This is a genomic window from Streptomyces colonosanans (assembly GCF_001866645.1).
In the GTDB taxonomy this organism is placed as follows: domain Bacteria; phylum Actinomycetota; class Actinomycetes; order Streptomycetales; family Streptomycetaceae; genus Streptomyces; species Streptomyces colonosanans.
In genome coordinates, this window is record NZ_MLYP01000002.1 from 1 (window position 1) to 57671 (window position 57671).

The 57671-nt window shown below is 69.8% G+C and carries 47 protein-coding genes, 1 tRNA gene and 3 pseudogenes (1 of these 51 running past the window's edge); 27 read left to right on the top strand and 24 right to left on the bottom strand.

Annotation, left to right across the window (positions count from 1 at the left end):
* Together BIV24_RS00105 and BIV24_RS00110 are read right to left on the bottom strand one after the other, a co-directional pair.
* Window positions 1–566 (bottom strand): hypothetical protein (locus tag BIV24_RS00105; protein WP_107459127.1); only part of this gene is annotated, 566 nt, incomplete at its 3' end.
* A gap of 135 nt (window positions 567–701) precedes the next feature.
* Window positions 702–2753 (bottom strand): N-6 DNA methylase, encoded by a 2052-nt coding sequence (locus tag BIV24_RS00110; protein ID WP_071364009.1) that lies wholly within the window; start codon window positions 2751–2753, stop codon window positions 702–704.
* A gap of 248 nt (window positions 2754–3001) precedes the next feature.
* Here BIV24_RS00110 and BIV24_RS00115 point away from each other — a divergent pair, with 248 nt between their 5' ends.
* The 3 genes from BIV24_RS00115 (at window position 3002) to BIV24_RS00125 (ending at window position 4954) form a co-directional block, all read left to right on the top strand.
* Complete coding sequence (locus BIV24_RS00115) at window positions 3002–3706, top strand: Rv1352/Rv1906c domain-containing protein (RefSeq protein WP_071364010.1); 705 nt, start codon at window positions 3002–3004, stop codon at window positions 3704–3706.
* 94 nt (window positions 3707–3800) lie between these two features.
* Window positions 3801–4556, top strand: a complete 756-nt coding sequence (locus BIV24_RS00120; protein ID WP_071364011.1) for a hypothetical protein — start codon at window positions 3801–3803, stop codon at window positions 4554–4556.
* A gap of 83 nt (window positions 4557–4639) precedes the next feature.
* Window positions 4640–4954: an RHS repeat domain-containing protein gene (locus tag BIV24_RS00125; protein WP_071364012.1), complete on the top strand. Its 315-nt coding sequence runs from the start codon at window positions 4640–4642 to the stop codon at window positions 4952–4954.
* A 939-nt stretch (window positions 4955–5893) separates the two neighbouring features.
* Here the strand turns inward: BIV24_RS00125 and BIV24_RS00130 are convergent.
* Window positions 5894–7234, bottom strand: a complete 1341-nt coding sequence (locus BIV24_RS00130) for an NsdA family TPR-like regulatory protein (protein WP_245766622.1) — start codon at window positions 7232–7234, stop codon at window positions 5894–5896.
* A 149-nt stretch (window positions 7235–7383) separates the two neighbouring features.
* On the opposite strand from BIV24_RS00130, the gene BIV24_RS00135 reads away from it, so the two are divergent.
* The 4 genes from BIV24_RS00135 to BIV24_RS00150 all read left to right on the top strand — a co-directional run bounded on the left by BIV24_RS00135 (window position 7384) and on the right by BIV24_RS00150 (window position 10840).
* A complete protein-coding gene (locus BIV24_RS00135; RefSeq protein WP_245766623.1) occupies window positions 7384–7611 on the top strand; it encodes a hypothetical protein in 228 nt (75 codons plus the stop codon).
* A gap of 473 nt (window positions 7612–8084) precedes the next feature.
* Window positions 8085–9557, top strand: coding sequence for an asparagine synthase-related protein (locus tag BIV24_RS00140; protein ID WP_177198590.1), 1473 nt, complete (start codon window positions 8085–8087; stop codon window positions 9555–9557).
* Window positions 9554–10300, top strand: a complete 747-nt coding sequence (locus BIV24_RS00145; RefSeq protein WP_177198591.1) for a class I SAM-dependent methyltransferase — start codon at window positions 9554–9556, stop codon at window positions 10298–10300. The genes BIV24_RS00140 and BIV24_RS00145 overlap by 4 nt, the downstream gene beginning before the upstream one ends.
* A 117-nt stretch (window positions 10301–10417) precedes the next feature.
* On the top strand, window positions 10418–10840 hold the full coding sequence (locus tag BIV24_RS00150) for a hypothetical protein (protein ID WP_071364014.1): 423 nt from the start codon (window positions 10418–10420) through the stop codon (window positions 10838–10840).
* Window positions 10841–11003: 163 nt separating this feature from the next.
* Here BIV24_RS00150 and BIV24_RS00155 read toward each other — a convergent pair whose 3' ends face one another.
* From BIV24_RS00155 to BIV24_RS00170, 4 genes are all read right to left on the bottom strand, one after another.
* Window positions 11004–11741 (bottom strand): HNH endonuclease family protein, encoded by a 738-nt coding sequence (locus tag BIV24_RS00155; RefSeq protein WP_071364015.1) that lies wholly within the window; start codon window positions 11739–11741, stop codon window positions 11004–11006.
* A gap of 211 nt (window positions 11742–11952) precedes the next feature.
* Window positions 11953–15510, bottom strand: coding sequence for a transcription-repair coupling factor (gene mfd, locus BIV24_RS00160; RefSeq protein WP_071364016.1), 3558 nt, complete (start codon window positions 15508–15510; stop codon window positions 11953–11955).
* Window positions 15511–15762: 252 nt separating this feature from the next.
* Window positions 15763–18342 (bottom strand): ABC transporter permease, encoded by a 2580-nt coding sequence (locus BIV24_RS00165; protein ID WP_071364017.1) that lies wholly within the window; start codon window positions 18340–18342, stop codon window positions 15763–15765.
* Window positions 18339–19127, bottom strand: a complete 789-nt coding sequence (locus BIV24_RS00170; protein WP_071364018.1) for an ABC transporter ATP-binding protein — start codon at window positions 19125–19127, stop codon at window positions 18339–18341. The genes BIV24_RS00165 and BIV24_RS00170 overlap by 4 nt, the downstream gene beginning before the upstream one ends.
* A gap of 475 nt (window positions 19128–19602) precedes the next feature.
* Here BIV24_RS00170 and BIV24_RS00175 point away from each other — a divergent pair, with 475 nt between their 5' ends.
* Entirely contained in the window at window positions 19603–21096 is a 1494-nt protein-coding gene (locus BIV24_RS00175; protein WP_071364019.1) for an MFS transporter, read from the top strand.
* A gap of 30 nt (window positions 21097–21126) precedes the next feature.
* On the opposite strand, the gene BIV24_RS00180 is transcribed toward BIV24_RS00175, so the two are convergent.
* The 3 genes from BIV24_RS00180 to BIV24_RS00190 all read right to left on the bottom strand — a co-directional run bounded on the left by BIV24_RS00180 (window position 21127) and on the right by BIV24_RS00190 (window position 25909).
* Window positions 21127–22011, bottom strand: coding sequence for a DivIVA domain-containing protein (locus BIV24_RS00180; protein ID WP_071364136.1), 885 nt, complete (start codon window positions 22009–22011; stop codon window positions 21127–21129).
* Between the two features lie 224 nt (window positions 22012–22235).
* A complete protein-coding gene (locus BIV24_RS31065) occupies window positions 22236–24881 on the bottom strand; it encodes an SUKH-4 family immunity protein (protein WP_079167914.1) in 2646 nt (881 codons plus the stop codon).
* Window positions 24882–24889: 8 nt separating this feature from the next.
* Window positions 24890–25909, bottom strand: a complete 1020-nt coding sequence (locus tag BIV24_RS00190) for an SMI1/KNR4 family protein (RefSeq protein ID WP_079167915.1) — start codon at window positions 25907–25909, stop codon at window positions 24890–24892.
* 263 nt (window positions 25910–26172) lie between these two features.
* On the opposite strand from BIV24_RS00190, the gene BIV24_RS00195 reads away from it, so the two are divergent.
* Window positions 26173–26673 carry a YwqJ-related putative deaminase gene (locus BIV24_RS00195; RefSeq protein ID WP_071364022.1) on the top strand — a complete coding sequence of 167 codons (501 nt, stop codon included), beginning with the start codon at window positions 26173–26175 and terminating at the stop codon, window positions 26671–26673.
* 70 nt (window positions 26674–26743) lie between these two features.
* Window positions 26744–27268 carry an SUKH-3 domain-containing protein gene (locus BIV24_RS00200; RefSeq protein ID WP_071364023.1) on the top strand — a complete coding sequence of 175 codons (525 nt, stop codon included), beginning with the start codon at window positions 26744–26746 and terminating at the stop codon, window positions 27266–27268.
* A gap of 15 nt (window positions 27269–27283) precedes the next feature.
* Here BIV24_RS00200 and BIV24_RS00205 read toward each other — a convergent pair whose 3' ends face one another.
* A complete protein-coding gene (locus BIV24_RS00205) occupies window positions 27284–28603 on the bottom strand; it encodes a sensor histidine kinase (protein ID WP_071364024.1) in 1320 nt (439 codons plus the stop codon).
* A gap of 166 nt (window positions 28604–28769) precedes the next feature.
* Here BIV24_RS00205 and BIV24_RS00210 point away from each other — a divergent pair, with 166 nt between their 5' ends.
* The 8 genes from BIV24_RS00210 (at window position 28770) to BIV24_RS00245 (ending at window position 35327) form a co-directional block, all read left to right on the top strand.
* Window positions 28770–29630 (top strand): helix-turn-helix domain-containing protein, encoded by an 861-nt coding sequence (locus tag BIV24_RS00210; RefSeq protein ID WP_071364025.1) that lies wholly within the window; start codon window positions 28770–28772, stop codon window positions 29628–29630.
* A gap of 14 nt (window positions 29631–29644) precedes the next feature.
* Window positions 29645–29720 (top strand) — tRNA-Gln (locus tag BIV24_RS00215).
* Between the two features lie 122 nt (window positions 29721–29842).
* The gene (glmU, locus tag BIV24_RS00220; RefSeq protein ID WP_071364137.1) at window positions 29843–31291 is read left to right on the top strand and encodes a bifunctional UDP-N-acetylglucosamine diphosphorylase/glucosamine-1-phosphate N-acetyltransferase GlmU; all 1449 of its coding nucleotides are present in this window, start codon (window positions 29843–29845) and stop codon (window positions 31289–31291) included.
* A gap of 144 nt (window positions 31292–31435) precedes the next feature.
* Window positions 31436–32410: a ribose-phosphate diphosphokinase gene (locus BIV24_RS00225; RefSeq protein ID WP_071364026.1), complete on the top strand. Its 975-nt coding sequence runs from the start codon at window positions 31436–31438 to the stop codon at window positions 32408–32410.
* A 189-nt stretch (window positions 32411–32599) separates the two neighbouring features.
* The gene (locus BIV24_RS00230; protein ID WP_071364027.1) at window positions 32600–33190 is read left to right on the top strand and encodes a 50S ribosomal protein L25/general stress protein Ctc; all 591 of its coding nucleotides are present in this window, start codon (window positions 32600–32602) and stop codon (window positions 33188–33190) included.
* Window positions 33191–33259: 69 nt separating this feature from the next.
* The gene (gene pth, locus BIV24_RS00235; RefSeq protein ID WP_071364028.1) at window positions 33260–33862 is read left to right on the top strand and encodes an aminoacyl-tRNA hydrolase; all 603 of its coding nucleotides are present in this window, start codon (window positions 33260–33262) and stop codon (window positions 33860–33862) included.
* 54 nt (window positions 33863–33916) lie between these two features.
* Window positions 33917–34405 carry a hypothetical protein gene (locus BIV24_RS00240; protein ID WP_071364029.1) on the top strand — a complete coding sequence of 163 codons (489 nt, stop codon included), beginning with the start codon at window positions 33917–33919 and terminating at the stop codon, window positions 34403–34405.
* 136 nt (window positions 34406–34541) lie between these two features.
* On the top strand, window positions 34542–35327 hold the full coding sequence (locus BIV24_RS00245) for an LPXTG cell wall anchor domain-containing protein (RefSeq protein ID WP_071364030.1): 786 nt from the start codon (window positions 34542–34544) through the stop codon (window positions 35325–35327).
* A 76-nt stretch (window positions 35328–35403) separates the two neighbouring features.
* Here the strand turns inward: BIV24_RS00245 and ppc are convergent, their stop codons facing one another.
* A complete protein-coding gene (gene ppc / locus BIV24_RS00250) occupies window positions 35404–38136 on the bottom strand; it encodes a phosphoenolpyruvate carboxylase (protein ID WP_071364031.1) in 2733 nt (910 codons plus the stop codon).
* 358 nt (window positions 38137–38494) lie between these two features.
* On the opposite strand from ppc, the gene BIV24_RS00255 reads away from it, so the two are divergent.
* From BIV24_RS00255 to BIV24_RS00265, 3 genes and pseudogenes are all read left to right on the top strand, one after another.
* On the top strand, window positions 38495–39505 hold the full coding sequence (locus tag BIV24_RS00255) for an acyl-CoA desaturase (RefSeq protein ID WP_071364032.1): 1011 nt from the start codon (window positions 38495–38497) through the stop codon (window positions 39503–39505).
* Complete coding sequence (locus tag BIV24_RS00260) at window positions 39502–40176, top strand: TetR/AcrR family transcriptional regulator (protein WP_071364033.1); 675 nt, start codon at window positions 39502–39504, stop codon at window positions 40174–40176. The genes BIV24_RS00255 and BIV24_RS00260 overlap by 4 nt, the downstream gene beginning before the upstream one ends.
* Window positions 40177–40340: 164 nt before the next feature.
* Window positions 40341–40901: pseudogene (locus BIV24_RS00265) on the top strand (Uma2 family endonuclease).
* On the opposite strand, the pseudogene BIV24_RS00270 reads toward BIV24_RS00265, so the two are convergent.
* Both BIV24_RS00270 and BIV24_RS00275 read right to left on the bottom strand, forming a co-directional pair.
* A pseudogene (locus BIV24_RS00270) lies at window positions 40888–41258 on the bottom strand (VOC family protein). The pseudogenes BIV24_RS00265 and BIV24_RS00270 overlap by 14 nt on opposite strands.
* 3 nt (window positions 41259–41261) lie before the next feature.
* The gene (locus BIV24_RS00275) at window positions 41262–42068 is read right to left on the bottom strand and encodes a trans-aconitate 2-methyltransferase (protein WP_071364034.1); all 807 of its coding nucleotides are present in this window, start codon (window positions 42066–42068) and stop codon (window positions 41262–41264) included.
* A 152-nt stretch (window positions 42069–42220) separates the two neighbouring features.
* Here BIV24_RS00275 and tamR point away from each other — a divergent pair, with 152 nt between their 5' ends.
* Window positions 42221–42718, top strand: a complete 498-nt coding sequence (gene tamR, locus BIV24_RS00280; RefSeq protein WP_071364035.1) for a MarR family transcriptional regulator TamR — start codon at window positions 42221–42223, stop codon at window positions 42716–42718.
* On the opposite strand, the gene BIV24_RS00285 is transcribed toward tamR, so the two are convergent.
* Complete coding sequence (locus BIV24_RS00285) at window positions 42677–43498, bottom strand: LuxR C-terminal-related transcriptional regulator (RefSeq protein WP_071364036.1); 822 nt, start codon at window positions 43496–43498, stop codon at window positions 42677–42679. The genes tamR and BIV24_RS00285 overlap by 42 nt on opposite strands.
* Before the next feature lie 250 nt (window positions 43499–43748).
* Here BIV24_RS00285 and BIV24_RS00290 point away from each other — a divergent pair, with 250 nt between their 5' ends.
* The gene (locus BIV24_RS00290; RefSeq protein WP_177198592.1) at window positions 43749–44204 is read left to right on the top strand and encodes a GNAT family N-acetyltransferase; all 456 of its coding nucleotides are present in this window, start codon (window positions 43749–43751) and stop codon (window positions 44202–44204) included.
* 84 nt (window positions 44205–44288) lie between these two features.
* Here the strand turns inward: BIV24_RS00290 and BIV24_RS32875 are convergent, their stop codons facing one another.
* Together BIV24_RS32875 and BIV24_RS00300 are read right to left on the bottom strand one after the other, a co-directional pair.
* Window positions 44289–45206 carry a hypothetical protein gene (locus tag BIV24_RS32875; RefSeq protein WP_143064544.1) on the bottom strand — a complete coding sequence of 306 codons (918 nt, stop codon included), beginning with the start codon at window positions 45204–45206 and terminating at the stop codon, window positions 44289–44291.
* 143 nt (window positions 45207–45349) lie between these two features.
* A complete protein-coding gene (locus BIV24_RS00300) occupies window positions 45350–46042 on the bottom strand; it encodes an adenosylcobinamide amidohydrolase (protein ID WP_071364038.1) in 693 nt (230 codons plus the stop codon).
* Between the two features lie 334 nt (window positions 46043–46376).
* Between BIV24_RS00300 and BIV24_RS00305 the strand changes: the two genes are divergently transcribed.
* Complete coding sequence (locus BIV24_RS00305; RefSeq protein ID WP_071364039.1) at window positions 46377–46667, top strand: hypothetical protein; 291 nt, start codon at window positions 46377–46379, stop codon at window positions 46665–46667.
* Window positions 46664–46975: a hypothetical protein gene (locus BIV24_RS00310; protein WP_071364040.1), complete on the top strand. Its 312-nt coding sequence runs from the start codon at window positions 46664–46666 to the stop codon at window positions 46973–46975. The genes BIV24_RS00305 and BIV24_RS00310 overlap by 4 nt, the downstream gene beginning before the upstream one ends.
* A gap of 32 nt (window positions 46976–47007) precedes the next feature.
* On the opposite strand, the gene galK is transcribed toward BIV24_RS00310, so the two are convergent.
* Genes galK through galT form a run of 3 tightly spaced genes read right to left on the bottom strand, consistent with a single transcriptional unit; the run spans window position 47008 to window position 50186 of the window.
* The gene (galK, locus tag BIV24_RS00315) at window positions 47008–48159 is read right to left on the bottom strand and encodes a galactokinase (RefSeq protein ID WP_071364041.1); all 1152 of its coding nucleotides are present in this window, start codon (window positions 48157–48159) and stop codon (window positions 47008–47010) included.
* Window positions 48160–49128 carry a UDP-glucose 4-epimerase GalE gene (galE, locus tag BIV24_RS00320; protein ID WP_071364042.1) on the bottom strand — a complete coding sequence of 323 codons (969 nt, stop codon included), beginning with the start codon at window positions 49126–49128 and terminating at the stop codon, window positions 48160–48162.
* Entirely contained in the window at window positions 49125–50186 is a 1062-nt protein-coding gene (gene galT / locus BIV24_RS00325; protein WP_071364139.1) for a galactose-1-phosphate uridylyltransferase, read from the bottom strand. The genes galE and galT overlap by 4 nt, the downstream gene beginning before the upstream one ends.
* 195 nt (window positions 50187–50381) lie before the next feature.
* On the opposite strand from galT, the pseudogene BIV24_RS00330 reads away from it, so the two are divergent.
* Window positions 50382–51131 (top strand): annotated as a pseudogene (locus BIV24_RS00330) (sodium:solute symporter family transporter); the annotation flags it as partial.
* A 44-nt stretch (window positions 51132–51175) separates the two neighbouring features.
* Complete coding sequence (locus BIV24_RS35905; protein ID WP_281247668.1) at window positions 51176–51310, top strand: hypothetical protein; 135 nt, start codon at window positions 51176–51178, stop codon at window positions 51308–51310.
* Window positions 51311–51408: 98 nt separating this feature from the next.
* Here BIV24_RS35905 and BIV24_RS00335 read toward each other — a convergent pair whose 3' ends face one another.
* From BIV24_RS00335 to BIV24_RS00350, 4 genes are all read right to left on the bottom strand, one after another.
* On the bottom strand, window positions 51409–52122 hold the full coding sequence (locus BIV24_RS00335; protein WP_079167916.1) for a helix-turn-helix transcriptional regulator: 714 nt from the start codon (window positions 52120–52122) through the stop codon (window positions 51409–51411).
* A gap of 247 nt (window positions 52123–52369) precedes the next feature.
* The gene (locus tag BIV24_RS00340) at window positions 52370–54409 is read right to left on the bottom strand and encodes an outer membrane protein assembly factor BamB family protein (protein WP_071364044.1); all 2040 of its coding nucleotides are present in this window, start codon (window positions 54407–54409) and stop codon (window positions 52370–52372) included.
* Window positions 54410–54470: 61 nt separating this feature from the next.
* Window positions 54471–56306 carry an outer membrane protein assembly factor BamB family protein gene (locus BIV24_RS00345; protein ID WP_071364045.1) on the bottom strand — a complete coding sequence of 612 codons (1836 nt, stop codon included), beginning with the start codon at window positions 56304–56306 and terminating at the stop codon, window positions 54471–54473.
* 238 nt (window positions 56307–56544) lie between these two features.
* Window positions 56545–57671, bottom strand: partial view of an ABC-F family ATP-binding cassette domain-containing protein gene (locus tag BIV24_RS00350; RefSeq protein WP_071364046.1) — the 3' portion only. Its footprint extends 676 nt past the window's final position; the window shows 1127 of its 1803 coding nt (coding positions 677–1803); its start codon lies beyond the right edge, outside the window; it ends in the stop codon at window positions 56545–56547.

Genomic DNA, 57671 nt, shown 5'->3' on the forward strand with positions numbered 1-57671 from the left:
GGCTGGGGCTGGGGCTGGGGCTGGGAGTGCGGCTGCAACTGCGGCTGCGCGGGCGGCGGAGCCGGCGCGTACGGGGTCGGCGGGGCCGGTGTGGGCTGCGTGACGGCGTACGGCTGCGCCGGCGGGTAGCCGTAGCCCGGCTGCGGCGGCACGGGGGTCGTGTAGCCCGGCGGCACAGGAGTCGTATAGCCCGGCGGCACAGCGCCGGTGGTCTGCGAGGGCAGCGGGCCGAAGGGCGACGACATGGTGCGGTGGTGACGTATGTCGAAGACCAGGAAGTAGGCGGTGCTGAACGCGCCGAGGAGGAGGAGCAGGCACAGCGCGATGTCGCTCCGGAGGTCGCCCTCCGGGAGGGTGCCGACGACGGCGAATCCGACAATGGACAGCGGCAGACTGAGCCAGGCCAGCAGCCAGTCCCCCGGCCTTCCGCGCAGCACGGCCACCCGGAACAGCGGGATCGAGGCGAGCAGTCCGCAGCTGAGGAAGCCGGCGACGGCGAACAGTACACGCAGGGAGATGACCGTGCCCGAAGTGCGGGTGGGCGGCTCCGCGCCGTGGCCGTACATGGCTGCTCCTGGACCGTGATGAGGACGGACGAAGGTCGAAGTCCGAGCGTATAGCCCTCCTCGGACAGATGATCTCCGGTTGTCCGGAACCGTTACATCCCGGTCGGACGGTGCGGGCGGGCGCGCCGGTGCCCGTCAGTCCGGTGCGACCGTACCGTCCGTCAGTCCGTCGTACAGGCCGCGGACGAACTGTTCCCCGAGACGGCCGGCGAGGCGCAGCGCGTCCTCGAACGCGGCGAGCGCCTGGAAGCGTTCGCCGTAACAGCGTTGCCGGTCCAGCGGAAGCCGGGGCAACTGAAGGCGCCGCACATCGAGCCGGGTCGCGGTGGAGGCATAGCTGCTGGCCTGGCGGTTGTTGGCGGTACCGCGCAGAAAACCGGCGAGGAACCAGGGGTCGAGCGTGGCCGGGTCGGGACGCAGCAGCGTGAGGTTGCGTCCCAGGGCGGCTCCGGCGGTCGCCCGGTCGATCACCCGCGCGACGGCGCCGCCGCCGAGGACGGGCACGACGACGTCGCCCTCCTCGACGAGGACCGGTTCCTCCCCGGCCGCGGGCAGCGTGCCGGACGGTGGGGCACCGGCCAGGACGTCGTGGTCGGTGAGCACGCGGGTGGACGGGCCGTTTCCTCCGGTGCACATCACCAGGGCTCCCCCGCGGGCGAGTTCACCGACGGTGGTGAGCGACCAGCGAGCCCGCTCGGCGGTGCCGAGGGGGGCGCCGCCGAGCCCGGGCACGGGGAAGGACGGGGAGAGTTCGGCGGTACGGCGGAGGGTGTCGCCGAGGCGTGCGCTCAGCGCGGTGAGCTCCTCGGCGCCGCCGCCCGCCGCAGGCGGCGGCAGATGACGGGCGGGGGCCAGGTCGACGTCGTCGTCGAGCAGTTCGATGACGGGTACGGAACGGCTCACGCCCGGCACCTCCGGCGCGCTGCCGGTGCGCGCGAACGGGCGCCAGGCGTCGAGGACCGCGGTGCGCACGGTCTCCCAGTCCGGGCCGCCGCGCGCCTCGGCGGTGGCCGCACCGCCGTCCGCGACCAGCAACTCCGGGTGCGCGGACGCCCTTTCGGGGCGGCACAGGACCCACAGGTGCAGCGGGATGTTGTACGGGGGCGCCGCACCGGCCGGCAGGGCGATCACGGCACGCAGGGCGCCGCGGCGCAACAGATCGGCCCGGATACGGCGGCCCGAGCGCCGGGAGGCGGCGGCGGGCGGCATGAGCAGGACGGCCGTTCCGCCGTCCCTGAGGCGGGCCAACGCGTGCTGCACCCAGGCGAGTTCGGATTCCGTACGGGCCGGGAAGCCGTACTCCCAGCGGGGGTCGTAGGCGAGTTCGTCGTGGCCCCAGTTGCGTTCGTTGAACGGCGGGTGGCACAGCACCACATCGGCCCTGAGGGTGTCGAACGCGTCCGCCCTGAGGCTGTCCCCGGCGGCGGTGCGCACGGCCGCCTTCGTGTGCAGAGCGAGGCGCAGCGCGGCGAGCCCGGCCAGGCCGGGGTCGCTGTCCTGGCCGTGGAGCCGCTGGTCGGGAACGGGGGCGACGGCGCGCAGCAGGGCGCCGGTGCCGCAGGCCGGGTCGAGGACGGTACGGGCGGGTCCCGCGAGGTCGGCCATCAAGGCCGCGGGGCCGCCCGGAGTGAGCGTGTACTGGCGGGGGTTGGCGTCGAGGTGCCGGCCGAGCAGGAACTCGTACGCCCCTGGGGCGCCCAGTTCGGTCGCGAGGTCGGCGACGCCGCGCAGCAGCGGGGCCGACGACTGGAGCCGCTCGGGGGCGGGGGTGGGCACGGCGGGCCCGTGGAGCGCACCGAAACGGAGCGCGAGCACCTGTTCGAGGGCGGTGGGCAGCATCTCGGCGAGGTGGGCGTCCGAGCCCGCGCTCGCCTCCTTCCACATCCCGGGCTGGTCGTGGACGAGCATCAGGACGCAGCCCACGAGGACCAGTGCCGGCACGGGACCCTCCGGGTGGCCGGCGAGCTGCTGCCACACACGCTCCCGCAGCGGCACCTCGGCGAGCTTGCCCTGGCGGCGCAGCCAGTCCTCCACCTCGAAGAGTGCGAAGGAGGGGCTGGTCTCGGTACCGCCGACCGGTTTGGGGAAGTCGGGGTGGCGGCGGCGCCAGTTACTGACGGCGGCCCGGCCGACCCCCGCGAGCCTGGCGATACCGGCCGCAGTCACCTCTGTCCCGTTGTCCTCCACCCACCGGCTCCCCTCTTGCCTTCGTGCGGCCCTTGACGGTGCGACGTCGCCCCGTCTCCGCACGCGCCCCGCACCTTCCGTGTGTGCCATCGAGCTTACCGACTTACGCAACATTTCCCCGTTCACGCTCGTGCACGGGATTCGATCCGTGAATCGTGTTGACTCGGTTCACAAGCTCTGGTCTGATTGACCCGTCGAACAAGCGATCCGCCGGACGGCGGCGAATCGCGCTGGGGCGGGAGAAACTTATGGGCACGAAGGGCAAGATCGCGCTGGGTGTGGTGGTCGGCGTCGTCGTCATCGGCGCGGTGTCCGCGAACTCGGGCAACGACGACGACAAGGGCGGCAAGGACTCGTCCGCGTCCTCGGCACAGCACTCCGGGACCGGATCCGGCAAGGCCTCCGGCCACAAGGGCGAGTCCGGCAAGAAGGACGAGGGCGGTAAGGCCCCCGCGTTCGGCGGCGACGGCAGCTACGTGGTCGGCAAGGACATCCAGCCCGGCACCTACCGGACGGCCGACAACTCCGACTCCGACGGCTGCTACTGGGAGCGCGCCAAGGACGCCTCGGGCGAGTTCGATTCGATCCTCGCCAACGACAACGTCACCGGCACGAGTTATGTGACCGTCAAGGCGAGCGACAAGGTGTTCAAGACGAACGGCTGCAAGGACTGGCAGACCGTCGCGGGGAAGCCGTCCGGCGCACCCGGCACCCAGAAGATCGGCGGCGACGCGGGGATGCTCAGGGTCGGTGTCGACATCGCCCCTGGCACCTACAAGTCCGCCGGCAACAAGGACGACGGGTGCTACTGGGAACGCACCAAGGACGCCCTGCACTCCCTCGAGTCCATCGCGGCGAACGACAACGTCACCGGGACCGCCGTCGTCACGGTCGGCGCGAAGGACGCCTACTTCAAGACCACGGGCTGCAAGGACTGGACGAAGTCCTCCTGACCCGTCGGGTCCCGCGGCCGGGGTGGCCCACTGCACCGCCCCGCCCCGGTACCTCTCACCGCACCGCATGTCACATCACGCTCAAGGAACTTCCATGCGTCGTACCGCATTTGCCGCCCTCTGCCTCGCCACCGCAGCCGCAGCCGCAGCAGGGCTCACCGGCTGCCTGCCGGGCGAGAACAAGGCCGACGACAAGCCCAGGGAACCGTTCGCCGGGCTCACAGGGAGCGAGATCGCCGATCGCGCCATGAAGGCCACCACCGGCGCCTCGTCGCTGCGCATGACGGGGGACGTTCACGACGACGAGAGCGGCGGCACGATCCGGATCGACATGGCCCTGAACAAAAAGGGCGAGTGCGCCGGCACGTTGAGCATGGGCGGAACAGGCAAGGCCGAGCTGATCAAGACCGGCGACACCCTCTACATGAGGTACGACGAGAAGTTCCTGCGCGCGCAGAGCGAGGGCGATCCCAAGGACGAGACCGACGCGATGGTGTCCTTCATGGCCGGAAAGTGGACCAAGATGGCGGCCACGGGCAAGGACGCCAAGGACATCGCGGCGTTCTGCGATCTGAACACGGTGCTGGCCGGGACCGACGAGGGGTCCACGGACGCCGAGCGCGGCGCGACGACCAAGGTCAACGGCACCCCGGCGATCGTCCTGCACGAGAAGGACGGCAAGGAGACCTACACGATGTATGTCGCCACCGAGGGCAAGCCCTACCTTCTGAAGATCACCGGCGACTCCAAGACGGACCCGGTCGCGGTCTCCCTCACCGACTACGAGAAGCCGGTGCACGCCACCGCGCCCCAGGGCAAGGTCATCGACCTGGACGAGCTGGGCGGGTGACGCGAGCGGGCGACGCCGTGTGATCCGGACCGTTGGAGGGGGCGGTCCGGATCACACGGCGTCGCCCACCCCACACCCCGGTCGTGTCCACGCCGGAGCATCCGGACCTCGCGGACCGCACCTTCACCACGGTGTACGACGCGAACGGCCGGGTGAAGGAGCAGCGCTCCCCGGGCGGCGTGGTCATCGCCAACGAGTACGACGCCAAGAGCCGGCTGACCAAGCAGACCGGTAAGGGTGCGGAGGCCGAAACGGTCGACCACACCTACGCCTACGACTCCGACGACCGTGTCACGGCCGTCGCGGGCGCGGGCACGGAGCAGAACACCTTCAGCTACGACGACCGGGGTCTGCTGCTGTCGACCTCCGGCCCGTCCGGCAGCTCGTCGTTCACCTAGGACGGCGACGGGGCGATGACGTCGCGGAAGGACGCGTCGGGTACGTCGACCTACGGGTACGACACGGCGGGCCGGCTGAAGACGGTTTTACAGAGTCGCCTCGCAGCCGAACGGCGTTTCGCCGATGTTCTGTCGCTCAGCTGAATGATCGCCTTTCCCAAAGTCAGCGCCATCGTCCATCCTTCCGAGGGCCTTCGCCAGCGCCAACGCTAGACGACGTGAACAGCGCCTCACCGACTGTCCCCTGCCGACCTACCTCCCGTCAGCCCTCACCCGTCCAGCGCTGCTCCCGTAACCAGTGCGGCATGTTGACGCTCCTTGTCAGCGTTGGCCATGCCCCCGGACCGTTTTTCCCCAAGCTCTCAGCTTCGTTCGAGCAGGGGAGACCCCATTGGTCGCGGGGGTCCTGACAAGAGGTCAGCCTGCCGACTGGGCAGCGGTGCCGGAAACGGCGCCGGAGCCACGCCAGCAGCCCCGCCTCACCGTCGCCCGGTTTCTTTACTGGATCAAGGGCGGCCCGCTGACGCGGACCGCCGCGCGCCGGCGGCCGGTGACCGCCGCCCGCTCCTGTCTGCCACCCCGCTGGCGACGGCCGTCGACCACTCGGCGCGCAGTCGTCAGGCAAGCGAGCCGAACCGCTCCAGGAAGCAACTCAGCACCCACAACAGCGCCGCCAGGCCGACCCCGCTGAACGTCGCGCAGCGTCAGGTCAGGCTGCGGCAGCCAAGGCCGCGATTGTCGCCGAGGCGTGGGCCGCAGATCGAGCAACCCGGCCCGCTGGCAAGCGGCCACGCTGGAGGGGGCAAATGCCGTGACGGAACGATGAGGCGTGGTTGAGGCCGGTGCGGGGTTGCTAGAAGCACACGTGGCGGGTGATCTCTCGGCGCACCCGCCGTCGTGGCTGACTTTCTGTGGCTGAGCTTGAAGGTGCGACGGGGATCAGGTGACCAGCGACGGTGGTGCGAGCGTCCGTGCTCGGTCGTACAGGTCGCGGGCCGTCGCGTTCTTCAGATGAGGGCGCAAGAGACCGAACATCGCCTTCACGCGTTCGTCGGCGCGGCCGGACTGCACCTTGGGGTAGTCGTCGAGGGCTTGGTGCCAGGTGACGCAGGCCGCTTCCAGGTGGCCGATTTCCAACTGCCGCTCTGCCAACAGGCCGCGACGGTGTACTCGTGTGCGCTGGTACACGCTGGGGCGGAGCCGGTCCGCTTGCTGCATGGCTTCGACGGCTCCGGCCTTGTCACCGAGTTCGTAACGTACCTGGCTGACGTGGTAGCTGAGCGAAGAGGGGTCATACGAGCCGAACACCTTTCCGCGTGACTCAGCACGGTCCATGGCCGCCTCGGCCTCCCGGATGTAGCGCAGCGCGCCCGCACGGTCGCCGGTCTGCGCGGCGGCGTGCCCCTGCTGGCCGACGAGGAAGGCCAGCATCCGAGGGCCGGCTTTCGGGGAGGCGGCGGCAGCGGCGTCGGCCAGCTCCATGGCCTTAGCCCGGTGCCGGAGGTCAACTGCCTGGACGCTCATGCCCCGCAGGGTGGTGCAGTAGGTCAGGTGGTCTTCGGCAGCGCCCGCCAGCTCCAGAGCCTTGACGTAGTAGCGCTGCGCGAGACCGTGCAGCCCTTCGTCCACGGCCATGTAACCGGTCAGGTAGAGCAGGTCCGAGGCGGCGGACAGCATCGCCTTGCGTACGTCCTCGGGTGCGTCGGCGCGCAGGTAGGAAGCCACGGTGTTGACCATGAACGAGGCCGCCATGGGGCGTGCGTGACGGCCGCCGAACTCGTCGTCCAGCTCTGAGACACGCTCGGTCATGGCAACGACCATGTCCACTTCGTTCATGCCGATGCGACTCGTGCGGCCGGACTGAATGGCATCGGCACGCCCGACTACATCAGGCCAGCCGGGAATGGTGACGGCCACGGAGAACAGGCCGGCACCCAGGACACTGCGGCGGGACGGGTCCATATCCAGCCTCCCCAGGTCGATCACCCCGTCCACGGTATCCGCAGCCGCGGAGGAGCAAGCGCGTGGAACGGGCAGCCCGGCCTCGGCATGGGTGACGGGGCGGCCGAGGCGGCGGGAGAGGGCTTCGAGGATGCATCCGCGCACCGCACCGCGAGGGACGGTGCCGCCGAGCCAGTGGCTCACCGCCGACTCGTCGTAGCGCAGAGGGATTCCGGTCTCGGTGCCGACGCGGTTCACCGCCCGCACGAACTGGCGTTGAGTCCAACGGCTCTCGGCGAGCAGGCGCCCGAGAGCCACGTTCGGTTCACGCTTGGCCATGCCCTCGACTCCCCGTGCCCTTGCGAACTTTCAAGGCTTTCAAGTCCTGGTGCTCCGGCAACGGTACCGCTGAGCATGGTCGTGCGGTTGCGTAGAGACAGCAGGGAACGGCGAGACCTCGCCGCAGCCGTCGTCTGAGGGGCTGAGGGATGAGAAGCGAAGCGCGGGCCCGTCTGGCCCGGATGACCGAGGAGTGGGGCATGGACGGGGTGTTGAGGATCGACACCTCCGAGGGCGCGGACCTGCCGCCGGGTTCGAATCGGTTCTCGCCGTGTCGCTGCCCGCAGCACCGTACTGCCACGCCTGAGGACGGGGCGGCGAGGCTGAGCGCCGCAGTACGCAAGGTCAACGAGCGCAGCCGTGGAGAGCGGCTGTGAATCGGTTGGCCGTAGTCGTCGGCCGCTACGCCGGACCGCTCCTGATCATCACCATCTCGGGATCGGTCGGCTTCGTCCTCGGCGTAGCTGCCGTATCCCCACCCACCTGACTCCTCCCCGTCACATATCCAGGCTCCCCACCCGTGACGAGGGAGGGCCCGCCGCCGGAAGCGGTGGGCACCCCGTCCGGCTGCCTTCTTCGCAAGGGTCCGGCAGCCGGACGGGTCCAACTCCGCAGCGTCCGCCGCGGAGTCCACTGAAAACCGTAAGGGAGAAAACGATGAACGTGGACGAGCTGTTCACCGGCGACCTGATCACCGGCGTCCCGGCCGTCGAAGCCGCGCTGCTCGACAAGATGCCGGGCGGCGGCGACAACAACGGCGACCACTGCAGCAAGTGATCCAGGGCTGACGCCAGGCGGGGCGGGGCCGTTCGCGGCCCCGCCCCGCCGCGCGACATCGGAAAGGGACGACATGCTGTCGATGCGCCTGCGCCTGGCCGATCTCCAGGAGCCCAAGTGGAGGTCAGAGGGCGGCCGTTGGATCAACGGCCAGAGCTGGATCGAGCCGGCGAACGTGTCCGCGTTGGTCATGGAGGTCAACGACGACCTGGCGCCGCGCGTACGGGTCCGCGTGAAGGAGTGCAAGCGGGACGAGGCCGACTTCGTCGCACTCACCATGGAGCCCGGACAAGCCCGCCTGGCGGCGGGTGTCTTCGGCACAGCCCCGCTCTATCTGACAGAGAAGGCCGGCGAGCTGCACGCCTCTTGGAACCTGACACTACTGCGACCGTATATGCAGGCCGACCACCTCGTGCCGCGCGTTGTCGCCCGCACGCTGACGAGGCAGCACCGCTACACGTCCGAGACGCTCTTCGAAGGCGTCTACCGCCTCACCGAACGGGCAGCGGCCACGTTCACCCCTTCGGGCCTCAGCATCCACTACCCCGAACCCAGCGAACACGTACTTGAGCCACGTACGCTGCGGCCCGGCGTTGATCCAGTCATGGCTCTGGACGAGTTGCTGACCGACGTGATCCGCCAGGCGCCGACGGCAACCGGATGCGTGGGTGTTGAGCTGTCCGGCGGAGCGGACTCCGGGAACGTTGCCCTGGCCGTGAAGGCGGCCCGCTTCCCCGAGGTGTACAGCTTCGGCCTGCTGGTGGGAGGGAGCACCGGCAGGCAGCAGCGCGAGCGGCGTCGGGCTCTTGTGGAGCACTGCGGCTTCCGCGACACGGCCACCCCCGCCATGCAGCACCCACCCTTCTGCGCCGGAGGCGTGCGCGATCTGTGCAAGCCGCACGATCCGGCGGGGGCCTTCTACCAGGAGGCGTTCGATGTCGTGCGCGAGCAGGCAGCCGCCCGGCGGTGCGAGGTCATGTTCGCCGGCAGCGGCGGGGACGAGATCAACGCCCACCACTCCAGGACACAGGCCGAACTGCCGACGCCGCACCCCGTGCCGTGGCTCGGCGACAAAGCAATCCGAGCGCTCGCCGAAGTCAACGAGCACCTGGCCCCCATCCCCGTGCTGCCTGTACCGACCCTGATGGCGTTCGGAATGCACAACCCCGGATTCCTCCGGGCCGGAATCTGGCCGGTGAGCCCGCTCGCGCACCCGCGGATCGTGCGGTTCATGGAGCAGCTACCGCACGGGCACAAGCGTGGCAAGGCGTTGTTCCGCGAACGGATCCGGCGGGCCGGGCTGCCCGAGTGGGTGGCCGCGCCGACCGAACCGGAGAACTTCCTGGCCGTCCTGGAGAAGGGATTGCGTTCCTACGGCTTGCCGGTCTTGGACGACATGCTGAAGGAGTCCATCCTGGTGGACCTCGGCTACGTTGACGGCAAGGCTCTCGCCAAGGCGGGGAGGAACGCCGACTCCGCGCCGGTCGTCCCCGATCTGCTGTGCGATGTGCTCGCCCTGGAGGTCGGGCTGCGAAGCCTCATGTGACCAGCCCCAACACGGAAGCCGAGCACGTGGAAGCCACCAACCTCCTGTACCGCGATCCGGCACTCTACGACGTGGTCCAGTCCGACAGCACGAGCGCCGGAATGTGCCAGACCCTGATCGAGCTGCACAGGCCGGACGCCCGGACCCTGATCGACTTCGGATGCGGTACCGGCCGCGACCTGGAGATCCTCGCCAAGCGCTTCGAGTGCATCGGCGTGGACCTCCAGCCCGGCCTGGTCGACTACGCTCACCAGGCCCGGCCCGGGCTGGACATCCGCACCGGCGACATGCGCACCGCACGACTCGGCAGCCGCATGGACGTGGTGACCTGCATGGGCAACAGCCTTGCCTACGTGCACGACAACGAGGCGATCAGCCAGGTCTTCGCCACCTTCGCCGCCCACGCCCGGCCAGGAGCGCTGCTCGTGCTGTGTTCCCCCGTCGCCCCGATCACCCGGGCCGAGCCGACCACCGCCACGGTCGACACCCCAACGGGATCCGCGACCGTCACCATCCGCCACATGTGGGACCTGCGGACCCAGATCAACACCATGCACCGGCACTGGATGCTCCCCTCGGGCGGCGAGGCCCGAGACGAGATCCGCAGGCGTGTCCTGTTCCCCCAGGAGCTCGAACGCTACGCGGAGGGCGCTGGCTTCGAAGTCCTGGACATGCTCGACGGCATAGGGGCAGGGCTTACTGGCCCCACCGCATACACGGTGGCCCGACAAACTCCGCAGTGACCGGCGAAGCGAGAAATGGCACCAGCACCGCCGCCCGACCCCTGACGGCAGTAGCGACGGTGCCGTGTTCTTTGTCGACCACGGCCTCGTCATGGTCGAGGACCCCGGGAGGACGAAGTGAGTGGCTACACCCGTCTGAAGCCGGAAGTCGCCGGAGGTCTCGGCGAGCACACGATGATGGACACCACGGTGCACCCGCCGGTGGTGACTCACCTGCACTTCGAGGTGGCGGACTGGCTCGGTGATTGCCTTGTCCAGACGTTCCCGTGCTTCCTGGTGACCACGTCGGTGGGCGATCGGCTGGCCTCCTCCGGGCTGAGCGGCTTTGTACCGGCTGCTGCTGAGGTGACGGCAAGCGACCTCTTCCAGGACATCAGTCCGAATGGTGTGCTTCCCGACCTCCGATGGCTCCAGGTGACTGGTTCTGCAGGTGAGGATGACTTCGGCCTCGACGAGAAGGGGCAGCTTGTTGTGAGCGATCAAGCACTGGCGCTTCTTCGGGCAGGCGGCCTTCAGCACTGCCGAATGGAAGAATTCTGAAGCTCGGCCAGTTCTTCACGGGCCGCATTCTGCACTGGTGTGAAACGGCCCGGCGTCACGCCGACGCCGGGCCGAGGGTGCGGCCCGGCGTCCGGACCATCACATGAGCCGTATCGGCCCTTACCTGACGTGGACTCATGTCCAGGTGGCTGCGAGCTGTTTTTCAGTTCGCGTGGAACCGCTCCGGTGCCTTGGTCGGATTGCCGCCCGCGGGAAGCTTCTGGCCCGAGCAGCCGGACAGGACGTTCTTCATCGCCGCCTTCTCCGCGGTGGTCACCCACAGCCCGTACTTCTTCTTCACGGCGACCTGCGCGGCGACGTACGGGCACTGATACGCCTTGTTCGACGGGAGCCAGGTCGAGGCGTCGCCGTCGCCCTTGCTGCGGTTGGGCGTCGCACCGGAGGCGACCAGGTTGAGCGGGTCGTTGGCGAGGGCTATGCGCTTGCTGGGGTCCCAGTTCTTGGCACCCGTCTGCCAGGCGTTCGAGAGCGCCACTATGTGGTCGATGTCCACTTGGCTGCGACCACGCGCGTACCTGATGGTCTCGCCGCTGTACGGATCCGGTGCCAGCAGTCCTGATACGACCTTGCAGTTGCCGTCGGTGAACTTCACGTTCTTCAGGTCGCGTTTGAGGATGTCGTCGCGGGTGTTGCATCCGTTGGAGTCGGTGTCGGCCCACGCGCTGCCGAACCTGTCCCGGCCGTATCCCGTCTTCGGTGCCGATCCCCTGACGGTCAGCGAGTCGAGTGCCGCAAGTACGGCACCACCGGACGCCGTCTGCTGCGGGGCAGCGGTCCCCGCCGTCTCCTCCGGGCCCGCGCCCCCTTCCGTCTCCACCGTGCAACCGCTCACGGTGACCAGTACCAGAGCAGCGGCAGCGACCGCACCCCTCAGACGCATGACGCGACGTCCTCCCCTTGCATGTTCCACTCGTGCGAGCCGCCCTCCGTGGGCGCGTTTTCCCTGGTCCCACGGTAACTGCCAGGGCGTCATGCCCATAGCGGCGCCCAACGGCCCACCGGTGCACTCCGGTTGCGGCGCCGGTGGTGAGACGCGTCCCGCGGGGCCTCCCTCCGCCCCACGAGACGCGAATGACGTGCTCCCGTGAGTGCTACGACCCCAGGATCGACGCCAGGAACTCCCCGGCCCAGCCCAGCAACTCCCGCCCGACCAGCGGCTTTCCGCCCACCTTCGCGGTCTTCGGGCGCGGCACCAGCAGCTGGTGTACGGCCGGCTTGATGACGGTCCCCGGGTACAGCCGCTTGACCCGCAGCTCCTGGGACTCCCTCAACTCCACCGGGGCGAAGCGGATGTTGTTGCCCTGCAGGACGATCTCCCCGACACCGCACGCGCGGGCGAGCATGCGCAGACCCGCCACCAGCAGGAGGTTCTCGACCGGCTCCGGGAGCTTGCCGTAGCGGTCGACGAGTTCCTCACGCACGGACGCGATGTCCTCCTCCGTGGTGACGGAGGCGATCGCCCGGTAGGCCTGCAGACGCAGCCGCTCGCCGGGCGCGTAGTCGTGCGGGACGTGCGCGTCGACCGGGAGTTCGATCTTGACCTCCAGGGGCGGCTCCTCCTCGACGCCGCCCTCCAGGGAGGCACGGTAGTCCGCGACCGCCTCGCCGACCATCCGCACATACAGGTCGAAGCCCACGCCCGCGATATGGCCGGACTGTTCGCCGCCGAGCAGGTTGCCCGCGCCGCGGATCTCCAGGTCCTTCATCGCCACGTACATGCCCGCGCCCATCTCCGTGTGCTGGGCGATGGTCGCCAGGCGTTCGTGGGCGGTCTCCGTCAGCGGCTTCTCCGGCGGGTACAGGAAGTAGGCGTAACCGCGCTCGCGGCTCCGGCCGACGCGTCCGCGCAGCTGGTGCAGCTGGGAGAGACCGAAGTTGTCGCCGCGTTCCACGATCAGGGTGTTCGCGTTGGAGATGTCGATGCCCGACTCGACGATCGTCGTGGAGACCAGGACGTCGTACTTGTTCTCCCAGAAGTCGACGACCACCTGCTCCAGCGTCTGCTCCGACATCTGGCCGTGGGCCGTGGCGATGCGTGCCTCCGGGACGATCTCCCGCAGGCGTGCCGCGGCCCGGTCGATCGACTCCACCCGGTTGTGGATGTAGAAGACCTGGCCCTCGCGCAGCAGCTCGCGGCGGATGGCGGCGCCGATCTGCTTCTCCTCGTACGGACCGACGAAGGTCAGCACCGGGTGGCGCTCCTCCGGCGGGGTCGTGATCGTGGACATCTCGCGGATGCCCGTGACCGCCATTTCGAGGGTCCGGGGGATCGGGGTCGCGGACATCGTCAGCACGTCGACGTTGGCGCGCAGCTTCTTCAGCTGCTCCTTGTGCTCGACGCCGAAGCGCTGCTCCTCGTCGACGATGACCAGGCCCAGGTCCTTGAACTTCGTCTCCGACGAGAACAGCCGGTGCGTGCCGATGACGACGTCCACCGAGCCGTCCCTGAGGCCCTCCAGGACCGCCTTCGCCTCCGTGTCCGTCTGGAAGCGGGACAGCGCTCGCACGTTCACCGGGAACTGGGAGTAGCGCTCGCCGAACGTGCCGAAGTGCTGCTGCACCAGCAGGGTGGTGGGTACGAGGACCGCGACCTGCTTGCCGTCCTGCACCGCCTTGAAGGCGGCACGGACCGCGATCTCCGTCTTGCCGTATCCCACGTCGCCGCAGATCAGGCGGTCCATCGGGACCGACTTCTCCATGTCCTCCTTGACCTCGGCGATCGTGGTGAGCTGGTCGGGGGTCTCCGCGTACGGGAAGGCGTCCTCCAGCTCGCGCTGCCACGGCGTGTCCCCGCCGAAGGCGTGGCCGGGGGCCGCCATCCGCGCGCTGTACAGCTTGATGAGGTCGGCGGCGATCTCCTTGACCGCCTTCTTCGCGCGCGCCTTCGTCTTCGTCCAGTCGGCACCGCCCAGGCGGTGCAGGGTCGGGGCCTCACCGCCGACGTACTTGGTGATCTGCTCCAGCTGGTCGGTGGGGATGTAGAGGCGGTCGCCGGGCTGGCCGCGCTTGGCCGGGGCGTACTCCACCACCAGGTACTCGCGGGTGGCGCCCTGGACGGTGCGCTGCACCATCTCGATGTAGCGGCCCACGCCGTGCTGTTCGTGGACGATGTAGTCGCCGGACTCCAGGGTCAGCGGGTCGATGGTCTTGCGGCGGCGGGCCGGCATGCGGGCGCCGTCGCGGCCGGCCGCCTTCTGGCCGGAGAGGTCGGTCTCGGTGAGCACGGCCAGCCCGAGGGCCGGGTCCACGAAGCCGTAGTCGATCGAGCCGCACGCCACGTGTACGACCGACGGGGACAGTGCGCCGAGGTCGCCCTTCTTCGAATCGGACACAGCCAGGCGGGCCGCGATGCCCTCGCCGCCGAGCACCTCGACGGTGCGGGAGGCCGGGCCGTGGCCCTCCGTGACGAACACCGTGCGCCAGCCGTCGGCGAGCCAGCCCTTGGTGTCGGCGAGCGCCTTCGCGGTGTCACCGCGGTAGGTCTCCGGGGCGTGCATGCCGAGCTTGAGGGTGTCCCCGTCGAGGGCGTCCAGGTCGTCGTCGGCCGCGAACGGCGACACCGACCACCACATCATGCCCAGCTCGCGCGCCCGCTCCCGGACGTCCGCGATGGACCACAGGGAGGCCGCGCCGACGTCGATCGGCGCGTCGCCGCCGCCCGCCGTGGCCGCCCAGGACGCCTGCAGGAACTCCCGGCTGGTCGCCACCAGGTCCGCGGCCCGGGTCCGCACCCGCTCCGGGTCGCACACGACGGCCATGGCGCCCGCGGGCAGCACGTCGAGCAGCAGTTCCATGTCGTCGACCAGGACGGGGGCCAGGGACTCCATGCCCTCGACGGCGATGCCCTCGGCGAGCTTGCCGAGCAGTTCGCCCAGCTCGGGGTGGCGTTCGGCGAGGGCGGCGGCCCGCTGCCGTACGTCGTCCGTGAGCAGCAGTTCACGGCACGGGGGTGCCCACAGGCCGTGCTCGGCGACCTCCAGGGAGCGCTGGTCGGCGACCTTGAAGTAGCGGATCTCCTCGACGTCGTCGCCCCAGAACTCGATGCGCAGGGGGTGTTCCTCGGTGGGCGGGAACACGTCGAGGATGCCGCCGCGCACGGCGAACTCGCCGCGCTTCTCGACCAGCTCCACCCGGGAGTACGCGGCTGCGGCCAGGGCGTCCACGACGTCGTTCAGGTCGGCCTGCTCGCCGGTGCGCAGGGCGACCGGCTGCAGGTCGCCGAGGCCTTTGACCTGGGGCTGGAGCACGGAGCGCACGGGTGCGACGACGACGGAGACCGGGCCGGTCTCGGGGTCGTCGGGGCTCGGGTGGGCCAGGCGGCGCAGGACGGCGAGGCGACGGCCGACGGTGTCGCTGCGGGGACTGAGCCGCTCGTGCGGGAGCGTCTCCCAGGAGGGGTACTCCGCGACGCTCTCCGGGGGCAGCAGCGAGCGCAGCGCCGCGACCAGGTCCTCGGCCTCGCGGCCGGTCGCGGTCACCGCGAGTACGGGGCGGGCGGTCTCGCGGGCCAGGGCAGCGACCGTGAAGGGGCGAGCCGCGGGAGGGCCGACGAGGTCGACATGCATGCGGTTGCCGTCACCGGCCGCGGTGATCGCTTCCGCGAGGGCGGGGTCCTTGACGACGGCGTCGAGCAGACCGTGCAGGCTCATGGAGGAGGGCTTTCCGTCCGGAGGTGGGCAACGCGACAGGCCCGACACGCGTCGCGGGCCGGGGGTCTCTCCAGCCTACGACGCAAACGGCGTGGCCGGTGGGGCTGTGGACAACACCCCGGTCGTCGGGCGGGAACCTCCGGACGGGCTGAGAGCACAAGCCCGGGGCCGGGAAGTCCGCTGACTTCCCGGCCCCGGGCCTTCGCTGTGCCCCCGTCCATGCGGAGGTCCCGTCGTACTCGCCGGCCCGTGTCAGTCCGTCGCGATCGCGTTCAGTACGTTCATGCGGCCCGCCCGGAACGCCGGGACCAGAGCGGCGAACAGGCCCACGAAGGCCGAGCCGATGAAGACGTAGGTGATCGTCGGCCAGGGGATCTCCAGGACCTTCAGCCCCTGCAGGGCGAGGAGCTTCTGCGCGGCCGCGCCCCAGCCGATGCCCAGGCCCAGGCCCAGCAGGGCACCGAAGACGGCGATCACCACGGACTCCAGGCGGATCATGCGGCGCAGCTGCCTGCGGGAGAGGCCGATGGCCCGCATCAGGCCGATCTCACGGGTCCGCTCGACCACCGACAGGGCCAGCGTGTTCACCACACCGAGGACCGCCACGATGATCGCGAGCGCCAGCAGGCCGTAGATCATGTTCAGCATCTGGCCGATCTGGTCCTTCAGCGCCTTCTTGTAGTCGGTCTGGTCGCGCACGGTGTAGTCGGGGTACTTGTGCAGCGCGGACTTGAGCGCCTTGTAGGCGGCGTCCTGCTGCCCGTCCTTGGCCATGGCGAAGACCATCAGGTCCTTCGGCATCTTGGCGGCGGGCACGTACTTGGCCACCGTGGCGATCGAGGCGTACATCGCGCCCTTGTCGATGACGACTTCGTCGCTGGTGATGGCGCGGACGGTCAGCTTGCCCGTCGTACCGTCCTTGAAGTTCACCGTGACGGCGGAGCCGAGCTTGATGCCGTGGTCCTTGGCGAAGCCCTCGGAGACGGACATCGAGTCGGGCTTGTAGGCGTCGGCGAGGCTGCCGGAGACCGTCTTGGTGCGCAGGTCCTGCGCGAAGGTCGGGTCGGCCGCGTTGATCACCTTGTTGTCCGGGACGCGGCCGTCCGGGGTGGTCAGGGACACGTCCACCAGCCTGTACTCGGTGACCCGGGCCAGCTCCGGCACGGACTTCACGGCCTTGACCGCCTGCGGGGTGATGATCCCGGTGCGGCCGCTGTCGATGATGAAGTCCGTGCCGACGGTCTTGTCGAGCTGGTCGGTGGCGGAGGCGACCATGGAGGAGCCGACCACCGACAGGCAGGCCACCAGGGCGAGGCCGATCATCAGCGCGGCGCCGGTGGCACCGGTGCGGCGCGGGTTGCGCAGGGCGTTGCGCTCGGCCATCCGTCCGACCGGCCCGAAGACGCGCAGCATGATCGCGCCGAGGACGCGGACCATGCCGCCGGCGAGCAGCGGGCCGATGACGACGAAGCCGATCAGGGTCAGCACCACTCCCAGGCCCAGCCAGGCCGAGCCGCCCTTGGCCGCGTCCGCGGTGGCGGCCACGTACAGGCTCGCGCCGCCGGCACCGGTGAGGAGCAGGCCGATCACGGCGCGTACGACACCGGCCTTGACGTCGGCCGGGGTGCCCGCGTCGCGCAGCGCGGCCATCGGGGAGATCTTCCCGGCCCGCCGGGCGGGCAGGTAGGCGGCGAGGACGGTGACGACCACGCCGAGGACCAGGCCGATCACCGGGGTGGTCCAGGCGACGGTCAGATCGTCGGTGGACAGGTGCATGCCCATGTTGCCCATGAGCTTCATCAGGCCGACCGCGATGCCGACGCCCGCTCCCACACCGAGCACGGAACCCACCACGCCGAGCAGCAGCGCCTCGATGAGCACGGACTGGTTGACCTGCCTGCGGGAGGAGCCGACGGCCCGCATGAGGCCGATCTCCCGGGTGCGCTGGGCGACCAGCATCGAGAAGGTGTTGACGATCAGGAAGATGCCGACGAGGAAGGCGATCCCGGCGAAGCCGAGCATCGCGTACTTCATGACGTCCAGGAAGCTCTGGAGTTCCTTCTGGTTGGCGTCGGCGACCTCCTTGGCGGTCTGCACCTTGTAGCCATGGCCGACCGCGGCGGTCACGTTCTTCTTCAGCTGGTCGTCGGTGACACCCTGGGCGGCGGTGACGTTGACGTTCGTGTACACGCCGGTCTGCCCGACCAGGGTCTGCTGGGCGGTCTTCGTGTCCAGGTAGAAGATCGCAGCGCCGGGGTTGGTGACGGTGAAGTCGGCGATGCCGGACACGTGGGCGCGGTGCGTGCCGACCACGGTGATCATGCTGATCTCGTCACCCAGCTTCAGGTGGTGCTTGTCGACGGTGTCCGCGTCGACCATGACCTGATCGGGGCCCTTGGGCGCCCCACCGGAGGTGATCTTCATGGTGCGGGCGTCGTTGCTGTTCCAGCCGCCGACGATGGTCGGGGCGCCACTGCTGGGCGACAGCTTGTCCAACTTGGCGTCGACGACGGTCACCGAGGTGGAGAACACCGTCCCCTCGGCCGACTTCACACCCTCGGCCTTGCGTACCTCGCCGAGCACGGAGGCCGGCAGGACCGGCGGCTTGCCGGTGCGGGAGGTGGTCTCTCCGTTGTCGGTCGAGTCCTTGCTGCTGACCGTCACATCCGAGGACGTCGCCTGGAAGAGGTTGTCGAACGTCGTGTTCATCGTGTCGGTGAACACGAGCGTGCCGCACACGAACGCCACCGACAGCAGGACCGCGACGGCGGACAGCGCCATGCGTCCCTTGTGCGCGAAGAAGTTGCGCAGGGAGGTCTTCAGGACGGTCATGACGTGCGCCCCCGGGCGTCGAAGTCCTTCATCCGGTCCAGGACCTGGTCCGCGGTGGGCTGGTGCATCTCGTCGACGATCCGGCCGTCGGCGAGGTACAGCACCCGGTCCGCGTAGGAGGCGGCCACCGGGTCGTGCGTGACCATCACGATGGTCTGGCCCAGCTCGTCGACCGAGCGGCGCAGGAAGCCGAGGACCTCGGAGCCCGCGCGGGAGTCCAGGTTTCCGGTCGGCTCGTCACCGAAGATGATCTCGGGCCGGGCGGCCAGTGCCCGGGCCACGGCCACGCGCTGCTGCTGGCCGCCGGACAGCTGGTTCGGCCGGTGCTTGAGCCGCCCGGCGAGCCCCACGGTCTCCACCACCCGCTCCAGCCATGCCCCGTCCGGCTTGCGCCCGGCGATGTCCATGGGCAGCGTGATGTTCTCGATCGCGTTCAGCGTCGGCAGCAGGTTGAACGCCTGGAAGATGAAGCCGATCCGGTCCCGGCGCAGCTGCGTGAGCTTCTTGTCCTTCAGACCGGTGATCTCGGTCTCGTCGAGGAAGATCTGACCGCCCGTCACGGTGTCGAGCCCGGCGAGGCAGTGCATCAGCGTGGACTTGCCGGACCCCGAGGGGCCCATGATCGCGGTGAACTGGCCGCGGGCGATGTCCACGTCGACGTGGTCGAGGGCGACGACGCGGGTCTCCCCGGCTCCGTACGCCTTGACGACCTGCCGCGCTCGCGCGGCAACGGCCGTACGCTCTCCAGTGCCCCCGTGCCTGGGAATGGTCACGGCCGATGTCATGTCATGTCTCCTATGTCGATCAGATAGTGGAACGCGCAGAGACGCACCACGTCGGTGCGTGCCGGATTCGGATTCGGCAATCAGTCTGGTGCCGGAGAGGGCCCCGGCGCGCTGGTGCCCGGCCCCGTCCTCCACTGGGGAAAACCCCACCCCTCCCCATGCGGCCGGCACGACCCCCGTGCGCGCCGACCGCCCCCCAGCGGCGTAAAGCCAGGTTAAGGACGACCCCCATGGCCTCTCGTCCTCCGCCGGTACGAACCCTCCCCCAGACCCAGTGGGGACTTACCCCTAGGGGCAGTCCACCGATGGGTGGAGCCCTTCTCAGGGACGGCTCCACCCATCGACGCAGTCAGGCTCCACCCTCCCGTCGCGTCAAGGTCAACTCTCCCGTCGCGTGAAGGTCAACTCTCCCGTCCCGCCACGGTCGAGTGCGAAAATTGCGTGCGACGTACACACGCAAAGGGGAGGGCATCCGGTGGGCAGCACCCAACCTGCGATACACAAGACGGAACGGCACACCGGAGCGGGCCGGCGCGGCGCCGTCGTCGCCGCGCTGATGCTCGCGATGGCATTGGCCGCGCTCGACTCGACGATCGTGTCGACGGCCGTACCGCAGATCGTCGGCGACCTCGGCGGCTTCTCCGTCTTCTCCTGGCTGTTCTCGGGCTATCTGCTGGCCGTCACGGTGACCCTGCCCGTCTACGGCAAGCTCTCCGACACCCTGGGCCGCAAACCGGTCCTGATCGCGGGCGCGGCCGTCTTCCTGCTCGGCTCACTGCTGTGCGCGGCCGCCTGGAACATGACCGCGCTGATCGCCTTCCGCATCGTGCAGGGCCTGGGCGGCGGCGCCCTCCAGGGAACGGTGCAGACGCTCGCCGCCGACCTCTATCCCCTGAAGGAACGACCGAAGATCCAGTCCAAGCTGTCCACGGTGTGGGCGGTGTCCGCGGTCGCGGGCCCGGCGGTCGGCGGGGTACTGGCCGCCTACGCGGACTGGCGGTGGATCTTCCTCATCAACCTGCCGATCGGCGCGGTCGCCCTGTGGCTGATCGTGCGTCATCTGCACGAGCCCCGCCGCGAGGCGCGCCCCCGCCCCCGCATCGACTGGGCGGGCGCGCTCGCGGTGTTCGCCTGCGGGGGCGTGCTGCTGACAGCTCTGGTGCAGGGCGGAGTGGCCTGGCCGTGGCTGTCGGCGCCCTCCCTGGCGCTGTTCGCTGCGGGACTCGCGCTGGTCGCGGTGGTGGTGGCGGTCGAACGCCGGGCGGCGGACCCGATCATCCCCGGGTGGGTGTGGCGGCGCCGTACGATCGCCGCGGTCAACCTGGCGCTCGGCGCACTGGGGTTGCTGATGGTGGCGCCATCGGTCTTCCTGCCGACCTACGCCCAGGCGGTCCTGGGCCTTCCCCCGGTCGCGGCCGGATTCGTGCTCTCCGTATGGACGTTGAGCTGGCCGGTGTCCGCGGCGCTGAGCCAGCACGTGTACCGGCGCATCGGCTTCCGCGACACCGCGATGCTGGGCATCGGGCTCGCGGCCCTGATCCTGCTGGCCTTCCCCTTCCTGCCCTACCCCGGATCCCCCTGGCAGCCGGCCCTCCTGATGCTGCTGCTCGGCGGTGCGCTGGGCCTCTTCCAGCTCCCTCTGATCGTGGGCGTGCAGTCGACGGTCGGCTGGGCGGAGCGCGGCACGACGACGGCGTCCGTCCTGTTCTGCCGCCAGACGGGCCAGACCGTCGGGGCATCGGTGTTCGGTGCGATCGCCAACGGCGTCCTGACGTCCCGGCTGGGCGGCGCGGGCGACCTGGACGCGGTGACGCGGGGACTGGACGCCGGCACCACGCCTGAGGCGACCCGCAGGGCGATCGCATCCGCGGTCCACGCGGTCTACCTGGGCGCGTCCTGCGCGGCCGCACTCGCGTTCGTGCTCCTGCTCCTGCTGGCACCCCGCCGCTTCCCGGTACTCGAGGACTGACCGCGCGAACAGCGCACGGGGCGGCGGCTACTACTCCACCGGGGCCCGGCCCGTGAGGGTGGCGAGGCTGTGGCGCACATGGTCCATCTGGGCCTGTACGCAGTCCCATTGCTCGCCATGGTCCCGCAACACCCGTTCCGTCTCCCGGGCCATGCGGTCCTCCCGCACCCGCGCCTCGGCGATCACCTCAGCGGCGCGCGCCTGGGCGTCCCGCTGGATCCGCCGGGCCAACTCCTTCGTCTCGGCGAGCGCCCCCTTCGCCTGAGACAGGGCGGCCTTGGCCTGCGCCACCCGCTCCGCCCCCGACGCGTCCGACGCCGCCACCCGTTCGACCAGCGCACGCTCCTCGCGCTCAAGGCGCTCGGCCCGCTCCCGCTCCTGCTCGGCGAGCAGCCCCTCGGTGCGCTGCCGCACCTCTCGCAGCGCGGTCAACGCCTCCCCACGCCCCTTCTTCACCTCGCGCCGCGCCCCGATCCGTACGTCATCGGCCTCGGCCCGGGCTGCCAGCAGCCGGACACGGATCCGCTCCTCGGCCTCGCCACGCACCTCGTCGGCGTACGCCTGCGCGGCCTCCCGCACCCGCCGGCCCTCCTCCTCCGCCTCGGTGACCAGACGCCACGCCTCCTGCCGCGCGTCCTCCCGTACGGCCGCGGCCTCCTCCTGCACCAGGCAGAACACCCGCTGCGCCCGGTCACCGAGGCACTCGTACGTCTGCCGGGGCAGCCGCGCCACCGTCTCGCGCAGCAACGCCAGATCGGCCTCCATCTCCTTGGCCAGCACGGTCAGCCGGGCGGCCCGCTCCCAGGCGGCGTCGCGGTCCCACGAGAGGGCCGCGATGTACGCGTCGACCTGCTCGGGACGGTAACCACGCCGCATGGACGCGAAGCCGTGCGGCGGCTCCGATGCGCTACTCATCGTGGAACCCCTCTCCACCTGACTGACACTGATCGATGATTTCGCGCACATCTTGATGGATCGGGCGGACGTGCTCATAACACGACACTCCGCACGCAATCGGTGGATGAAGCCGGACACCAAAGGCACATGGGCCGCCCTGCACGCACAAAGGCCGGGCGGTCGCACGAATTCGCACGACCGGCCCGGCCCTTGACACCACGTCAGGACGCGTCAGGAACGGGTCACAACAATCCGTCCCACATCTGCTCCAGCAGCACCGACCACCAGTTCTCCGGGGAGCCGAGCGCCGCCGGGTCGAGGGTGGCGAGCTGGGCCTGGAAATCGACCGTCCAGCGGCCCGCCTGCTCCTGGTTGAGCCCGTACCGCAGCCGCCACATCCGGCCGAGCAGCGCCAGACAGCGCACGAACTCGGGCAGGCCCGTGTTCACGAACTGCGGCGGTACGGCAGCACCGCCCGGCCCCGCCTCCACGGGAACCGCGACGATGTTCGCCGTGCCGTACTGCACACAGATCGCCTTGCCGAAGTCGCTGCCCATGACGAGGTACGAGCCCGCGTCCGGGGCCGGCTGCACCCCGCGCTCCTGCGCCAGTTCGGCCAGTGTCGGCACCGGGCGGCCCGGCTGGGCCTGCGCCCAGAAGAACGGACCCATGTCGAAAGGCAGTCCGGCCACCACCAGGGTGTGCGCCACGATAGGCGGCACGCCCTGCCGGGAGACCGCGGCCTGGTCGAACCGGAAGACCCCCGGCCCGAAGGAACCGGCCAGCTCCTGCCCGATACCCTCCGGCGGGACCGGCGGAGCGGGCTGCACCGGCGGCAACGGGGCGCGCACCGGACCCGGACGCGCCGGACCGTCCGCCACCTGGTGCAACTCACCCTGATGCGCAAGTAGTTGCTGCATACCTTGCTGGCGCGAGGCATGGTCGGTGCCGTACGGGGCGATGCTGGTGATCCGCGCCTGCGGCCAGTTCTCCCGGATCATCCGCGCACAGTAGGCCCCCGGCAGCTCGCACGACTCCAGCTCCGTGTGCAGTTCCAGCACCTGGTCCGGCGGAACGTTCATCGCACGCAGCTCGTGGAAGATCTGCCACTCCGGGTGCGGGGTGCCCGGCGCCGAACGCCGGATCAGCTGCTGCTCGGAACCGTCCTGCGCACGGTAGCGCAGCACGGCCTGGTAGCCGGGGCCGACCGTCGGCAGGCCGGACTGCGGATAGCCGTAGGACGGCTGCCCGCCCGGCACGGGATGCGGACCACCGGCCGACATACCGGGAGCACCCGGAGGCGGCGGAGGCATGCCCGGACCACCGGCCGGCGGCCCGGCCAGCATGGTCGCGGCGTGATGTACGCCACCGGGGGCGCCGGGAGCGGCGGGGGAACCCGGACCACCGGGACCTCCCGGAGCGTTCGGAGGCACGCCCGGGGCACCGGGAGGCTGCGGCGCACCAGGAGCACCAGGAACGCCAGGGGGAGCCGAAGGGCCCGATCCGGGTCGGCCCGGATCCGCGAGCATCGTCGCCGCATGGTGCACACCGCCCGAAGGCGTACCACCCGGCGGGTTCGGCGCACCCGGCGCAGGCGTGCCCGGCTGGCCCGGAGCTCCGGGCGGGCCCGGAGGAGGAGGCGTACCAGGACCACCAGGAGCAGCCGAAGCGCCCGGCCCGAGACGACTCGGATCCGCAAACATCGTCGCCGCATGGTGCACACCGCCCGAAGGCGTACCACCCGGCGGGTTCGGCGCACCCGGCGCAGGCGCACCCGGACCCGTCACACCCTCGGGACCGTCCGGGCCGGCCTGCGAGACGAACTGCGTGGGCACATAACCGCCCGCCGGAGCGCCCGGCGAAGGCGTGGCACCCGGCTGCGCGCCCGGCGCGCCAGGGGCACCCGGCGGATGCGGCACACCACCGGCATGCCCACTCCGCGGCGGCGCCGCCTTGCTGGTCGCGACGTCGGCGATGTCCCCGGCGTTCGGCGCCAACGGCCGCGCGGGCGCAGGCGAACCGGCCGACGGTTGAGACGATTCGGGCGCCCCGGGAGCCTGCGGAGCACCCGGAGGGGGCGTACCCGGCGCACCCGGCGGCGGAGTCTCCGGCACCCCCCGCTCGCCCAGCGCGGGAGCCACCGCCGTGCGCGGCAGCCGGCTGCCGCCCGCCATCAGCGCGGTCTTCGCATCCGGTGTGGACGCGGGCGGCGGCGTGTCACCGTCGGCATCACTCAGCGGCGGCGCGAACACGGTCGCCGGCAGCGGCACCGAACGGTCCTCACCCGCCTCGGCGTTGGTGTCGGTCCCCGCCCACGGCGTCGCCCCGGCGGCCCCGCCCCGCACCTCGTCACCGCCCTCGGCGGCAGGCCACGGCGTACCCGACGCCGGACGTTCACCCTCCGCGGCCGGCCCGGAAGCCGGAGCAGACGCAGCAGCCGGCGCGGCCACCGGACGGGAACCGGCACCGTCCGACGCTCCGGACGACGACCCGCCACCCTGCCGGCGATCCGGAATACCCCTCTTGTCCGCCTCCTCCTGGAGCCACTCCGGCGGGCTCAACAGGAACGACGTCTGGTTCAGGTCCACCCGGGCCGCGGGCGCCGGCGCCGACTGCGCCGCCGCGTCCTGCACCCCGTACTCCTCCTCGTACCGGCGGATCACCTCACCCACCGGCAATCCCGGCCACAGCGTCGCCTCCCCGCTGTCCCGGGCGATGACCAGCCGCTGCGCACCCCCGTCCGACCGAGGCCTCTCGCCCCGGTCCTCCGCCCACACCACGAACCCGAGGCCGAACTCCCGCACCCGCACCTCACGATGCTGGTACGCCGGCACATCTGCGTTGATCCACTCTTCGGCGCGCTCCTGCGCCTGCGCGAACGTCACCATCGCCGACCTCACTCCCCCACCGACGACACGGGCACCGCACGCGCGAACCCGCCGTCCACCATCAGGCTCGCCACGGTCTCCAACTCCGGCGGATGACCCGCGAGCCGGGACAGGAACTGGTCGAAATCGTCACCGCACGGCAGCAACAGCCGCTCCACACGCTCGGCCGGCGGCAACGACGCATCGACATCACGCGCGTCGTCATACGCACAGAACCAGACCGAACCGATCCGGTCCCCCTTCACCTTGATGGCCAGCAGACCACCCTGCACGAAACCGACACCCAGGTAGTCCTTGGTCAGATGATCCCGCAGGCACTTGTTCACATACACCAGGTCATTGACCGCCGCCTCATCACGCACCGTGAAGAACGGCTGATCGATCAGCAACCCCAACTCCGCGTCGAGCGCGGCGCCCACCGGCGCACAGCCACCCGCCGCCTTCAGGAACGACCGATAGGCACCCGGCAACCGGTACCCCAGGTCCTCCTCGACCCCCTGCACCTGCTGCTCCGTCACCGCCACCGACGACTTCGGCAACCCGAAGTGCACGGGCCGCGTCTCCTGCAACGGCCGCGTCCCCCGCTTGCCCTGATCGACCAGCGCCGTCGCAACCCCGCCGTGGTGCCGGAGCAACGCCTTCACCTCGACCGGAACCAACTCGAGGCGACGCATCCCGGCCACGTGATGCCAGGTCCAGCCGTGCGGAGTCGCCACCGCCGGAATCGTGTCCCACAGATCGTGCCCCGACGCCGCCAGTGCCGCGTTCGCCGACACATAGTCCGTCAACCGCAGCTCGTCCACGCCGAAACCCTCCGGCGGCTCCGCGATCTGCGCGGCCGCACGCGCATACGGCGAGAAGTCGGGGTAGCCGTACTCGTCCACCCGCACCCCTCTCGGGTGGCGAGCAGCCCGAACCGGGTCAGGAAAGTACACGACCTGCCCGGCGTAGGCCGCATTCGGCGGCGCGGCTTGTCCCCCGGCCTGGCGGCCGGGAGGTGCCCCGAGCCCGAGCCGACCTGTCGTCATGGCGGTTGCCCCCTGCGGCGTTCTGTCTGGCCTGTACGGCGATGCGAATCGCGGACGTCGACAGCCTATGCGGTACGACGACACCGGTCACCGGGCCTCCGGCCCCCCACCGCCCATCGAACCACCGACTCCGTTACCAGCCGTCACCTCACCGTGACAGAACGCCGAGCACCGGCGTGTCACAGCGCCCCAGCTTCCGCACCGGCCACGGCATTTGGCAGTCTGTGTCCCGCCGGGGGGATGCAAGGGAGGGGAAAGCGATCATGAACGCGACACAGACAGACACCACCGGAGACCCGCGTATCGGCTGGAGCGCCGCCGACGCCACCCCCGCCCCCACGCTCCGCCACCGCCGCGACGGCATACTCCCCACTGTCGCCGCCGCCCTCTCCGTCCGCGGCACCACCCTCACCGGAACCGCCGCCCGCGGCGACCAGCCACCCGCCCTGCACCCACTCGTCCAGGACTTCCTCGACACCCTCACCAGCAGCCAGCGCGACCGCTACACCGGCCGCTGTGCCGAGGCCATCCTCATCTCCCGCCACATCGCCGCCGTGGACGCCACCCGCAGCAAACGCGCCTCGCGCAAACCGATGACCAACGGCGAGGGACGCAAAGCCCTCAAACACGCCAAACTCACCGCCCGCCACATCCGCGAGGACGGTGACCCGCTGCACGGCAGCTTCGCCACTCCCTGCCGTGCCTGCACCGCGCTGAGCGACCACTTCGGCGTATGCATCGTCGACCCCACCGCACCGAACTGACACCCCACACCGGCCCCACCCGCACGACGGCGCCCACGCCACCCCATGACACTCGACGAACGAAGGGCAGATGCACGCCGACCGCTCCACCTCCCCCAAGCTCTCCGAGCAGGGAGCACCCCCCACACGCTTCTCCGCAGCCGTGGACGCCGCACTGCGCGCCGCCGGCTGGCAACCCGGCCGCTGGGACATGCAGCAGGCGGAAATCTGGGCCGACACCCTGCGCGACCACGAATCCCCCGCCGGCCACCGGCACACCGTGTTCCCCGCAGCCGTCGAAGCCTGGGCGGAATTCGGCGGCCTCCGCATCACCGCACAAGGCCCCGGCCGCCAACTCGCCGCCGCCACCCTCCACCTCGACCCCCTGCACGGCCTCCACCTGGCCCGCACCCTCGGCGACCTCGGCCGCGCCCTTGACACCGAGGTCTGCCCCCTCGGCACGGAACCCGACAGCCGCACCCTGCTCGCCATCGACACCGAAGGCCGCGTCTACGCCCTCGACCACACCGGAGACTGGTACCTCGGCCCCGACATCGACCACGGCCTCACCACACTGCTCGCAGGCATCGAACCGGTCCGGCTGACAGCGGGATAACAGCGCCGAAAGCCGTCAGACGCGCTCGGCCGGAATCACCGCCGACACCCGGAAACCACCCGCATCCGTCGGCCCCGACACAAAGACCCCACCCAGCGCACCGACCCGCTCCCTCATCCCCAGCAGGCCATTGCCCCCACTGGGCAACCCGACGGCCTTCGCCGAACCCGGCTCCGGCGGCGGCTCGTTCTCCACCTGCATCGCGATCTCCGCAGAACGATGCGCCAACCGCACATGCGTCTTCGCACCGCCCGCATGCTTGTGCACGTTGGTCAGCGCCTCCTGCACCACCCGGTACGCCGTCTGCTCGACCTCACGCGCATACACACGCACCTCCCCCTCCACCGACAGACGCACCACCATCCCGGCCGCCGCCGACTGCCCGACCAACTCCTCCAGCTCCGCAAGGCAGGGCCCCTCAGCGGCATCGTCGGCAACCGCCGAAACGGACACCACGGCAGCCGCCCCCACGGCAGCGAGCGGCGCGGCCGACTGCGCGGACCGCCCCACACTCCCCTCACCGCTACGCAGCACCCCGAGCATCTCGCGCAACTCGGTCAGAGCCTGCCGCCCCATGTCCCCCACCAGAGCGGCGTTCTTGACGGCCTTCTCCGGATCCTTGCGGGCGACGGCCTGCAACGCCGCGGCATGCACGACCATCAGACTCACCCGATGGGCGACGACGTCATGCATCTCCCGCGCGATCCGCGTCCGCTCCTCGCTCCGCGCCCACTCCGCGCGCTCCTCGGCACGCTCGGCAAGCAGCATCAACTCCCGCTCCAGCGAATCGGCCCGCTCCCGCAGGCTCTCCATCAGCCGCCGCCGCGCGCCGACATACAGCCCGAGCAGCACCGGAGGAGCGGTCATACCGAGAGCCGTGGTGACGGACAGGAACGGAATGAACCCACCGGCGATCGCCAGATCCCCGCGCACCAGCCCCTGATAGGCCCGCACGTACGTCACGATGAACATCCCCACGAACGACATGCCCGCGAGCGCGCCGATGATCCGCCGGGGCAGTTCGGAGGCGGCGAGCGTGTACAGCCCGACGACACCCATCAGGAAGCCCATCTGGGCGGGCGTGACGGCGATGGAGACGAGCACCACCGCGATCGGCCAGCGCCGCCGCAGCACCAGCGCGGCCCCCGCGATCAGGCCGAACACCGTCCCGACGGGCACGGGCAGCCCGGCGTCCCGCGAGAACTGGATCCCCTCGAGCGCACACTCCAGGGCGGACACCGCAGCGAGCGAGATATCGAGTACGGCACTGCGCCACCGCCCCCACCACCAGGGCCCGCCCCTGGCCCCGATGTGGACTTCCCCCGTCGTGGTCATGCCCCCAGCCTACGGGCGCCGGGCGGGGGATTTCCGGCGAGTTCCGACTGCCGCGTCACACCACACTCCGTAATCGAACAGAAGCGAAACCATCCGGTATCCCTCGAACTGCTGAACCGCACACCGTTCGACCCTGGAAGCCCGGATTCCGCCCGAGGTTATGCCCATGGCACACGCACAGGGCAAGTACGCGGACTTCGAGGGGCTCAGAGAACGAGCGGTGAGGCTACGGCGCGGCGGCTACAGCCTTCGGCAGATCCGCGACGAGCTGAAGATCTACAACAACGACATCCTCAACCAGCTGGTGAAGGGTGAACCACCACCGGAGTGGACAAAACGCCCGCGTGCCAAGGACGACCTGCGAGCGAGGGCCCGGGAGCTACGACTCCAGGGCTGGACGTACGACCAGATCGAGGCGGAGCTGGGGTGCTCCCGGAGCTCGGTGTCGCTGTGGGTGCGGGATCTTCCAAGGCCAGAGCCGCGCTACACGCCAGAGGAGCAGCAAGCCCTCATGCGGGAGGGACTGGCAAAGCGTCGCGCCGCAGAGAACGAGGAGCGCAAGAAGACCAAGCTCGCAGTACACCGAGAGATCGGGGAGCTGGCAGACCGCGAGCTGTTCATGGCAGGGGTTGCCCTGTACTGGGCAGAGGGATCGAAGAGCAAGCCGTACGACCGGCGTGAACGGGTGGTCTTCGTCAACAGCGACCCAGGTGTGATCGAGACCTACCTCGCCTGGCTCGACCTGCTCGATGTCGACCGGGAACGCCTGAGCTTCCGAGTACTCATCCACGAATCCGCGGACGTGAAGGCGGCGCATGGTTACTGGGCCGGCATCGCCGACGTCGACGTCTCCGTCTTCGCGAAACCGACGCTCAAGAAGCACAACCCGAAGACCGTACGCAAGAACACCGGCGACGACTATCACGGCTGTCTGGTCATCTGCGTGGCGAGAAGCGCTGATCTGTATAACCGCATCGAGGGCTGGTGGAAGGGAATCGTGACCCAAGCGCAGGCACGTCTCCGGTAAGGTCTGAAGCGCTGTCCCCCGTGGTGTAACTGGCAGCACACTGGTTTTTGGTACCAGCAGGACAAGGTTCGAATCCTTGCGGGGGAGCCACAGCACACAAGACCTCAGTTCGGGCCCTGACCCCACCGTCAGGGCCCGCTCTCATGTCGCCCAAGGAACGCCCCGGTATCCTGCGGATGTCCACCCCACCCCAGAAGCCGAAGGGCATCCCCGTGAGCGCCAATCGCCCGGCAGCCGTCGTCGTTCTCGCAGCGGGTGAGGGCACCCGTATGAAGTCGGCCACACCCAAGGTCCTGCACGAGATCTGCGGCCGCTCCCTGGTCGGGCATGTACTCGCCGCCGCAGGCGAGTTGGAGCCCGAGAACCTGGTCGTCGTCGTGGGCCACGCCCGGGAGAAGGTCACCGAGCACCTCACCCGTGTCGAGCCCGGCGTACGCACCGCCGTCCAGGCCGAGCAGAAGGGGACCGGCCACGCCGTCCGGATGGCCCTGGAGGAGCTGGGCGGGTCCATCGACGGGACCGTCGTCGTCGTGTGCGGTGACACCCCGCTGCTCGCCGGCGAAACGCTCCGGCGGCTCGCTGCCACCCACGCCGAGGACGGCAACGCCGTCACCGTGCTCACCGCCGAGGTCCCGGACGCCACCGGCTACGGCCGTATCGTCCGCGACGACGCCACCGGCGCCGTGACCGCCATCGTCGAGCACAAGGACGCCGACGAGGGCCAGCGGGCGATCAAGGAGATCAACTCCGGGGTGTTCGCCTTCGACGGGCAGCTTCTCGCCGACGCCTTGAAGAAGGTCCGCACCGACAACAGCCAGGGTGAGGAGTACCTCACCGACGTCCTCGGGATCCTGCGCGAGGCGGGGCACCGGGTCGGCGCGTCCGTCGCGGGCGACCACCGGGAGATCGCCGGCATCAACAACCGTGTCCAGCTCGCCGAGGCGCGCCGCATCCTGAACGACCGGCTCCTGACCGAGGCCATGCTCGCGGGGGTCACGATCGTCGATCCCGCCACCACGTGGGTGGATGTGACGGTCACTTTCGAGCGGGACGCGATCGTGCAGCCCGGCACGCAGCTGCTGGGTGCCACTCACCTCGAGGAGGGTGCCGAGGTCGGTCCCCATTCGCGACTGAAGGACACCCGGGTGGGTGCGGGGGCGCGTGTGGACAACACGGTCTCCGATGGTGCCGTGGTGGGTCCGCAGGCCAGCGTCGGTCCGTTCGCCTATCTCCGTCCGGGTACGCGCCTCGGCCTCAAGTCGAAGGTCGGGACGTTCGTGGAGACGAAGAACGCCGCGGTCGGGGAGGGCACGAAGGTGCCGCACCTGTCGTATGTGGGCGACGCGACGATCGGCGCGTACACGAACATCGGTGCGGCAAGTGTCTTCGTGAACTATGACGGACAGGACAAACACCACACGACGGTGGGGTCTCACTGCCGTACCGGTTCGGACAACATGTTTGTGGCTCCTGTCACGATCGGCGATGGCGCCTACACCGCCGCGGGTTCCGTGATCACGAAGGATGTGCCGCCCGGTTCGCTGGCCGTGGCCCGTGGTCAGCAGCGGAATATCGAGGGCTGGGTGGCCCGTAAGCGTCCGGGGAGCGCGGCCGCGAAGGCGGCCGAGGCTACCTCCCGGGAGCCGGAAGACCAAGGCTGACCGGAAACAGGTGCGCCTGATACGGCGTACCGTGATAAGTGCACACCCGCACCCCCACCAGCTGACACGGCCGCTCACATCCAGCCGAAGCGGCTGATACGGCCTCTGGACACCCAGCTGAAACACCTCTGAGGAGACAGTGCTGTGACCGGGATCAAGACGACCGGCGCGAAGAAGATGATGTTCTTCTCCGGCCGTGCCCACCCCGAGCTTGCCGAGGAGGTCGCCCAGCAGTTGGGTGTCGGGGTCGTCCCGACGAAGGCCTTCGATTTCGCCAACGGTGAGATCTACATCCGGTACCAGGAGTCGGTACGCGGTGCGGACTGCTTCCTGATCCAGAGCCACACGGCTCCGATCAACAAGTGGATCATGGAGCAGTTGATCATGATCGACGCGTTGAAGCGTGCGTCGGCTCGTTCCATCACCGTGATCGTGCCCTTCTACGGTTACGCGCGGCAGGACAAGAAGCACCGTGGGCGTGAACCGATCTCGGCGCGTCTGATCGCGGACCTGATGAAGACGGCCGGTGCGGACCGCATCCTCACGGTGGATCTGCACACGGACCAGATCCAGGGCTTCTTCGACGGGCCGGTGGACCACCTGTTCGCGCTGCCGCTGCTGGCGGACTACGTGGGCGCGAAGGTGGACCGCAAGAAGCTGACCATCGTCTCGCCGGACGCGGGCCGGGTGCGGGTCGCCGACCGCTGGTGCGACCGTCTGGGTGCGCCGCTGGCGATCGTGCACAAGCGTCGTGACAAGGACGTCGCCAACCAGGTCACGGTGCACGAGGTCGTGGGTGAGGTGAAGGGCCGGGTGTGCGTCCTGGTCGACGACATGGTCGACACGGGCGGCACGATCTGCGCCGCGGCGGACGCGCTGTTCGCGCATGGCGCGGAGGACGTCATCGTCACCGCCACGCACGGTGTGTTGTCGGGTCCGGCGGCCGACCGTCTGAAGAACTCGAAGGTGGGCGAGTTCGTCTTCACGAACACGCTGCCGACCCCGGGTGAGCTGGAACTGGACAAGGTCACGGTGCTGTCGATCGCGCCGACGATCGCGCGGGCGGTGCGTGAGGTGTTCGAGGACGGTTCGGTGACGAGCCTCTTCGACGAGCAGTGAGGATGAGCCGGTAGAGCCGGCGGAGATCGTTTTGGGTGCGGCCTCCCCCTCCGAGTAGACTGTGGCAGTTGCTCGGCGAGGGAGGCCGTACTCATTGCGGTACGGCGGTCCGTAATCGACGCGCTCTTCGTAGCAGGCCGTTCGTGGCCGGGTGACCCGTCCATTCACTGGTTTCTACGAGGAGTGATCATGTCCGAGGTGAAGATCGCCGCTGAGACGCGCACCGAGTTCGGCAAGGGTGCCGCGCGTCGTATCCGTCGTGACAACAAGGTTCCGGGTGTGCTGTACGGCCACGGCTCGGACCCGCTGCACCTGACGCTTCCGGGCCACGAGCTGCTGATGGCGCTGCGTACGCCGAACGTCCTGATCTCCCTGGACATCGACGGCAAGGCCAACGAGCTGGCGATCCCGAAGGCCGTGCAGCGTGACCCGCTGAAGGGTTTCCTGGAGCACGTCGACCTGCTGCTGGTGAAGCGCGGCGAGAAGGTCGCCGTCGAGGTTCCGGTCCACACCGAGGGTGAGCTGGCCGCCGGTGGCAACCTGCTGGAGCACGTGCTGGCGGCTCTGCCGGTCGAGGCCGAGGCGACGCACATCCCCGAGGCTCTGACCGTTTCGGTCGCGGGTCTGCAGGCCGGTGCGTCCGTCCTCGCCAAGGACATCACGCTGCCCGCCGGTGTGACCCTGACGGTCGAGGAGGACGCGGTGGTCCTCCAGGTGCTGGCCGCGCAGGCGGAGGAGGCGCCGGAGGGCGCCGGGGGCGAAGAGGCCGCCGAGGCCTGATCCTCGCTGTCATCGTTTCGTCAGCCGCTGTTCCCGGGAGGGGCAGCGGCTGGCGCGTATCAAGGAGACATGAACGTGACGACCCCCGCAGGCGCCCCCTGGCTGATCGTGGGCCTCGGCAATCCCGGACCCGAGTACGCCATGAACCGGCACAACGTGGGCTTCATGGTGGCCGATCTGCTGGCCGAGCGGATCGGGGGGAGGTTCAAGCGTGCGGGCAAGGCGCAGGCGCAGGTGGTGGAGGGCCGTATCGGTCCACCTGGTCCGGCGAACCGCCGTGTGATCCTGGCGAAGCCGATGTCGTACATGAATCTGTCGGGCGGCCCGGTGAACGCCCTGCGCGACTTCTACAAGGTGCCGGTGGCGAACATCGTGGCCGTTCATGACGAGTTGGACATCGACTACGGGACCCTTCGTCTCAAGCTCGGTGGCGGCGACAACGGTCACAACGGTCTGAAGTCGCTGACGAAGGCGATGGGTTCGGATTATCACCGGGTGCGGTTCGGGATCGGGCGTCCTCCGGGGCGTATGCAGGTGGCCGATTTTGTGCTGCGGGACTTCTCGTCGGCGGAGCGCAAGGAGTTGGACTACTTCGTGGACCGGGCGACGGATGCGGTGGAGTGTCTGGTCATCGAGGGGTTGGAGCGGGCGCAAAGCACGTACAACTCCTGACTTGTCCCCGGTGGGAGTTGACCGGGCGCGGGAGGATGGCCAAGGATCGCCGGCATGCCTTTTGCCGTCTCCTCTTCTCAGGGCACGGTCGCGGCGTTGCGGTTCGGGCGGCTCGTGGCGATGGGTTCGGTCGCCGCGCTGATCATGATCGCGGGCGTCTGGGGGTCCTGGGGCACTGCGCAGTACGTGATGCTGACCAAGGGGCGTGAGCGCGGCACGATCGAGGTGACGCGATGCGGCCCGGACACGTGCAGCGGTCCTTTCACGCCCTTGTCGGCCGGCGCGAGGGCGCGCGGGGGCGTGGTCATCGACAGGACGGTCACGGTGGAGCGGGGGAAGACGTACGCGGTGGTCGTGAAGCCGGGCTCGGATGTTGTCGTACGCTCCGGTCCGGCCGGGATTCTGTACGCGTGGGTGCCGCTGGGCGGGGCGCTGCTGCTGGCCTCTGTCGTCGTGGCGGGCGGGTTGCGGCTGGTGCGTGCGGCGTGGGTGCTGGCGGGGGCGGGGGCGGTCTTGCTCGCGGCCGCTTTTGCCATGCTCTGAGGGCGTCCGGGTGATGTACGTCTCTGCAGAGGGTCTGTTCGTTGTCTGTTCGTGATTGACGGTTCGTCACTTGATGTCTGATGCTGAACTCACCCCCCATGTCTTCCCGTTCGCATCTCGAAGATGGACCTGTCACATGCGTACCTTTATCCGCGCCGGCGCGCTGACCGCCGGCGTTTCGGCCGTGCTGCTCCTTGCGCCGGCCGCGCACGCCACTACTCCCGGTGACAACGGCACGGTGAAGATCCACGATGCCAAGACCGGCGAGGAGCTTCGCCGCAACGAGCCGCACGTCTGCACGTTCTACCTGGACGCCTTCGGTTTCGACAGGGCCCAGAAGGTCGACTGGCACATCGAGGCCTGGGCTCCGACCGCCGCCACCAAGGGTGAGACGGTGAAGTCCGGTGCCCTCGTGCTGGATTCCGTGGGCCACGGCCGTACGGAGGACCTGTCGCTGCCCGACGGGCACTACAAGCTGTTCTGGAACTTCGACGGCGAGAAGGGCGCCGCCAAGCACAAGATGTTCTGGACGGACTGCAAGGACTCACAGGGTGGCGGCGGTACGACGCCGTCCGCCTCCGTGTCGCCTTCGTCGCCGGAGTCGCCCGCGTCGTCGGAGTCACCTTCGTCGCCGGAGTCGCCCGCGTCGTCGGAGTCGCCTTCGTCGCCGGAGTCGCCCGCGTCGTCGGAGTCACCTTCGTCTTCGGGCTCGGCCGGTGTGACGGCGTCGCCGAGTGCGTCCTCCGGCGAGGGCGGGGCGGCCCCGTCGGCCACCGCATCCCCGTCCCCACAGGGCCCCAACGGTGACCTGGCCGAGACCGGCAGCAGCCTCCCGGTGGGCCTGCTGTCGGGTGCCGCGGCGGCGCTGGTGGCCGCGGGCGGCTTCCTGGTGCTGCGGCGTCGCAGGGCCTCTCAAGGCTGACGTCCGCCGGGCATGACAGTGCCCCCGTGCTCGTCCTGGTGGCGAGTACGGGGGCACTGTCGTGTGCGGGGCGGGTTCAGCCGGTGTTGCGCAGGCCCGCCGCCACACCGTTCACCGTCAGCAGCAGGGCCCGGGACAGCAGTGGGTCCGCCTCGGCGCCGGTGGCGGCGGCTTCGCGCTGGCGTCCCAGCAGGGCGACCTGGAGGTAGGAGATCGGGTCGAGGTAGGCGTCGCGGATGGCGAAGGTCTGCTTGAGGACGGGGTTGTGGTCGAGGAGGTCCTTCTCGCCGGTCACGCGCAGGACTTCACGGACCGTCAGTTCGTGTTCGGCCTCGATGGCGGTGAAGACGTGCTTGAGGTTGTCGGGTACGAGGGTGTCGACGTAGTGGCGGGCGATCCGCAGGTCGGTCTTGGCGAGGGTCATCTCGACGTTGGAGATGAAGTTGCGGAAGAAGTGCCACTGTTCGTGCATTTCGGCGAGGACGGTGTCGAGGCCGGCCTCGCGCAGTGCCTTGAGGCCGGATCCGACGCCGTACCAGCCGGGCACGATCTGCCGGGACTGGGTCCAGCCGAAGACCCAGGGGATGGCTCGCAGGCCGTCGAGGCCGGCGCCGGAGTCGGGGCGCCGGGAGGGGCGGGAGCCGAGGTGGAGGTCGGCGAGCTGGTCGACCGGTGTGGAGGCGAAGAAGTAGGCGGGCAGGTCGGGGTCTTCGACCAGCTTGCGGTAGGCGGTGTGGGCGGCGTCGGAGACGACGTCCATGGCGGCGTCCCAGCGGGCGAGTGCCTCGACGGACTGGCGGGGGGCGGTGTGCAGGGCGGACGCCTGGAGGGTGGCGGCGACGGTGAGTTCCAGGTTCTCCCGGGCCAGGGACGGGATGAGGTACTTGTCGGAGATGACCTCGCCCTGCTCGGTGACCTTGATCTCGCCCTCCAGAGTGCCCCAGGGCTGGGCGAGGATGGCGTCGTGGGTGGGGCCGCCGCCGCGGCCGACGGTGCCGCCGCGGCCGTGGAAGAGCCTGAGGCGTACGCCGTAGCGGTGGGCGACGTCGCGCAGGCGGCGCTGGGCGCGGTGGATCTCCCACTGTGAGGTGGTGATGCCGCCGAACTTGGAGGAGTCGCTGTAGCCGAGCATGACCTCCTGTACGTCGCCGCGCAGGGCGACCAGGCGGCGGTAGGAGGGGTCGGCGAGCATGTCCTCCAGGATGGTGTCGGCGGCCTTGAGTTCGTCGGTGGTCTCCAGGAGCGGGACGATGCCGATCTTCGCCCAGCCGGCGTGCAGGTCGACGAGGCCGGCTTCGCGGGCGAGGACGGCGGCGGCGAACACGTCGTCGGCGCCCTGGCACATGGAGATGATGTACGACTCGATGACCTCGGGTCCGAAGGCATGAAGGGCCCGCTTGACCGTTTCGAACACGCCGAGGGTCTTGGCGCCGGCGGCGTCCAGTGGGGCCGGGGTGGGGGCGAGGGGGCGCCGGGAACGCAGTTCTCTGGCGAGCAGCTTGTGCCGGTATTCGCGCGGCATGTCGTCGTATCGCCAGGACTCCTCGCCGAGCCGGTCGAAGAGTTGGCCGAGGGCGTGGTGGTGGGCGTCGGCGTGTTCGCGGACGTCCATGGTGGCGAGTTGGAGGCCGAAGGCGGCGAGTGTGCGGATGGTGCGGGCGAGGCGGCCGTCGGCGAACAGGCCGCCTCGGTGGGCGCGCAGTGAGGTCTGGATGATGCGCAGGTCGTGCAGCAGCTCGGAGGTGCCGAGGTAGTCCCGTCCTGGTTCGTGGTGGGTGTTCCCGGCGAGGCGGTGCTTGGTGTTGAGGAGCTTCTGGCGGATGCAGGTGGCCTTGAGACGGTAGGGCTCTTCGGCGTTGAGGCGCTTGTAGCGGGGGCTGATCTCGGGAAGCAGGTCGAGGTCGGCCTGGAGGGATTGCAGCAGTTCTTCGGTGGCGCCGGTGTAGCGGATCGAGTTGGACAGGAGGCCGCGCAGTTCGTCGATCGTCTCCAGCGCGTCGTTGATGCCGTGCTCGTGCTGGAGGATCAGTACGTCCCAGGTGACCTCGGGGGTGACGTTGGGGTTGCCGTCGCGGTCGCCACCGATCCAGGTGCCGAAGGTGAGGGGGCGGGTTTCGTCGGGGACTTTGACGCCGACGCGTTCCAGTTCCGCGGTGAGGTCCTCCAGGACGTCGCCGACGGCGCCGGCGTGCAGTTCGTCCAGGTAGTAGATGGCGTTGCGGGCTTCGTCGGCGGGTTCGGGGCGGACGACGCGCAGTTCGTCGGTCTGCCAGACGAGGTCGATGTTCTCCGCCAGGCGGATGTCGTGGCGGCGGCGGTCGGTGTCGAGGACGGGGGTTTCCAGGAGCGCGGCGATGCGCCGGAGTTTGTTGAGGACGGACCGGCGTGCGGCTTCCGTGGGGTGTGCGGTGAACACGGGGCGCACGTTGAGGTTCTGGACGGTCTCGCGGACGTGCTCGGGGTCGGCGTCCTTGAGCCGGTCGGCTGTCCGGGCGATGAGGCCTCCCTCGGCGGCGCGCCGGGCGCGCAACTCGCGTCCGCGGTGCACCTGCTCGGTGACGTTCGCCAGGTGGAAGTAGGTGGAGAAGGCGCGTACCAGTTTGGCGGCGGTCTCCAGTTCGGTGCCGCGCAGCAGTTCGGCGGCGGCCTCTCCGTTCTCCCGGGTCAGCCGGCGGACCCGTTCGACCAGTTCCAGGAGTTCGGGGCCCTCCTGTCGGACGAGGGTTTCGCCGAGCAGGTCACCCAGTCGGCGGATGTCGGCGCGCAGCTCACTGCTCGTCGTCGTGGTCTGATCGTCGGCACTGCTCACAGGTGCTGCTCCTTGGAGTAATCCGGAGGTGCGTCGCGTCAGCGACTCCCTGAAAGGGCGGTGGTGGGCGACGGGTGGGATCGTGAGAGAGAGGCCCGGACGGGTGCCGTGCGCGGTGGGCGCCGCATACGGGCCGGGCATCCGGGAAGAAATCAGAGCGGACCGCGCTGTCCGACCGTTTCCAAGGATAGGACTCCGCGCGGACGCGCAGCCTCGCAGGCTCTTGCCGTCGGGCGACGCGCTGCCATACTTACGACGCCGTAGGTTACGGAGCCGTAGGTCTCCTTTCGGATTCCGGGGGACTACGCGTCCGTAGCCGGGCACATGCCCAGACCCTCGACCCCACAGGGGACGCCCCATGACCACGAGATCCGACGTGATCGGAGACGCCCGGAAGGCGGCCGACGGCACTCCCCTGCCCTCCGCCACGCTGGGCGGCGAGCAGAAGCGCTCGCTCGAGCAGATCACGCTGCTGCTGTTCATCACCGTCCCGTTCCTGGCGCTTGTCGCGGCGGTGCCGCTGGCGTGGGGCTGGGGCGTGAGCTGGCTCGATCTGGCCCTGTTGGTCTTCTTCTACTTCCTGGGCTGCCATGGCATCACGATCGGCTTCCACCGCCACTTCACTCACGGTTCCTTCAAGGCCAAGCGGCCTTTGAAAATCGCGTTGGCGATCGCGGGTTCGATGGCGGTCGAGGGCCCTCTGGTGCGCTGGGTGGCCGATCACCGCAAGCACCACAGGTTCTCGGACGCGGAGGGCGATCCGCATTCTCCGTGGCGTTACGGGGAGACCATTCCCGCGCTGGTGAAGGGCTTGTGGTGGGCTCATGTCGGCTGGATGTTCGATGAGGAGCAGACGCCGCAGGAAAAGTACGCCCCGGATCTGATCAAGGACGGGGCGATCCGGAGGATCTCCCGCCAGTTCGTGCTGTGGACGGCGGTGTCCCTGCTGCTGCCGCCGCTGATCGGCGGGCTGGTGACGATGTCCTGGTGGGGCGCGGTGACGGCGTTCTTCTGGGGGTCACTCGTCCGGGTGGCGCTGCTGCACCATGTGACCTGGTCGATCAACTCGATCTGTCACGCGGTGGGCAAGCGCCCGTTCAAGTCGCGTGACCGTTCCGGGAACGTGTGGTGGCTGGCGATTCTGTCGTGCGGGGAGTCGTGGCACAACCTGCACCACGCGGATCCGACGTCGGCTCGGCACGGTGTGGAGCGGGGCCAGCTGGACTCGTCGGCGCGGCTCATCCGCTGGTTCGAGCGGTTCGGGTGGGCGTACGACGTGCGCTGGCCGTCACGCTCGCGTATCGATTCCCGTCGCAGCACGGACGGGGACGGCTCCCGGCGCGGGAAGGTGTCCGCCGACGCGGCATGATGGACGGTGTGGCGACCGACTCCAGTACCCCCAGCAATGAGAAGCCGCGGCGTACCCGCCGTACCCGGATGACCGGTGCGGAGCGCCGGCAGCAGTTGCTGGAGATCGGCCGCACGCTGTTCGCCGCCAAGGGGTTCGAGGGCACGTCGGTGGAGGAGATCGCGGCGAAGGCCGGGGTGTCCAAGCCGGTGGTGTACGAGCACTTCGGCGGCAAGGAGGGGCTGTACGCGGTGGTGGTGGACCGCGAGATGCGGCGCCTGCTGGACATGGTGACCGGTTCGCTCACCGCAGGGCATCCCCGTGAGCTGTGCGAGCAGGCGGCCTTTGCTCTCCTGGACTACATCGAGGAGTCCACGGACGGTTTCCGCATCCTGGTCCGCGATTCGCCGATCCCGCAGTCGACGGGTTCCTTCGCGTCGTTGATCTCGGACATCGCCACCCAGGTGGAGGACATTCTGGGCCGCGAGTTCAAGACCCGCGGTTTCGACCCGAAGCTCGCTCCCTTGTACGCGCAGGCGCTGGTCGGCATGGTCGCGCTGACGGGCCAGTGGTGGCTGGACGTGCGTCGCCCGAAGAAGGCCGAGGTCGCGGCGCATCTGGTGAACCTGGCGTGGCACGGGCTGGACGGGCTGGAGCAGAGGCCGCGGCTGATGGGACATCGCAAGAACTGAGGCGCGGCCGCTCGGTCACTCGTTGTTATGACCGTTGTCGGTTACGGCGGCTACGGTGGGTATGCAGGCCCAGAATCCCGCTCATGGGAGGAATCACCATGACAGCCGAGCCGATCGCCGAGCCGACCCCCGAGCCCGCCGACGAGCCCGGCACCCGTTGACCCGTGCCACCGCCTGACGGATGCACCGTGGACGACCTGTTCACTCTGCCGGACCTCCCGCCGCACACCGAGTTGATCGACGGGAGCCTGGTCTTCGCGAGTCCGCAGCGGATTTTCCACAGCCGCATGATCGACCTTCTGGTGAACGGGCTGCGCCGTACGACACCCCAGGACCTGAAGGTCCTCCGCGAAATGACGGTCGTGCTGGACCAACGCAACGGCCCCGAGCCGGACGTCAGCGTGGTTCGCGCGGACGCCGTCACCAGCCTGGATCAGACTCGGTTCCAGGCCGAGGAGGTGCTGCTCGCCATCGAGGTCGTCTCCCCCGACTCCGAGGCCCGCGACCGCAACACCAAGCCCAGCAAGTACGCTGCCGCTGGAATCCCGTACTTCTGACTGGTCGAGATGACCGAGGGGAGCCAGCACCCGGTGGTTCGCGCCTACGAGATCGACACGGTCAACAAGGCGTACGCGCTGACCGGTATCCACCATCACAAGCTCGACGTCGGTGTGCCGTACGACATCGACATCGACATCACGCTGGAAGCGCTCAAAGCGCTCTAGCGGTCGGCTCCAGGAACTCCAGCCGGTTGCCCACCGGGTCCTCCGAGTAGAACCGGCGATGGCCCGGAGGGTTGTCGTCCCAGGTCACCGGCGCCCCACGCGCGGTGAGCCGGGCCGCGTAGGCCTCGATGCCCGTGACCCGCAGCCCCGGGTGGGCCTTCTTCGCGGGCCTGAAGTCCTTCTCGATCCCCAGGTGCACTGCACGGCCCCCGCCTGGAACCAGCAGCCCCCGCGGGCGGCCAGCGCGGGCGGTTTGGGCATCTCCGTCATGCCGAGGACGCCGGCGTAGTACGTACGCAGCAGGTTCTCGGAGCCGGGCGGGGCCGCGAGCTGGACATGGTCGACGGCGCTCAGCATGGTTCAGGCCTTCTTCGTGGCGACGGCGAAGATGCGGCGGAACGGGAACACGGTGCCGTGGCTGGTCGCCGGGTACGCCTCGCGGAGCGCCGTCCGGTACTCGGCGAGGAACTCCTCCGCCTCCTCCCCCAGCTCGGCGAGGACCGGCCGCAGTCCGGTGCCCTTCACCCAGTCGAGGACGGGGTCCTCGCCCTCCAGCAGGTGGAGGTACGTCGTCTCCCAGACGTCCGCCTCGCAGCCCAGGGCGACGAGCCGCTCCAGGTACCCGGCGGGTGTGAGCACGGCGTCCTCGTGGCGCAGGGTGTCGGCGAGGCGGTCCTTCCAGCGGGCCGAGTGGGCGAGTTCCCTCATCAGCTGGTGGCTGGGGGAGTCGAAGTTCCCGGGGACCTGGAAGGCGAAGGTGCCGCCGGGGGTGAGGCCGGCGATCCAGTCGGGGAAGCGGTCGGCGTGTTCGGGCACCCACTGCAGGGTGGCGTTGCTGATGATCAGACCGTACGGCGCCGGCGGTGTCCAGGTGCGGGCGTCGGCGTGGGAGAAGTCGAGGCGGCCGCCGCCCGCAGTGGGGCCCTCGTGGTCGGTGTGGGCCGCATCGAGCATCTCGGGCGAGTTGTCGTAGCCGGTGATGTGTGCGGTGGGCCAGCGGTCGGCCAGCACGGCGGTGACATTGCCGGGGCCGCAGCCCAGGTCGGCGATGCGGGGCGGGTCACCGGGAAGTTCGGGGACACGGGCGAGCAGGTCGGCGAAGGGACGGGCGCGGTGGCCTGCGTGGCGCAGGTACTGACCGGGGTCCCAGGTGGGGGCGGCAGGCATGGGTGTGGCCCTCCTCGAAGTCACCGGATGTCCGAGAGATGTTCCCAGTGGCTCCAGCCTCACACGCGAGATATCTCTACGTCAAGAGACTTGATATCGAGAAGACGCATATCAAGAGACTTCATGTCGACACAACCACTACACTGATCGCCATGGAGGACGAGGTCGATCGGCTGGTCGCGGCGTGGCGCCGGGAGCGCCCGGACCTCGACGTGGAACCGCTCGAGGTGCTCAGCCGGGTCAGCAGACTGGCACGGCACCTGGACCGCGCGCGCCGGCTGGCGTTCTCCGAGCACAGCCTGGAGCCCTGGGAGTTCGACGTCCTGACCGCGCTGAGGCGGGCCGGCAACCCCTACCAGCTCTCCCCCGGCCAGTTGCTGACGCAGACGCTGGTCACCTCCGGCACGATGACGAACCGTATCGACCGCCTGACCAAGAAGGGCCTGGTCGAGCGCCTCCCGGACCCGAGCGACCGCCGGGGTGTTCTGGTGCGCCTCACCAAGGAGGGCCAGGACCGGGCGGACCAGTCGCTCGCCGGACTGCTGGAGCAGGAACGCGCGATCCTGTCGGAGCTGAGCCGGGCCCAGCGCGGTGAACTGGCCGCGCTGCTACGCCAGCTGACCGCCCCGTTCGACAACATCCCCGGCTAACGCCCCGGCAGGCAGTGTCTGCCCTTCGATGAACGTCGCCTGCCGGGGCACCAGGTCGGCCGGCCCGACCCCGGCCCGGCGGGCGAGGGCGACGGCGGCGAGGGTGGAATGGACGCCCAACTTGCCGAGGACGTTCTGCATATGGGTGCGGACGGTGTGCGGGGAGAGGAACAGCCGCTCGGCCACGGCCTTCCGGCCGAGTCCGGCGACCATGCAGCGCAGTACCTCCCGCTCCCGCGGCGTCAGGGACTCCACCAGCCGCTCGCTCTCGGTGCGGTGCTTGCGGGCCGCGGTCAGCTCGCGCAGGACGCCGGTGAGCAGGGCGGGCGGAAGGTGCGTCTCGTCCCGCAGCACACCCCGGATGACCGCGAGCAGCCGGGAGAGCGAGCAGTCCTTGGCGACCCAGCCCGAGGCGCCCGCCTGCAGGGCGAGCGCGGCACGGTGCGGGTCGTCCTTCTCGGCGAGGACGACGGTCCGTACACCTGGGTGCCCGGAGCGCACACCGGCGACGAGCGAGATGCCGTCGACGAGCCCGTCCTCGTGGCCGTTCTGGACGGGGACCGCCGGGCGTGAGCCCGGCACACGGCTCCCGAGGTCCGCGTCGACGAGCATCACGTCGAAACCGCGGCCCTCCGCCGTCGCCCGCTCCAGGCAGCGCAGGGCGGCCGGACCGCTGCCGGCCGCGGACACGTCGACGTCGGGCTCGGCGGCCAGCGCGGTGGCCAGCGACTCGGCGAAAATGCGGTGGTCGTCGACGACCAGGACTCGGATGCGCACCACTGAAACCCCCACTGCTCGGGGGACGGCCGGCGCGGGTACAGCGCCCGGTGCGCCCCCGGTTGTTCACCTGGGACGGGGCGACGCAGCCGCACGGCCGCCGCCGCGCTGGAACTGCTACCCCCCACTCCGGGCGTCGTACCCGACTGTCTCGCCCCCTGATCAGCACCGGCCCCCACCGGTGCTGTTCTCAGCGTAGGGCCGCGAGCCGGGAGCGGAAGGAAATTTGCAGAACTGATGGACCGGCGCGTTTATGGTGAGCCGCATGTTTCGTATAGAGACGGAAGTCGACAAGGAACGGCGAGATCTGCTCCATACTCGGCTGCGCGAGACGAACACGGCGGCGTCACCGGTGCTGCGCGCGCTGCGCGGAACCCCTAACGAACGCGAAGTACCTCTCCACGTCTGGGCGTTGGATGCGGCGGGAGAACTGGCGGGCGGGCTGGTCGGCCACACCTGGACGGCCTGGCTGCATGTCGCGTACCTGTGGGTGGACGACCGTCATCGGGGGGCGGGCCTGGGCACGCGTCTGCTGGCTCGGGCGGAGCACGTTGCGCGCACGGAGCGCGGGTGCGCAGCCGCGCGCCTGGAGACCTGGGACTTCCAGGCCCCGGAGTTCTACCGGAAGCAGGGCTACGAGGTGGTGTGCACGATCCCCGACTATCCGCCAGGGGTCACGGAGTACACGCTGACGAAGCACCTGCGGTGAGCCGCCGGGCTCCTGACCACGGGGCGTACGGCTGCTCCTGGTCCAGCCCCAGGTCCGTGGGCGTGGCGACTTCGTGTCCCTTGCTCAGTCCTGCGGAACCTCCTCGACCACCGACTCCGCGAATCGCCACGACCCCTGGTTGCCGAACGCCTCCGCGCGCAGCCCTGTTTCCCAGGCGATCCGGGCGGCCCGGCGATGGGACACGTCGGGATACGCCTCCGGGTGCACCTTGATGTAGCCGCGCCGGTCGGGGCGGAGGGTGCGCAGGGCCTCGCGCAGCTTCTCCTCCTGCTCCTCCCGGCGACTGTGGTCGCGCGTGACGGTCTTGAACATCCTCTGCGTCCCGGACGGGGCCTTGCTCTTCCTTTCGGCTCGCCGTTGGGCGGCGTCCGACCCCTGCCACGTCATCCAGCCGACGGAGCCGAGCGCAACGAGGGCGAGTGCCCCGGCGCCGAGCGCGTCGCCGGTGGCACTCGCCTGGCCCGGTGTCTGGGGGCGGAGTTCGCCCTCGGGGTCCGCGATGACCGTCAGGACCTGGCCGACGTCGTAGTGATGGAACTCCGTTCGCATGGCCGGTCCCGGAACCGTGGTGCCGTCCTGTCGCTCCAGCGTGTAGTAGGAGTTACGGGCGTTGCGGCCCTGGGGCGGGTCGCTCCACTGCTTCACGACCGTGGCGGTGATCTCCTCGCCCCGCTGCTGGAGCGTGAGGTCGTCGCGGGCCACGCCGGCCACGTACACGGACATCGCGGACGCGAGCACGATGAGCAACGCCGCGGACAGGCTGGACTCCCAGGAGACTCTCAGCCAGCGGAGCAGATCGGCGAGGAGTACGCCGTGCGCGATCCACAGGAGGATCGTCAGGCCGGTGCCCAGGGCGTCGGTGAGAAGGAGCATGCCTGCGATCGCGGCAAGCACATAGCAGCCGATGCCGATCGCCAGCGGTATCCGGTAGCTCGTACGCCTCCGCCGCATGTCGTCGACGCCCGGCCGAGTTCGTCTCATGTTCCTTGCTCCGCCTCCTCAGAGGGCATCTGCCGAAGAGGCCGGTTCAGTGATTCCCGGCCTGTTTTCAGGATCCTCACGGCAGGTTCTTCCCTGCTGGTGGTCCATGCAATTGCCCGCCGAGGCTGGGACGGAGTAAGAAATCATCCGGGCAGAAGAGGACTTGGCAGCGCGGCACGAACCGCCCGGTGGACCGCTCTGGCGAGGCGGGCGCCCCACAGGGAGCGGGGCCCGCAGAAGTCATGGACGCCCTCGCCGAAGACGGGCGAGCGCGCGGCGACGCACACCGCGTCCGTAGGCGTGCCGGAGCAGTCGTGACCCGCGTCGAGCAGGGCCTGGACCTTGGCTTCGGTGGCGGTTGCGACCGCGTTGACCAGGGCGGCGTCGGTCAGCGCCACGGGGAGGGCGGCGATGATGTTGATGGTGCCCGGCTGGGCGGGCACGGTGGTGCCCGCCGCCGGGGAGGCGGCCCAGCCCCGTACGGAGATGCCCGCAGTGACGACGGCCTCGACGCCGTTGTCCTGCGCGCGGGCATGGCGGGAGACGTCGGCCGCCGTCATCAGGCCCACGCCCGGTCCTTCCACGCCCGCGTCACCGGCGAGGTCCGCGAGGTGGCGGTCCGGGTCGGTGCGCCGGTAGCCGTGCGGCACTTGGGCGTTGAGAACCCAGCCGCGCTCGCCGATACCGCCGCCGAGCACGGCGTTGCTGATCATCCGCCGGCCGGGGCCGGCCCGCCACAGCAGCGCGTGCAGCCGTTCGCCCTGTTCCAGGCGGGGCAGCAGCTGCACCGCGTGCAGTCCGGTGGCGGTGGCGGACGGGGGATGGACGGCGGTCACCGGTCAGCGCTCCTTGCGGTGGGGACCGGCTGATCGTATGCGGGCCGGGTGTACGTGCATACGCGTGGGCCTCATGCGCTCTACCGCGAGTGATCGGCAGGGTCAACCCGCGGGTTCCCGGCCCCCGGTGGCGATCTCGGCCCAGACCGTCAGGCCGACATCCGTCCGACGGGATCCCCATCGGGTGGCCAGGGCATCCGTGATGGTACCGGCTGGAATGTGACACGTCCGGAAGATGTGTCACATCTGCGGATTCCTCTGCCGACAAACCGCGCCGTACACCGCGTGCGCCCCGGTACCGTGAAACCCACACCGTGAAAGGATCCCGGCCGCCATGACCGCACACCCGGCAGACTCCGGCCCGCCCCATCTCCCCCCCATGCGCACCATCGGCGAGCTCCGCGCCGCCCTCACCATGGGATACGGCTTCCCCGGCGATGCCGACGATTTCGAGGCCGAGCTGGCCCGTGAGATCAACCACGCCGATCCCGCCGACCTCTCGGGTGTCGTCCGCCTGGTGGAGGAGTTCCGCGGCCGGATCACCGCTCGCCAGGACCCCGGGTTCGACTCCGCCGTCGCTGCGGCCGTCGCGGAGATCCGCGCGGCTCGGGGGAACGGCCGGTGACCGAGGAACAGCCGGTCGTCGCCGAGATCACGCGTGAGGCGCGCGCCCGCTGTGGGGCCATCGGAGGCGGCTCCCTCGACGCCGTCGAGGCGCTGCGTGCCGAGTTGGAGAAGAATCCGACGCTCGGGCGGCAAGCCCGCAGCGCTGTCGGAGGCATGAAGATCTACACGACCCGCCTCGACGGCACTCGTACGAGCCCGACCCTCACGGTCACCTACGTATACGACGCCCCTCCGCCCGCGCCCGGTCTGATCCGTATCGCGCTCGTCTCCCCCGTGCGCTTCGCAGGCGGCGGCACCGAGGTCTGACATCGGTACCGCCGTATTCCGGGGCCGCCGCCTCAGCTCAGCCGCCGAGCACCCGCCGAAGGCACCGCCGGGAACACCCGCGGGGCCGTGTAGCCCGCGGCGGCGAAGGCCTCGTCGATCGCCTTGGTGATCGTGTCCGCGCCGGACGCCTCCACCAGCACGACGGCCGAGCCGCCGAAGCCGCCGCCCGTCATCCGGGCACCGAGCGCGCCGGACGCGTTCGCCGTGTCCACCACCAGGTCCAGCTCCGGGCAGGAGATGCGCAGATCGTCGCGCAAAGAAACATGCCCTTGCGTCAGCACCGGGCCGATCGCCCGGACCTCGCCCGCGTCCAGCAGCCCGACGACCTGCTCGACGCGGTGGTCGTCGGAGACGACGTGCCGCACATAGCGGCGCACCCGCTCGTCGGACAGGCGGCCGAGCGCACGGTCCAGGTCGTCGTACGGCACGTCCCGCAGGTGGGAGACGCCCAGTTGCCGTGCGCCCTTCTCGCAGCCCTCACGCCGCTCGGCGTACGCCCCGTCGCCCAGTGCGTGCTTCACGCGGGTGTCGACCACCAGGAGCGCGAGGCCCTGGGACGCCAGGTCGAAGGGAATCTGACGGATCGACAGGTCGCGGCAGTCGAGGTGCAGGGCATGGCCTTCGATGCAGCACGCCGACGCCGTCTGGTCCATGACGCCGCACGGCACGCCCACGAAGTCGTTCTCCGCGCGCTGGGCGAGCCGCGCCAGCTCGGGGCGCGTGAGGCCGAGGTCGTACAGGTCGTTCAGGGCCAGGGCGGTGACCACTTCCAGCGCCGCCGACGACGACAGGCCCGCACCCGTCGGCACCGTCGAGGACAGGTGGAGGTCCGCGCCGGTGATCGCGTGCCCGGCCTGGCGCAGCACCCAGACGACGCCCGCCGGGTACGCGGCCCAGCTGGTGTCGGTCAGCGGCCTCAGCTCGTCGACGTGCAGTTCGACGATGGGGCCGTCGATGTCCGCCGAGTGCAGGCGCAGCACACAGTCGGTGCGACGTGAGACCGCCGCGACCGCGGTGTGCGGCAGGGCGAGCGGCATCACGAACCCCTCGTTGAAGTCCGTGTACTCGCCGATCACGTTGACCCGGCCCGGCGCCGCCCAGACGCCCTCGGGAGCCGTCCCGTACAACTCCGTGAAGCCTTCCCGGACCTGCTGTGCCCCCACTTACTGCTCCTTCGCGATGTGTTGTGCGAACTCCCATGCGTCCGCGACGATCCCGGCGAGGTCCGCCCGGGACGGGTTCCAGCCGAGCCGTTCGCGGGCCGTGGCCGCGGCGGCGACCAGGATCGCCGGGTCGCCGCCGCGGCGCGGGGCGGCGACCTCCGGGATCGGATGTCCGGTGACCTTGCGCACGGTCTCGATGACCTCGCGCACGGAGAAGCCGTTGCCGTTGCCGAGGTTGCAGATCAGGTGCTCGCCGGGGCGGGCGGCGTCCAGCGCCAGCAGGTGGGCCTCGGCCAGGTCCGCGACGTGGATGTAGTCGCGGACGCAGGTGCCGTCCGGTGTCGGGTAGTCGTCGCCGAAGACCGAGATCGCCTCGCGCCGGCCCTGTGCGACCTGGAGCACGAGCGGGATGAGGTGGGACTCGGGGTCGTGCCGCTCACCGCACCTGCCGTATGCACCCGCCACGTTGAAGTAGCGCAGCGAGACCGCGGCCAGTCCGTGCGCGGCCGCCTCGCCGGTGATCATGTGGTCGACGGCGAGCTTGGAGGCGCCGTACGGGGACGTCGGCGCGGTCGGGTCCGTCTCGGTGATCGGAGTGTTGACCGGTTCGCCGTAGGCCGCCGCGGTGGAGGAGAAGACGAGCCGCCGCACACCCGTCTCACGCATGGCGGCCATCAGCGCCATCGTGCCGCCGACGTTGTTCTCCCAGTACTTCTCGGGCTTCACGACCGACTCGCCGACCTGCGAGAACGCGGCGAAGTGCAGGACCGCGTCGAACGAGGCGTCCAGCCACTCGTCGGCGTCACGAATGTCGCCCTCGATGAAGGAAGCGCCCGCGGGCACGCCCTCGCGGAAGCCGGTGGAGAGGTTGTCGAGGACGACGACCTTGTGGCCCGCCTCCAGCAGATGCTGCGCGACCACGCTGCCGACATAGCCGGCGCCGCCGGTGACCAGGTACTTCCCGCTCATGAACTCGCTACCTCCCGCAGTCGACGTGCCGCGGCCTCCGGTGGCACGTCGTTGATGAACACATTCATGCCGGACTCGGAGCCCGCGAGGAACTTCAGCTTGCCGGAAGTGCGGCGGATGGTGAAAAGCTCGAGGTGCAGCGCGAAGTCGTCGCGGTTGACGCCCTCGAACTCCGCGAGGCTGCCGAACGGCGCCTGGTGCCAGGCGGCGATGTACGGCGTGGGGGGCTCGCCCTCACCGAATATCCGGTCGAAGCGCCTCAGGAGCTCCAGGTAGACCTCGGGGAACTCGGCGCGGGCCGCGTCGTCGAGAGCGAGCAGGTCGGGGACGCGTCGGCGCGGGTAGAGGTGGACCTCGTACGGCCAGTGCGCGGCGTACGGCACGAAGGCCACCCAGTGGTCACTCTCCAGGACGACCCGCTCGCCGGCGAGTTCGCGTTCCAGGACCGCGTCGAAGAGGTTCTCCCCGCCGGTCGCCTCCTTGTGGGCGGCGAGCGAACGGAGCATCAGGGCGGTGCGCGGGGCGGTGAAGGGGTACGCGTAGATCTGGCCGTGCGGGTGGCCGAGGGTCACGCCGATCTCCTGGCCGCGGTTCTCGAAGCAGAAGACCTGCTCGACGGCGGGCAGTTGGGACAGCTCCGCGGTCCGGTCGGTCCAGGCGTCCAGGACCAGGCCCGCCTGCTCCTCGGTCAGGTCGGCGAAGGAAACGCTGTGGTCGGAGGTGAAGCACACGACCTCGCAGCGGCCCACGCCGCCGGCCAGCGACGGGAAGCGGTTCTCGAAGACCACCACGTCGTACGAGGAGTCCGGGATCTCGCTCAGCCGCTCGCCCTGGGAGGGGCACAGGGGGCACTGGTCGGCCGGGGGCAGATAGGTGCGCCCCTGGCGGTGCGAGGCGACGGCGACCCGATCGCCGAGCAGCTCGTCGTGGCGGATCTCAGAGGTCGTGACGGTCCGCTCCAGCGGTCTGCGATCGGCCGCGTCGCGCACGGCGTCGTCACGCAGGTCGTAGTAGATGAGCTCACGACCATCGGCCAGCCGGGTCGAGGTCTTCTTCACCACAACTCACCTTTCTCCTGCGGTGCGGGCCTATGAGCCGCTTCATTCTTCAAACATAACCCAACACACCAAAACACAACGGACCACAACCGTCAACATCACAATCGAACAAAGATCGCGATGGAAAGTGTTTAAATATCGAACATGGAGGCGTTGGTTCCGCCCTGATCGGTTCACGCAACGAAGCGTGTACTCATGCAGACCCCCACATATCTGGCATCCGCGCTGCGGTTGTCGACCAACGGCCTCGATTACGCGATCCTCGGGATCTACTTCGTCGTCGTCCTCGGCATCGGCTTCGCAGCCCGCCGCTCCGTGAAGACCAGCCTCGACTTCTTCCTCTCCGGGCGCTCGCTGCCCGTGTGGATCACTGGGCTCGCGTTCATCTCGGCCAACCTGGCCGCAACCGAGATCCTCGGCATGGCCGCCAACAGCGCCCAGTACGGCGCCTACACGGTGCACTGGTACTGGATCGGCGCCATCCCCGCCATGGTCTTCCTCGGCCTGGTGATGATGCCGTTCTACTACGGCTCCAAGGTGCGCTCGGTCCCCGAGTTCCTGCTGCTCCGCTTCGACAAGTCGGTGCATCTGCTGAGTTCGATCTTGTTCGCCTTTGCCGCGATCCTGGTCGCCGGCGTGAACCTCTACGCTCTCGCGATCGTCGTCGAGGCGCTGCTGGGCTGGCCGCAGTGGGTGGCGATCGTGGTCGCCGGCGTGAACCTCTACGCTCTCGCGATCGTCGTCGAGGCGCTGCTGGGCTGGCCGCAGTGGGTGGCGATCGTGGTCGCCGGCTTCTTCGTGCTCGCGTACATCACCCTCGGCGGTCTGTCGTCGGCGATCTACAACGAGGTGCTGCAGTTCTTCGTGATCCTGGCGGCCCTCATCCCGATCACCGTGCTCAGCCTGAAGAAGGTCGGCGGCTGGGACGGCCTGACCGACTCCCTCTGATCGCGGGCTTCACAGCCTCCGACCCGGCGATCGCCAAGGCGGTGGGCCTCAACATCAACCTGTGGACCGGCGTGGGCATGCTGCTCCTCGGCCTGTTCTTCCTCGTCGGGCTGAAGCTGCGCCCGACGGTGCCGCCGGCCGCGGACGACCTGCCGGACGAGAAGCCGACGCCCTGATGGCCGGGCCGTAGCCGGGCATGAGCCCCCGTACCGCATGGCGTACGGGGGCTCGGTGCTGCATGGCCGCAGAGTCGCAACCGGCCGCGGACGGCCTGCTACGGCACTCCCGGCGCCAGGCCGCCCTCCGGTGGTGTCGCATGGTTCAGCGCGCCCGCCCGGTCCAGCAGGCCCGTGCGGGCCGCGAGTGCCGCCGCCTCCAGGCGGGAGCCCACGCCCAGCTTCATCAGGACCCGCTGGACGTGCGTACGGGCCGTCGACGGGGCGATGCCCATGCCGGCCGCGATCAGCTGTGTGTCCTCGCCGTCCGCGACCCGCACCAGGACCTCCACCTCGCGCGGGGTGAGCATCTGCAGCAGCCGCTGACCCTCGTCGTCCGGCTGTGCGGCCGGGTTCAGCAGTTCACCGAAGGCACCCTGCAGCAGTTGCGGCGCCACGGCCGCCTCTCCCGCCCGCGCCTTCATGATCGCCCGCTCGACGCCCTCGATGCGCTCGTCGTGGCGTACGTAGCCCGAGGCGCCCGAAGCGAACGCGGCCGCGATCCCACGCGGGCTCGGCACCGGTCCGAGGACCAGCACCGCGACCTGCGGACGCTCCCGCTTGATCCGCACCACCGGGTCGAAGGCCCCCGGCTCGGCGGGCGCCGCCGTCCCCAGCAGGCACACCTCGGGTGCCCTGGTGATCACCAGTTCCGCCGCGCCCGCGGCGGGTGCCGCCGCGGCGAGCACCCGGTGCCCCCGCAGCTTCAACGCCGAGGCCAACGCCTCGGCGAGCAGCCGGTGGTCGTCGACCACCATGAGCCGCGCTCCCATCGAGCAACCCCCCAGTCCCCCACGGATGCCCACTATGGATGCCCACTGGTCCGCACGGACAGATGCCCCCGGCGCACCTCCCGCTCTTCATCCACCCGGAAGCTACACGCTCGTTGCACGTTGCGCTGCCCCTACTGATGAGAAGTGCCCCGGATTGCCGAAATCCCGCCCGTTCCCGCCTGGTGACGGGCGTGCGAAAGGCCCCGCCCCCGAACAGGGGCGAGGCCTTCGCCGAGCGCGCTGTGCGCTACTTCGCGCCGAAGCCGAGCGCCGTGTACGACTTGTCCTTCGCCGAGTACGGCTTGCTCACCAACTGCTGGCCGAAAAACAGCCGCCCGTCGGTGTAGAGCAGTTCGGAGCTCTTCGGGACCATGGAGCTGATCGCGCGGTGCACCGACTCGGAGCCCGGCGTCTCCAGCAACAGGGTCGTCTTCAGCGTCTTGCCGTCGATCGAGACGACCTGGGCGCCCTTGTCGTACGGGCCGTCCTTGTACGCCAGGATGTTCCCGCCGTTCATGCGCATCGGGAAGAGCTCGTACTCGTCGCCCGCGTCGGCCTTGTCACCGGTCGTCTTCCCGGTGGCCAGTGAGAACGAGATGATCTCGTTGGTCTGGCTGTACTTGCCGGCGCCGTCGTGCTCCTTGGTCGGCACGTACAGCTTGTCGTTGCCGACCACGATCCCGTGGCAGTCGTGGACCTTGCCGATCTTGCAGTCGTGCGCGTACCTGCCGTCCTCCAGCGTGATCTTCGCGCGCAGCTTGCCGCTGTCGTCCAGCGAGAAGACGTCCGTGGTGCCGGTGAGGCTGGTATCGCCCGCGTCCAGGCCGAAGACGACCGGCTTGGTGGAGATCACCTTGGCGTTGTCGATGCCCTGGGGGAGCTTGTAGCTCCACTTGTCCTTGCCCGTCTTCGAGTCGAGGAGCTGCACCTCGTAGATCTCGCTGCCGTAGTCGCCGCACTTGCGCACCGCGACGAGCTGCTCGCCGCCCGCATAGCCGACGTCCGTGCAGGAGCCGGTCTTGGGCTGCCACAGGACCTTGCCGGTGGTGAGGTCGAAGGCGGCGCCGCCGTAGTAACCGCCGCCTGCCGCGACGGTGTTGCCGCTGATCGCGACCTCACCGAAGGGGACCGGGCTGTCACCGGTTTTGACCGACTTGGTCCACAGCTTCTTGCCGGTGGCGACCTCGAAGGCGGTGACGTCGCTGCACGGCTTACGGTCGTGCGCACCCGACCGCTTGCCCGACTCGGACACCACCACGGCGATGCCGGAGGTGGTGATCTCGGTCGAGCCCGCGCAGGTCTGGCCGTTCAGCGGCATGGTCCACTTGACCGCGCCGGTGTCCGGTTCGTAGCCGACGATCTTGTAGAGGTCGGCCTTGGCGTAGACGGAGTCGGTGAGCCAGGAGCCCGCGACGCTGTCGATCTCGTTCTTGTCCTTGATGTCGGGCGCGGGCAACTGGAAGAGGACCTTCGCGCTGGTGTTGGCCGGCACCTTCTCCGGCTTCTCCTTGGCCACGCCGCCGGTACCGCCGGTACCGCCCTTGTCTTCCCCGCCGCCACCGCTGCCGCTGCCGCCGCTCGTGCCGGCCACGGGGTCCTTGCCGCTGTCGCCGCCGGAGGAACTCTGCGAGTACCAGACCCCGGCACCGACGATCAACGCGATGGCCGCGACCGCGGCGACGATGATCCACACCTGGGCGCCCGGGCCCTTGCGGCCGGCGCCCTTGGCGGCCTGCGGCTGCACAGGGACGGCCGACGGCTGCGCATAGCCGTAACCGGGCTGCTGGTTCGGGTAGCCGTAGCTGGGCGGCGTCTGAGGATGCCCGTACGGCTGCTGCGGCATGGTCTGCGGCTGCGGGTAGCCGTACCCCGGGCCCTGTGCGGGCGGCGGAGGTGTCTGGGGCGGCGTCTGCGACGGCGGGGGTGGCGTCTGGGGCGCGCCGAAACCACCGGGCGGCGGGCTCTGCGGGGCACCGAAACCACCGGGCGGCGGGTCCTGCGGGGCACCAAAACCACCCGACGGCGGGCTCTGCGGGGCACCAAAACCACCCGACGGCGGGTCCTGCGGGGCACCAAAACCACCCGACGGCGGGTCCTGCGGGGCACCAAAACCACCCGACGGCGGGTCCTGCGGGGCACCAAAACCACCCGACGGCGGGTCCTGCGGGGCACCAAAACCACCCGACGGCGGGCTCTGTGGAGCACCAAAACCACCCGACGGCGGGTCCTGCGGGGCACCGGGACCGCCCGCAGGCGGCTGGTTCGGGGGCGGAGGCGGCTGGCTCATGACGTGGGTACCTCGAAGGACGGAAGGGTGGTGGGCGGGGACGGTGGCGTCAGGAGCCGGGTCACTTGCCGTAGGCCATCATCAGCTTCTCCTTCGACTGGCTGCTGCCCGACAACCGGGTCGCGGAGATGTAGAAGCGCCCGTCCACGTAGTCGATCGCACTGGAGTAGAAGCCTCTCTCGACCTGCGCGGCGCTCGACGGGTTCTGCAGCAGCCCGGTCGGGCTGTGGCCGCTGCCGGTCGTCGCGAGGGAGACGACCCGGCCACCGGCGTCGTACGACGGCTTGACGTACGCGATCAGGCGGGAGCCGTCCGTCTTCATGGGGAGCATCGACCCGTCCGAGGGGGACTTCACCCGCCACTTCTCCTTGCCGGTGTGGAGATCGAACGCGACGATCTCGTTCGGGCCGCTCTTCACATCGGTCGGCAGGTAGAGGGTGTTCGCGTCCGCCACGGTGCCCGTGCATCCCTGGAGGTCGTGCTCGAAGACGTCCCAGCCGCACCCGAACTCGAAGGTGTCCTTCGCAGTGAGCTGGGCGTCCAGCGTTCCGTCGTTCTTCAGCGCGGAGAGGTTCCGCCGATCCTTGTCCTCATTGTTGAGGAAGAGGACAACGGGGTCGACGGAGAAAGCGCGCGCGACCTTCCAGCCCTTGGGGGCCTTCCACACCCATCTGGCCTTGCCGGTCGCGGGGTCGAGTTCCTGCACCTCGTCGTGCTCGTTGCTGGTGCTCGCCGCGCAGGACGCCACGGATATCAGCTTGGTGCTTCCCGCGAACGCTCGCGGAAAGCAGGACGACCCGTACTGCCGCTTGTCCCACAGCTTCTTTCCGGTGGCGACGTCGTAGGCCGTGCCGGACTGCGAGCGGCCGACCACCAGGGTCTTGCCGGTCAGGGTGAGGCCGATGCTGAGCGTGCTGTCGAACAGGTCGCCGTCGGCGACCTGCGCGCTCCAGCCCTTCTTGCCGGTGTTGAGGTCGATCTGCTGAAGCTGGTTGCAGTTGGCGTTGTCGCTGACACCGCTCATGTAGGCGACGACGACCTTGTCGTCGTCGGTCTTCTGCGGAGTGACGGCACAGATCTTCTGCGGGAAGGAGACCGGGGACCAGGCGGGGTTGCCGCTGTCGACGTTGTAGGCGAAGACCTGCTTGTACGCGGCCTTCACCGCCACCTTGCCGGTGATCCACATGCCGGGGGCGTCGGCGCCGGAACCGGGCGCCGCGGGCGCCTCCTTGTACCAGAGGACCTTGTCCTCGCCCGCCTTGCGGCCCGCGTTGAGGTCAGTGTTGTCCTCACCGCCGTCGCCGCTGCCGTCGCCCGGGTTGACGGGGGCCGAGGCCGTTGCGGTCGGCGTGGTGTCCTGACTCTTGTCGGCGACGGGCTTCTTGCCCCCACCACTACCGCCGCCGCTGACGGCGTACACCGTGCCGCCTATGACGACCAGCGCGGCCACGGCGGCGACCGCCGCCAGCACGGGCTTGCCCTTGAAGGGGTTCTTGGAGCCACCGCCGGGGGGCGGGGCGGGTGCGCCGGGGAACTGGGGCTGCTGCGGGTAGCCGTAGCCGGACCGGGGCGCGGCGTAGGGTCCGGGCTGCTGGGCGTACGGGCCGGGCTGAGGCTGGGGCGTGGCGTACGGGCCGGGCTGCTGACCGTACGGGCCCGGCTGCGCGTACGGGCCGGGCTGCTGACCGTACGGGCCCGGCTGCGCGTACGGGCCGGGCTGCTGCTGAGGCTGACCGTACGGGCCGGGCTGCGGCGAGGCGGGGGGCTGGGCGGGCGGCGGGGGTGTGGCCTGGCGCGGGTCCTGGGGAGCACCGAAACTACTTGGCGGCGGATCCTGCGGTGGGTTCTGCGGTGCTCCGAAACCACCCTGCGGTGGCTGGTTCGGCGGCTGAGTCATCAGCGCGTTCCCCCTCTTGACTGATGTGTCGCCACGCCCGTGGTGCTCCGTTTCCGCCACGCCGGTGGTGCTCAGATTGTTCTCAGACGGCCCTTTCTATCACTGCGACAGCCTCGAACACGGGGCCGGTCCTCCCCCTGTTCCCAAGGGAGGACCGGCCTGTGATGCCCTTGTTACGCGCCTTCACGCCCCTTCACGCGCTTTTCACGCCGCGGCCGTGTGTACGCCTCTCGAATGCCTAGGCGTCCTCGGCGAGTTCAAGCCAGCGCAGCTCGAGTTCCTCGCGCTCGGCGACGAGTTCACGCAGCTCGGCGTCCAGCTTGGCCACCTTTTCGAAGTCCGTGGCGTTGTCGGCGATTTGCTCGTGGAGCTTGGTCTCCCGCGCGGAAGTCTTGTCCAACTGCCGTTCGATCCGCTGGAGTTCCTTCTTGGCGGCGCGGGCGTCGGCGGCGGAGACGGCGGGCTTGTCCGTCACGGGTGCGGGGGCGGCCGCCGCGGCGGCCTCCTCCATGCGGTGGCGCCGCTCCAGGTACTCGTCGATGCCGCGGGGCAGCATCCGCAGGGTGCCGTCGCCGAGGAGGGCGTGCACCCGGTCCGTGGTCCGTTCGACGAAGAAGCGGTCGTGGGAGATCACGATCATCGAGCCGGGCCAGCCGTCGAGGACGTCCTCCAGCTGGGTGAGGGTCTCGATGTCGAGGTCGTTGGTGGGCTCGTCGAGGAAGAGGACGTTGGGCTCGTCCATGAGCAGACGCAGGAGCTGCAGCCGGCGGCGCTCACCGCCGGACAGGTCCCCCACCGGCGTCCACTGCTTCTCCTTGTTGAAGCCGAAGGTCTCGCACAGCTGCCCGGCGGTCATCTCGCGCCCCTTGCCGAGGTCGACGCGTTCACGCACCCGCTGCACGGCCTCCAGGACGCGCAAGGTGGGGTCGAGCTCCGCGACCTCCTGCGACAGATAGGCAAGCTTGACGGTCTTGCCGGTGACGATCCGGCCGCCGGCGGGCTGCCGTTCCCCCTCGCTGCGCGCGGCGTCGGCCATGGCCCGCAGCAGGGAGGTCTTGCCGGCGCCGTTCACACCGACGAGGCCGATCCGGTCGCCGGGGCCGAGATGCCAGGTGACGTGCTTGAGGAGCACCTTGGGCCCGGCCTGGACGGTGACGTCCTCGAGGTCGAAGACGGTCTTGCCGAGCCGCGAGGAGGCGAACTTCATCAGCTCGCTGCTGTCCCGGGGCGGCGGCACGTCCTTGATCAGTTCGTTGGCGGCCTCGATGCGGAAGCGGGGCTTGGAGGTACGGGCGGGGGCGCCGCGCCGCAGCCAGGCCAGCTCCTTGCGGACCAGATTCTGCCGCTTGACCTCCTCGGAGGCGG

What these genes read in the sequence shown, in the direction of transcription:
- pth (WP_071364028.1), top strand. Translation starts at nt 33,260, where the DNA reads ATGAACGTGACGACCCCCGCAGGCGCCCCCTGGCTGATCGTGGGCCTC.
- BIV24_RS00165 (WP_071364017.1), bottom strand. Translation starts at nt 18,342, where the DNA reads ATGACCGTCCTGAAGACCTCCCTGCGCAACTTCTTCGCGCACAAGGGA.
- BIV24_RS00170 (WP_071364018.1), bottom strand. Translation starts at nt 19,127, where the DNA reads ATGACATCGGCCGTGACCATTCCCAGGCACGGGGGCACTGGAGAGCGT.
- BIV24_RS00255 (WP_071364032.1), top strand. Translation starts at nt 38,495, where the DNA reads ATGACCACGAGATCCGACGTGATCGGAGACGCCCGGAAGGCGGCCGAC.
- BIV24_RS00275 (WP_071364034.1), bottom strand. Translation starts at nt 42,068, where the DNA reads ATGCCTGCCGCCCCCACCTGGGACCCCGGTCAGTACCTGCGCCACGCA.
- BIV24_RS00140 (WP_177198590.1), top strand. Translation starts at nt 8,085, where the DNA reads ATGCTGTCGATGCGCCTGCGCCTGGCCGATCTCCAGGAGCCCAAGTGG.
- BIV24_RS31065 (WP_079167914.1), bottom strand. Translation starts at nt 24,881, where the DNA reads ATGGTGACGTTCGCGCAGGCGCAGGAGCGCGCCGAAGAGTGGATCAAC.
- BIV24_RS00155 (WP_071364015.1), bottom strand. Translation starts at nt 11,741, where the DNA reads ATGCGTCTGAGGGGTGCGGTCGCTGCCGCTGCTCTGGTACTGGTCACC.
- BIV24_RS00120 (WP_071364011.1), top strand. Translation starts at nt 3,801, where the DNA reads ATGCGTCGTACCGCATTTGCCGCCCTCTGCCTCGCCACCGCAGCCGCA.
- BIV24_RS00135 (WP_245766623.1), top strand. Translation starts at nt 7,384, where the DNA reads ATGAGAAGCGAAGCGCGGGCCCGTCTGGCCCGGATGACCGAGGAGTGG.
- BIV24_RS00200 (WP_071364023.1), top strand. Translation starts at nt 26,744, where the DNA reads ATGCACGCCGACCGCTCCACCTCCCCCAAGCTCTCCGAGCAGGGAGCA.
- BIV24_RS00115 (WP_071364010.1), top strand. Translation starts at nt 3,002, where the DNA reads ATGGGCACGAAGGGCAAGATCGCGCTGGGTGTGGTGGTCGGCGTCGTC.
- BIV24_RS00340 (WP_071364044.1), bottom strand. Translation starts at nt 54,409, where the DNA reads ATGAGCCAGCCGCCTCCGCCCCCGAACCAGCCGCCTGCGGGCGGTCCC.
- BIV24_RS00240 (WP_071364029.1), top strand. Translation starts at nt 33,917, where the DNA reads ATGCCTTTTGCCGTCTCCTCTTCTCAGGGCACGGTCGCGGCGTTGCGG.
- BIV24_RS00190 (WP_079167915.1), bottom strand. Translation starts at nt 25,909, where the DNA reads ATGACGACAGGTCGGCTCGGGCTCGGGGCACCTCCCGGCCGCCAGGCC.
- BIV24_RS00180 (WP_071364136.1), bottom strand. Translation starts at nt 22,011, where the DNA reads ATGAGTAGCGCATCGGAGCCGCCGCACGGCTTCGCGTCCATGCGGCGT.
- BIV24_RS00130 (WP_245766622.1), bottom strand. Translation starts at nt 7,234, where the DNA reads ATGGCCAAGCGTGAACCGAACGTGGCTCTCGGGCGCCTGCTCGCCGAG.
- tamR (WP_071364035.1), top strand. Translation starts at nt 42,221, where the DNA reads ATGGAGGACGAGGTCGATCGGCTGGTCGCGGCGTGGCGCCGGGAGCGC.
- BIV24_RS00260 (WP_071364033.1), top strand. Translation starts at nt 39,502, where the DNA reads ATGATGGACGGTGTGGCGACCGACTCCAGTACCCCCAGCAATGAGAAG.
- BIV24_RS00305 (WP_071364039.1), top strand. Translation starts at nt 46,377, where the DNA reads ATGACCGCACACCCGGCAGACTCCGGCCCGCCCCATCTCCCCCCCATG.
- mfd (WP_071364016.1), bottom strand. Translation starts at nt 15,510, where the DNA reads ATGAGCCTGCACGGTCTGCTCGACGCCGTCGTCAAGGACCCCGCCCTC.
- BIV24_RS00210 (WP_071364025.1), top strand. Translation starts at nt 28,770, where the DNA reads ATGGCACACGCACAGGGCAAGTACGCGGACTTCGAGGGGCTCAGAGAA.
- BIV24_RS00345 (WP_071364045.1), bottom strand. Translation starts at nt 56,306, where the DNA reads ATGACTCAGCCGCCGAACCAGCCACCGCAGGGTGGTTTCGGAGCACCG.
- BIV24_RS00335 (WP_079167916.1), bottom strand. Translation starts at nt 52,122, where the DNA reads ATGGGAGCGCGGCTCATGGTGGTCGACGACCACCGGCTGCTCGCCGAG.
- BIV24_RS00205 (WP_071364024.1), bottom strand. Translation starts at nt 28,603, where the DNA reads ATGACCACGACGGGGGAAGTCCACATCGGGGCCAGGGGCGGGCCCTGG.
- BIV24_RS32875 (WP_143064544.1), bottom strand. Translation starts at nt 45,206, where the DNA reads ATGAGACGAACTCGGCCGGGCGTCGACGACATGCGGCGGAGGCGTACG.
- BIV24_RS00245 (WP_071364030.1), top strand. Translation starts at nt 34,542, where the DNA reads ATGCGTACCTTTATCCGCGCCGGCGCGCTGACCGCCGGCGTTTCGGCC.
- galE (WP_071364042.1), bottom strand. Translation starts at nt 49,128, where the DNA reads ATGAGCGGGAAGTACCTGGTCACCGGCGGCGCCGGCTATGTCGGCAGC.
- BIV24_RS00290 (WP_177198592.1), top strand. Translation starts at nt 43,749, where the DNA reads ATGGTGAGCCGCATGTTTCGTATAGAGACGGAAGTCGACAAGGAACGG.
- BIV24_RS00195 (WP_071364022.1), top strand. Translation starts at nt 26,173, where the DNA reads ATGAACGCGACACAGACAGACACCACCGGAGACCCGCGTATCGGCTGG.
- BIV24_RS00230 (WP_071364027.1), top strand. Translation starts at nt 32,600, where the DNA reads ATGTCCGAGGTGAAGATCGCCGCTGAGACGCGCACCGAGTTCGGCAAG.